Genomic DNA, 57,671 nt, shown 5'->3' on the forward strand with positions numbered 1-57,671 from the left:
CTTGATCTTCTGCAAACAAAGATAATGCAGCGATGACTTCAATCACGATTTCATCTAGAGATAACCGCGTTTTGGTGAGTTGCTGTTCACGGGCAGGATCTAAACGTGCTAAAAGCAGTAAATTTTCTAAAACCTGCGTACTACGATTGACATCATTTTGAATTTGGCTTAAATCCTGTTTAAGTTGAGGAATATCATGGTATTTTCGCTGAATCAATTGCAGACGCATTTGTATGGCAGATAAAGGAGAACGTAATTCGTGTGAAGCATCCGCAGTAAATGCCTGCTCTGCCAATAATGCCCGATCCAATCGATGCAGGAGATGATTTAAAGAGTTGATTACAGGTTGAATTTCTGTAGGCATGTGTGCCGTGACAATGGGTTGTAAATCCTGCGCCGATTTGTGTTCTATAGATTGAGATAAATTTCGTAAACTCGCCAGATCACGACGAATCCCCCAACGCATCAATCCCCATTGTAATAGCCATAGAATGATCAAAATCACCAAGTACCAGATCAAGCTTTGCCATAGTTCATCAAAGCGTGCCGATAAAGGCTGAATCACAATAGATATGAGTCCTGTTTCAGCTTTATCCTGCCGATAAATACGCCAAAGCTGTCCATCTTTCCATCGCAAGGAAAAATCTGTTTCAACGTCTAAATTTAGAGGTATAGCATCATGATCTGCGGATTGGCTGAGCAGTTGATGATTCCAGTACAAGACATATTGCAGATCGAACTCATCACTTAATTCTTCCAATTGCTGACCTGAAGGTAAATGCACATCAGAAAGCAACAACATATCTGAAACCTCGTCCATGATTTCATCTTGTACTTTCATGGTGTGATAACAGGTCAAAAACACCAGCAACATAAAAGCAATTACGCCTGCAATCACGCCACTCCATAGCGTTGTTCTGATTAGTTTGGACTGTAATGACAAAGAGACGGGACGATTCATTATTTACTCACCCATTCGATAGCCCAAACCACGAATGGTTTTAATCAAAGTTGCACCGATTTTTTTACGCAACTGATAAATATAAACTTCAATCGCGTTACTTTCGATTTCCTCACCCCATGCATAAAGCGATTCTTCAAGTTGCTCACGTCTTACAATACGTTCGGGGTATTGCATCAATTTATATAAAATCTGGAATTCTTTCGCGGTTAAATCCACAATATGCTGATCTAGCAATACCGTTTTAGCATGGGTATCTAGTTTGAGTTGTTTCCATTCTAAAATATGGCTATTGGCACGTTGCTGAGAACGCAACTGGGCGCGTACGCGGGCAGAAAGTTCATCCAGACTAAAAGGCTTAACCAGATAGTCATTTGCCCCCAAATCCAACCCTGTCACCCGATCTTCAATCGTATCTTTGGCAGTGATAAAAATAACAGGCGTGATCGGCTGATGCTTGCGTAAAGCCACTAATACATCATCCCCTGTCGCTTTAGGTAAACCTCGATCTAGCAAAATACAGTCGTACTGGTGTTGTTCAATGGCGGCAATCGCATAATCGCCACGTTCAACCCAATCCACACGATAGCCATCCATTTCGAGCCATGATTTGATACTTTCGGCTTGGGAACAATCATCTTCTGCTATTAATATGCGCATGTGCGATCTCAAGTGCTTTATGATTAAATAGATCTGTTTTTCACTATAGAGTAAAAAAACCGCAAATCCAAAATCAGACATGCGGTTTCTCTGGAGGAGAACATTTAGGGTTTACTGTTAAAATTGAACGCTATCCACATCAATTTCAACACGTTTTGTCGGGATACGGTCAATATCAACTTCACCGATCAACGTTACGATTGTAGTGGGAGAAATTGCACGACCTTGCCATAATTCATCATCAATATCGACTGTAATCGTGCCTGTGGCATCTCGGAATTGATATTTTTCATCTCCCAAAGATTTAACCACCTGCCCTTTAAGCATTACAGGTGCATCATCTTTCATGGTCAAAGCTTGCTTCACACTTGTCACTTTTGTTGGCGCTAAAGCAGACTGATTAACAGGTGTCTGTGCAGATACATAACCCGTGGTTGCTAAAGTTGCAGCTAATAAGATATTGCGCATCATATTCATTTTAATGACCTCATTGATGTCGGTGTATCGAGTTGATTCATTCAATACCCATAAATTAAACAAACAAGATGAGGTGAATCTTAGGAAAATTTGCGATTAGGCTATTTAGCTGAGTGGAACAACACGCAAAACCTCTTCTAACGTGGTAACGCCTTCAATCACTTTACGCGCACCCGCAATGCGTAATGGTTCTACGCCTTCTTTTTTAGTTTGGGCACGTAATTCATTTAAAGTCGCATGGGCACTAATTAAATGTTTAACTTCAGTGCTCACCGGCATAAATTCATAAATACCAACACGTCCTTTGTAACCCGTGTTACGACATGCTTCACAGCCCACTGCACAATAGACAGTTTCAGGCATATCCATAATGTAATCAAAAGTCAGGTGTTCCCATTCCTGTTCATTAATCTGGGTTTGCACTTTGCAATGCGGGCATAACTTTCTGACCAGACGTTGTGCTAATACACCCAAAATAGTTGCGGCAGTCAGAAATGGCTGGACACCAAGATCATGTAATCGAGTTAAACTGGAGGGTGCATCATTGGTGTGCAAAGTTGAAAGTACCAAATGACCTGTTAATGCTGCTTGTATCGCCATATTGGCGGTATCCTGATCACGCACCTCACCCACCATGATGATATCGGGATCCTGACGCATTAAAGCTCGGACACCATCGGCAAAACCAAGTTCAATGGCAGGATTGACCTGCATCTGATTAAAACTGGGTTCCAACATTTCAATCGGGTCTTCAATGGTACAGACATTGACCTGTTCAGTTGCCAATTGTTTTAATGATGAATAAAGTGTCGTGGTTTTACCTGAACCTGTCGGCCCCGTAACCAGAATAATGCCGTGACTATGCTGTGTGAGTGTATTCCAATCATTAAGCAAACGTCCTTCAAATCCAAGTTGTTGAAAACTACGCACCAAAACTTCTGGATCAAAAATACGCATCACCATTTTTTCGCCAAATGCAGTCGGCAAAGTCGAAAGACGTAGTTCTGTTTCTTGTCCTTTTGGCGTTCGGGTTTTTAATCGTCCATCCTGTGGTTTACGCTTTTCTGCAACATTGAGTCGTCCCAAGATTTTAATCCGCGCAATCACCGCAGTTAAAGTATTTGCAGGCATGTTATAAATGGTATGCAAAACGCCATCAATACGGAAACGAACCTTGCCTGTATCCTTACGTGGTTCAAGGTGGATATCACTGGCACCCTGTTCAAAAGCAAATTGCAACACCCAATCGACTAGCTTAACGATGTGTTGATCATTGGCATCAGGGGTTTGCGTATCGCCTAATTGTAAAAGTGCTTCGACACCTTTATTTTCCCGATCATAACTACCCGAATTTTGCGACGAGTTGACCGCGCGACTGACCTGATAATATTCAACCAGATAACGATGTAACTGTTCAGGATTCAAAATCACCCGTTCAATTTTTTTCGGACTCAAGCTACGCTCAAGATTGACCAACCAGTCAGTCATAAATGGTTGGTCTGTCCCAATTAAAACTGAATCTGCTGTAATGCTAACGGCTAAAATTTTATTGCGTAAAGCAAACTCTTGTGACATCACCGAGGTTAATTTACTAACATCAGCTTTTAGTGGATCAATCACATAAAATGCCAGCCCTGATTTTTCCGCAAGCCATTGACTTAAACGCGTGCTGTTTAACACTTTATCTGGTGATTGTTGGTCTTTAAGATTGAATTGGGCAATCCATTGAATCGGGTGCCATTTCAACTGATCTTTTTGACGATGTGTGGTTTGAATCAATAATTTATCACGCTCAGTGATGCGCCCATCTTTTAATAATTGTTCTAAACACCAAACCGTATCTATTTCAAAATTAAACTTCATTGTTATACCCCGAACACTCTACACAATATAGCAGACTTCATTTGCAATGTATTTTTTAGTCTTTAAATTAGGGATATGCAGCCGCCCAAAATTGTTTTAAAGTGCCATAAAAAGCACCAATAAAATATCCAGATCATAGGCGGCTAAATGAGTTCAATTGCATTTAAAAACTTTCATGACGCAGGACAAGCAGTACTGCATTTTTTACGTCAAAAATTTGGATTTGATTTATGGATGATCACGCGTGTAGAAGGCAATGACTGGATCGTATTACAGGCCGAAGATCATGGTTATGATGTCAAACCTGGCCGCGTTTTTAACTGGGCAGATTCGTTTTGCTCACATATGGTACAAGGACACGCACCACGGATTGCGCCACGTTCCGAAGATGTTCCACTTTACGCTTCTGCACCCATTGCCCAACAAGTCAATATTAAAGCCTATATCGGACAACCTCTGGTTAAAGAGGATGGCAGTCTATTTGGCACTTTGTGCGCGATTGATCCAGAACCAAAGTCTGAAAAAATTATTGAAGATGGTGGTTTGGTTGAATTATTTGGTAATTTACTCAGCCATATTTTGCAGCGTGAAATCCGCGAAAATGAACAAATTCGTTTACATGAACGCCTACAAAATGAAGCCGTTATTGATGCCATGACGGGTGTCTATAACCGCCGCGGCTGGAATCAATTCATTTGTATAGAAGAAGAACGTTGTAAAACCTATGGACATCCTGCTGCTGTTTTCATGATTGATTTGAACGGTTTAAAAGCAATCAATGACCAACAAGGACATGCCGAAGGCGATCGTTTTATTGAACAGGCTGCTTTTATTTTAAGAAATTCACTACGTCAGGAAGATTTACTGGCACGTTTAGGCGGCGATGAATTTGGAATCCTGATACTGGGTCATGACCATGATCATCTGGAACAATTAAAACAACGCTTACTGGAACATTTGGCAGATGCTAAAATCAGTGCTGCGATTGGTTATGCAATGCGCCATCCAAGTCAGGGGTTGGAAGACGCATGTAAACACGCTGATCAGCAAATGTATATCCATAAGCAACAGTGTAAAGCACACTAAAATAATGCTGCTCATTCAGTAAAATCAACAATCTCAATGTATTGTTCATTCACACTGAAACTGACATCAAACTGAGCAAATTTCATTTTATAAATCCGATTAGGATCATCCTGATACGCAGGTCGTGGGTCAAGAGACAATACTTGTTCAAGCTCATCCACAATCTGAACCGTCAGTTTTTTCTCATCTAAATATTTTTGTCGTAGCGCATCAGCATCCGTTGTCCACATGACTTTTTTTCTCGCGGGTTCATGCTGAGCATAGCCACTTTGCGCATTTTCGATGGCGTCAGAATATTGAATATAAGGTTTGATATCTAAAATAGGCGTTCCATTCAGTAAATCACTGCCTGTCACATAAATACGAAGTGTTTTGCCTATTTTTTCAATTGATTTAAATTGTACTACAGATAACCCAATCGGCGCAGGTCGATACATACTACGGGTCGCAAATACCCCAATTTTTTTATTACCACCCAAACGTGGTGGGCGGACTTGCGGACGAAATTTTTCAAACTCCTGCTGATGTTTATTGTCATGAAACTGCCAAATCAGCCATAAATGACTAAATTCCTCGATACCTTCAAATGCCAATGGATCATTATAGGGTTCATACATTTCAATATACGATTCGACCTGCACCAGATTAGGCTGGCGCGGAATACCAAACTTTTCAAGGTAAGGCGAATGCATGCTGCCGATGATTGGCAAATTTACAGAATTCATCATCACTTTTTCTTATAAACACAATTAAATATATTCAGTTTATCGAGAATGATTTTAGATTAGAATAGCAACCTGTTTTCTTTTGATCGTGATTGAGACCTTTAATGGCTGCTTTTAACGTTGAACGCATCACCCATGTTCACCACTGGAATGACACTCTTTTTAGTTTTAAAACCACACGCGACACCGCACTGCGTTTTAAAAATGGTCAGTTCGTCATGATCGGGCTTGAGGTCAATGGCAAACCATTAATGCGTGCCTACTCAATTGCCAGTGCTAATTATGAAGAAGAACTTGAGTTTTTCTCGATTAAGGTTCAAGACGGTCCACTCACTTCGATTTTACAAAAAGTACAAGTGGGCGATGAAATTTTGATTTCTAAAAAGCCAACAGGTACGTTGGTACATGATGATATTAATCCAGGTAAAAACCTGTATTTCCTTTCTTCAGGTACAGGTCTTGCACCATTTTTATCGTTAATTCGTGATCCTGAAACTTATGAAAAATTTGAAAAAGTGATTTTGGTTCATGGTACACGCTGGATTAGTGAATTGGCTTACCAAGATCTAATTTTGAATGAATTGCCAAATAATGAATGGTTTGAAGAATTAGACATCAAAAACAAATTGATCTACTACCCAACTGTGACGCGTGAACCATTTGAAAATGAAGGTCGTGTCACCACTGCCATTGAAACGGGCGCATTATTTGAAAAAATTGGTTTACCACCTTTTAACCCAGAAACTGACCGTGCGATGCTTTGTGGTAGCCCACATTTCTTAACTGATGTAGCTGCACTTTTAGACAAAGCTGGTCTTAAAGAATCTCCGCGTATGGGCGTTTTAGGCGATTACGTAATTGAACGTGCATTCGTTGAAAAATAATCTGCCTTCATGACCAAAAAAACCGAGAAAAATTTCTCGGTTTTTTATATTCATTATTTTTTAAGCTTTTTATTTTGAAAGATATCCACTAGATTTGGCGACTTGGTATCTGGCTGTTCATCTAAAAAGCTCCGCGCATATTCACCTAAATGTGCTTCCATCAATTGAATGGCTTTTTGCTCATCACCTTGCTCAATCGCCTGCAAAATTGCCTCATGTTCTTCAACCGAACACTGATTTGGTTTGGTTTCATACATCCCGATTAACGAGGAAGTTCTAGCAATTAAAGTTTGCAAATATCCTGTCGCGATCGGATTATGATTGGCTTCACATAAACAAATATGAAAATCACCAAAAAGCTTGATCCACTCTTTAATTCGATGAAAGTACCAAAAAAGTTGCTGCATCCACCACCAAAATTATTGCCGTTTTTCCAGATCAAAACAATTTTGTCTGTAAGGTGATATCAAGACTATTCAATATTAAATAAAAAACCCAAATTCTTAGCGAGAATTTGGGCTCATAATTCTATATCTATAATCAAATAAAATTAATTTATCTTATTGATATTTATCCAAGTTGGTTTCTGGACCATCGCGAACAACCGCTTGTGCTTTATCAAAGCTTTCCATTAAGCACTTGTATTCTGGACATACATGATCAGCAAGAATTCCAGCAAAACGAGAGCCTTCAGGTCGATTCCAAGTACGCATTAACTCAGCCACAATCGCAAAGGTATCTGTTGGAATTGCACCAGCTTGAGTCACACGTGCAATGGTTGTGTCAGTTGCTAATTTACTCCAGTTACCTGAAGCATCAATCACACAATAAACATTATATCCTTCCTGACGCGCACTCACTGCCGGAAAAGCCAAACATACGCTGGTAAGCGTACCTGCAATAATCAGCGTTTTTCTGCCAGTCTTTTTAACTTCATCTACAAATAATGGGTTGTCCCATGTATTAATTTGCCCTGTACGTGGAACATAGACTGCATGAGGAGCATAATGATGTATTTCTGGAATTAATGGCCCATTTGGTCCATCAGGTACAGACGCCGTTGTAATAACAGGGATATTTAATAAGGATGCAGCCTTTGCAATGGCAATGACGTAATTGCGTAAGTCTGGGACCGGAACATCTCTTACTGTATTGAATAAACCACTTTGATGATCGATCAGTAAAATAACTGAATCGTCTGGATCTAACATTCCATTTGTAGCAGCCATAGATCACTCCTTATTCTTACGAAATTAAAAATGAAAACCATTATGTAGATTAATAATTTTTCATTTGATGACACAGCCAACAGTCTAGAATTAGTGTGGCTATCAACTGATGGTAATGTCAAAAAAGAATGATAAAAACTTAATTTAAGCTTAATTTTGTAAAGAAATATCAATTTATTTTAGTTGTTACATGAATGATCAACCAAAAAATAAAATAATGATAAGACGAACAAAAAAAGCGATCTGTTGAATTCTCCAGATCGCTTCTAATTGATTTGACTACGCTTATAAGATTCAAGAGTAGATCAATACATTGAATCTATGATTTAAGCTCACCAAAAGCAAAATTGGAAACCGACAAACCGCCCATAAATTGCTCTTCATGATAATTACGTGTAGCTAATTCCTGCTCTGCGGCACCTACAGCCACCATCAATGGCAATAAATGCTCCTCACGGGGATGCGCAACGCGTGCCGCAGGAGCATGTTCCCAATCATTTAATAATGCATTACGTGCATTGCCCTGATGCTCAACCACTGTTTCAAATAACCACTGATCAAAGGCGCGTGAAGGCTCTGCCGCATGAGCATTGAACATACGCAAGTTGTGATAGCTGAGTCCGCTTGCCACAATCAACACATTTTCATCACGTAACTGCGCTAAAGCACGTCCCATCTCGATATGTTGTTGCGGATTTAGCCCTTTTTTCAAAGACAACTGTACTACTGGAATATCCGCCGCAGGGTTGATGACCTGCATTGGCGAAAACATGCCGTGATCGTAGCCACGTTGTGCATCGGTCGCCACTGGAATATTCGCTTGTTCTAGCAATTCCACAACACGTTCAGCCAGTTCTGGTGATCCAGATGATTCATAACGTACCTGATAGGTATGTGCAGGAAAACCACCATAATCATAAATCATATCGGGTTGCGATGCCGTCTGAACCGTAAACTCCGGCGCTTCCCAATGCGCAGAAATCATCAAAATGGCTTTAGGTCGTACTACTACAGAATCTAACAAATCACCCAATGATTGGGCCAGATTGGCATAAACTGTATTTAAATACTCAGGCATCCACGGCCATGGTCCACCACCGTGCGAGATAAAAAATACAGGCTGTCGATGATTTGCAATTTTCATGGATATTCCCTCAGGTTTTATTCAATCATTGTCTAATATTTAATAAGCTTACCAATGCAACAACAATAATAAAAACAGAACAATCAGATGCATTTTTAGAACGATTAATCCTGACTAATTTGCTAGGTTGAGCAAAACACTGAGTAATTTTAAAATAATCACTTATATTTACTATGCCTTTTCAATTGCCATGAAAACTGAGTTGCTCTCTCCCGCTGGATCACTAAAAAATATGCGTTATGCTTTTGCCTATGGGGCAGATGCAGTTTACGCAGGTCAACCGCGCTATAGTTTACGTGTTCGTAATAATGAATTTGATCATGACAACTTGGCCATTGGAATTCATGAAGCACATGCTTTAGGCAAAAAGTTTTATGTGGTGGTCAATATTCAGCCACACAATAGTAAACTCAAAAATTTTATCACCGATTTAGAGCCTATTATCAAAATGCAACCAGACGCACTGATTATGTCTGATGCAGGTTTAATCATGTTGGTTCGTGAGCATTTTCCACAGATGCCCATTCATTTATCGGTACAAGCCAATGCCATCAATTGGGCAACGGTAAAATTCTGGAAAGATTACGGTCTTACTCGTGTCATTCTGTCACGCGAACTTTCGATTGAGGAAATTGCGGAAATACAAAAGCATGTTCCAGATATTGAACTCGAAGTGTTTGTACATGGCGCATTATGCATGGCTTATTCGGGCCGTTGTTTGCTTTCGGGTTATATGAATAAACGTGATGCCAATCAGGGCGCGTGTACCAATGCCTGTCGTTGGGAATATAAAATTCATGATGCCATGGAAAATGAAACTGGAGATATGATTCCTACCCAGCAACTCGCCTCCACACACAGTTGCTGTCGTCCACAAGATCTTCAAGCTCCGTTCACGCAACCTGTTTTGGTACAACGCAATGATGAGGAAATGTTTGCTGCTGAGGAAGATGAACACGGCACTTATTTTATGAACTCGAAAGATCTACGTGCGGTACAGCATGTAGAGCGTTTAAGTCAGATGGGTATTTACTCCTTAAAAATTGAAGGTCGTACCAAATCTTATTTTTATTGTGCGCGTACAGCACAGATTTATCGTAAAGCCATTGATGACGCATTGGCGGGCAAACCTTTTGATCCAAGTTTGATGAAACTGCTCGAAGGTTTAGCAAATCGCGGCTACACCGAAGGTTTCTTGCGTCGTCATGTGCATAGCGATTATCAAAATTATGCTGATGGTTCTTCACATTTTGATTATCAGCAATTTTGTGGTGAAGTTCTGGAACGTAATGGCAATTATATCAAGATCGATGTCAAAAACCGTTTTGATGTCGGTGATGCATTAGAGCTCATGACCCCACAAGGAAATATAAGTTTTGTCCTAAGTGAAATTTTGGACAATAAAGGTCAGCAAATCGAGAGTGCCAAAGGCTCGGGACATGTGGTTGAAATTCCATTAGATCCGAGTATTGATATCAAATATGCACTCCTGATTCGAAACCTACCACATGCCACAGAACAGATTTCATCTTCTGCTTTGGCATATGCTGCGGAGTAATAATGGCTTTATTGATCACATCTGAATGCATTAATTGCGATATGTGTTTGCCAGAATGTCCAAACATTGCAATTTTTGAAGGAAAAAAGGTCTATGAAATTGATGCAAATCGCTGTACAGAATGTGTCGGGTTTTACTCTGAACCCACTTGTATTGCGGTTTGTCCGATCAACTGCATCATAGTGGATCCTGCACATATTGAAGGTCAAACACAGCTCATGGATAAGTTTAAACAACTCAATATAATTTCATATTAATTGAAAAATAAAAAAAGGAACTTGACTGTTAGAGGATCAAGTTCCTATAAAATAAATTTTARAWTAAATCTGAAAGCTCTTTAATATGAATGCCTTTAAATTGACAAGCCGTTAAATGAGAAAGCAAAACAGTCGAAACTGCTCTGCTTTCCATGATTTAAAAAGGCGCGTTTAACTATTCCGAATAATATAATCAAATGCTGACAAAGATGCTTTCGCCCCTTCACCYGTGGCAATAATGATCTGCTTATACGGCACAGTGGTACAGTCACCCGCAGCAAATACMCCTGCTACATTGGTTTCGTTACGCTCGTTGATAATAATCTCACCACGTGGACTTAACTCGACTGATCCTTTCAAGAAATCTGTGTTTGGCAATAAACCAATCTGTACAAAAATTCCTGATAGTTCAATGCTGTGTTCTGTCTCTGTAGCACGGTCTTTATATTTCAAAGCGGTCACCTGAGCACCATCACCGACGACTTCAGTTGAAAGTGCATGGGTGATTACAGTCGCATTCGGCAAGCTATTTAGTTTGTCCTGTAACACTTGGTCGGCACGAAGTTTGGTATCAAATTCAACCAAAGTCACATGCTCCACAATACCTGCCAAATCAATTGCCGCTTCAACACCCGAGTTACCACCACCAATCACCGCAACTTTTTTGCCTTTAAACAATGGACCATCACAGTGTGGACAATACGCTACACCACGAGTCGCATATTCCTGTTCACCCGGAACGCCCATTTTTCTCCAGCGCGCACCTGTCGATAAAATCACGGTTTTCGATTCAACTTTGGCACCATTTTCCAATTCAACTTCCACCAGACCTGAAGCAGTTTGATCGGCACCGACAATTTTACTGACACGTTGCAGATTCATAATGTCCACATCGTACTCACGTACATGTTTTTCCATATCCGCAGCAAACTGTGGACCTACAGTTTTTTGTACAGAAGTAAAGTTTTCAATGTCCATGGTATCCATGACCTGACCACCGAAACGCTCTGCGATCATGCCTGTACGAATGCCTTTACGTGCTGCATAAATCGCCGCAGTACCACCCGCAGGACCCGCACCCACCACTAATACATCAAAAGCCTGTTTGGCATTAATTGCCGCTGCATCTTTTTCAGCAGCCCCACTGTCCAGTTTTGCCACAATTTCTTCTAAGGTCATACGACCTTGGCCAATATGATTGCCATCTTGGAACACCATCGGAACTGCCATGATTTTGCGTTGTTCCACTTCATCCTGGAAGAAGGCACCATCAATCATGGTCGCAGTGGTATTGGGGTTATAAATCGCAATTAGATTCAGTGCCTGAACCACATCTGGACAGTTATGACAGCTTAAAGACACAAATACATCAAAGTCTGCTTTAAGATTCAAACCTTTAATCTGGTTGAGCACCTCATCAGAGACTTTCGGTGCATAACCTGAAGTTTGTAACAAGGCTAAGATCAATGAAGTAAATTCATGACCCATCGGTAAGCCCGCAAAGAACACACGTGGTTGTTCACCGACTTTGGCAATACCAAAACTTGGACGGCGTGTATTTTGACCATCAAAGCGAGCCGTGACTTGATCAGAGAGTTCCGCAATTTCAGTAACCAATTCTTTGATCTTGGCAGCTTTGTCTGAATCATCCAGAGCAGCGACCAATTCGATAGGACTTTCTAAACGTTCTAAATAGGCTTTTAACTGAGTTTTGATATTTTGATCTAACATTGTAAAGCTCCAAAGGAGAAAATTTTTAACTTGTTGAGAATATTACGATAAAACTTTGGATAGGTGAAACAGTATGTTTTTATGATTTTAATCGATTTTACCGAACATAAAATCATTATTCACTTTTTTGCTCAATCCGCTCTGCTCGATTCTTAAGATTTAAGGCTAAAGCATAGGTCATCATTGCAATAAGTGCAGCCAATAAACTGATTCCCCAACATAAGAGTTTCACCATTTCAGAAAGTTGTTGAGCTTGATCCGCTTGTTTTTGAACACTTTGTGCCAATGGCGTGACTGCTTTCCCATAAAGTTGCTGCTGCATGATCCAAAGCTGTTCAGGTTTAAAGCCATATTCCATAAAATGCGGATCCTGACGTTCTTCACGGATCAAATGTGAAACATAAGGTAATGCTGTCTCTTTATCCACTGGTCGGTGTAATAAAGCAGTTTGCGCTAAAAGATAATCTTTCACTGCATCTGGTGTATCCACATTTTTCAACTCATGCGCGATTTGGCTTTGCTGAATACTTTGATCATAAGCCACCAATTCAGCATAAGCTTTGGCTTGGTCACTAGTACGGTCATATTGCAAGTAAGTCAAACCTGACCAGATAAGAATAAATCCAATTAACCACGCCACAAAGCGTAAAATCAGTGAACGAAAACGTAACTGAAAAAATTTAAATTTTTTTAAAATTCGGACAAAAATAAAAGCGCCAAAAAATGCAGTGAAAATTTTTAAAAACAGCCAGCCGAACCATGACAATAGATTGCTAAAATAATCAGACTGTTGATCCAACAGTAACTGATCAGCCATCGCCACAGGAATATGTAATTGCTCGACTTGTTGGCTTAAATCAAAAAAACTATAGACCAACGCCTGTTGAGTAAATGATGCAACCAAAGCAATGATAAAAATCCCTGTTACCGTTAGACTCAACAGCATCACACGATGTTGACGCTTTTTGAGTTGGGTCAATCGAGACTGTATCGACTGAATATTCATCGGAGCATTTTCGATGGGTGGCAACCTACTCTCCTCATACTGTTAGACTTAAGAAGTACCAATTTATTTACTGCTTTGAAGCAGCATCATGACTCGACTCAATGACCAGTTGATTTAAATTTTGCTGAAGTGTACGTAATCTCGTTGCCGCTTCATCGCGCTTTTGCATACCTTCTTTTTGAACTTGAATCACATCGTTAACCGTTTTAATGAGGGTATTTTGCACATGTTCAAGGGTTTCAATATCAATCACCGAACGTTGATTGGCTTTAGCTGTATCAACTGAATTTTGATGTAATAAATCAGCATTTCGACGCAATAAATCATTGGTTGCATCATCAATACTTTTTGCCAATTGCACGCTGTTTTTTTGTTCCTGTAAGGAAATCGCCAGACTGATTTGATTTTTCCATGCAGGTAAAGTGATATTTTTAATCGCATAAAATTTATCCACCAACATTAAATTATTGGACTGAATAATACGAATCATTGGCAAAGTTTGCATGGCAGACTGCTGTAGAACTTGTAAATCACTGACCCGTTTTTCTAAATTATTCGCAAGGTGGTTCAGATCATAGATCTGCTGAGTCATTTGTTGATTCTGTTCTTGCTGATTTAATTGAGCAATCTGTTGCTGAATTTCCTGCTGTTTGATCTTACCCGCAGCAACATGAACACCAAGTTGTTTATATTCGTCTTGCACCGCATCAAACATTTTATCTAAAGTATTCACACGGGATTTTAGTCCGTTTTGTGATTGCTCAATTTCTTTGACCAAAGCATCAATTTGTTCTTTCGTGGTATTAAAATGTTGATCAAAGCTTTGTTTGGCACCCTTAATTTTATTCAACAAACCGCCTAAAATCGGAATTGATGAGCCTTTCGGTTTATTCAAGATGCTCGATGTATTGAGTTGCTGGGCAGCTTGAACCACTTCATTTAACTTTTGACCTGTCGTATCCAGATCTTTATTTTGAACCAGATTCAGGAGTTCATCGGTGTAGGTTGAAGTTTTGGTCGCAATATCCTTACCATATTCAGAAACACTACTGTGCGTCATATCAGTCAATGTCTGATGTGCATCCATCACCTGAGCAAAATCTTCAGGCTGTAAACCTAGCTCTTTTAAGTTTAAACGCTCAAACTCTTGCTGCTGAAGCTCTGTAGATTGTTCAACCAATACATTTTTATGGTTAGATTCGGATTGTGACATTATTCCACCCTATTTTTATCTAATGATTTTTTTAAAGTATTCATCAATATTTCACGACTATGATCCAGCTTTTGCAATTCTGCAACTGAATTGCCTTGCATGCTCTGTTTGAGGTGATATTGCCAAGCAGGAATCAAGACTTGTTGCGCTTCCTTAAAACGATCCAATAAGGTAAAGGAAAGTTGCTCGGCCAATTGCATCTGTGTAATAGCGATATCATTACTCGCTTGCAAAGTTTGTAAGGTGTTTATTTTTTTAGATAGTCGTTCTGCAAAATTATCCAGTGGATGTCGCTGCTGAATAAAAGCAGGATATTCCTGCAAAAATTCTTGAGCCGCAACGATATATCTCGCCATCTGTTCACGTAAACCCAGTACCTGTTGGACACGCGCCTGTGATTTTTGAATTTCAATCTGCAAGCGTTGACTTAAAAAACTGGCTTGGTCAATCAGACGTTCCAATTCATTTAAGTAATTCAACTGCCCATGATCATATTCGATATCAATGCCTAACCATTTTTGTAATGCATTAAATTTACGTTTCTTGAGCACTTTGTTAGATTTCGCCAACTTATCAATCAATTGAGAAATGACCTTGCTCAATTCTTGATTGAGCTTGGGGTCAACCCCATTGAGCAATACCGACTGCGATTGGATCAGCTGATCGGCATAATGATTGAGCTGATATTGATTATCCAGTAAAGGCACCAGATCATTGCGTTTGATCGCCAAAATTGCTTTTGGATCAACTTCAATCTGATCTAGCGGAATCAATGAATTAAATTGAGTCATAATCAACCAATATATTTTGTCAATTCATCATAGGCACAAATCGATATAGTGCAAAGTCTATTTTTTATATCAACATGATGATTTTATGTTAAATCTTAAATTTTTCATCTCACCATTTTGCAAATAGACATTAGACGTCTTTCATCAGTCCTTTTTATTTCTCCCTATTGAGAGAAAAATAAAAGGAGTTTCAATAATGAGAAAGCAGTCTATTACAGATATTTTCCTTCTCGTTCAGGCTGATAAATGACTTTTTCAATTTTAATTTTCATCAATTGACCATCAGGCTGTGGCCATTCAATACTCTGCCCCTCTGTCAGTCCCAAGATCGCCGCACCGACAGGCGCCAAAATATTAACCTGACTTTTATCGCCTGTAAAATCATGTGGATAGACTAAAACAATCTCAACAGAATCTATTGAAGGTGCAATGGTGATACTCACTCGGGAGTTCATGGTGACCACATTTTTTGGAATATTTTCAGGATCAACCACTTCTGCTCGCGCCAGTTCATTTTCTAAATGCTGCATGGTCGAGCTTTGAGTCGTTTGATGTTCAAGCATCGTTTCTAAACGATGTAGATCTTGCGAGGAAATAATAATATTAGGCTGAGACATGTTATAAACTCCTTAAATCTATCAATTTTCAAAACAAATGACTTAAATATAATTTTATTGTTATATCAGAGTTTAGTTCTGATGATTAAAATATTCACAGATAAAAAAAGCTCCCTTGACGGAGCTTCTTCTCAAGCAATTTGCTTAGTTAGCATATACAGGGAATTTTGCACATACTGCTTCAACTTTTGCTTTAACATCAGCGATAACACTTTCATCACCTTTGCTATCTAATACATCCGCAATCCAGCCCGCTAAATCACGAACTTCGGCTTCACCAAAACCGCGAGTCGTCACTGCTGGAGTACCAATACGAATACCAGAAGTCACAAATGGAGAACGTGGATCGTTTGGAACTGCATTTTTATTGACCGTAATATTGGCGTTGCCCAACCATGCGTCAGCATCTTTACCTGTAATGTCTTGTTTAATTAAAGACAATAAGAATAAATGATTATCTGTACCGCCTGAAACCACATCATAACCACGTGAAATTAATACTTCAGCCATGGCTTGAGCATTTTTGACCACTTGTTGTTGATACGCTTTATATTCAGGGGCCATTGCTTCTTTAAAACAAACTGCTTTAGCTGCAATTGCATGTACCAAAGGACCGCCTTGGTTACCTGGGAACACCGCAGATTGAAGTTTTTTCTCAATTTCTTCGTTTGCTTTGGCAAGGATTAGACCAGAGCGCGGGCCACGAAGTGTCTTGTGCGTGGTTGTCGTTGTCACGTCAGCGATTTGAACTGGGCTTGGATAAACACCTGCTGCAACCAAACCAGCAACATGCGCCATATCAACAAACAAATAAGCACCAACTTTATCCGCGATATCACGGAAACGCTGCCAATCCACCACACGGCTATATGCAGAGAAACCTGCCACGATCATACGTGGTTTGTGTTCCAAAGCTAAACGTTCAACTTCTTCGTAATCAATCTCGCCAGTTTCAGGATTTAAACCGTACTGAATGGCATTATAAGTTTTACCAGAGAAGTTTACTTTTGCACCGTGAGTCAAGTGACCACCATGTGCAAGGCTCATACCCAATACTGTATCACCTGCATTTAATAATGCTAGGTATACCGCAGAGTTTGCCTGTGAACCTGCATGCGGCTGAACATTGGCATAATCAGCACCAAAAAGTTCTTTAGCACGGTCAATAGCTAATTGTTCAATCACATCGACATATTCGCAACCGCCATAATAGCGTTTGCCAGGATAACCTTCTGCATATTTATTAGTCAGTTTTGAACCTTGCGCTTCCATCACCGCAGGAGAGCAATAGTTTTCAGATGCAATCAGCTCAATATGCGCTTCTTGGCGCGCGTCTTCAGCGTCAATTGCTTTGGCCAATTCTGGATCAAATTCAGAAAGAGAAATGTTGGCAAACATTAGCGAGGGTCCTATGAATTAGGGCTTTTAAGCCGTGCTAAGATTGGGCGCTATTGTAGCATGAACTTTAGGATTAAGCAGAATGAACTTTACTCAGTTTTAAATAAAAATGGCTCATGTGATATACATGAGCCATACGGCAGAACCATCATGATTTATTTGGAAAGCATCGTTCCAACATCTTGCACAATATTTGGAATATTTAACACATAAGCAGTCCCGTGATCCCATTTCACTGCATTACCATCGTCGGTAATGTATTGAATAGCTGTACCCTTTTGCTGGGCTGAACCGACCAGTGTATTGGTCGCAATTCGCGGTACAGTAGTGTCATTACTGCCCTGATAAATGGTAATTGGCGACGTCACTTTAACCGTTAAAGGCTGACCATCTTTAGAAGTAAAGTTTTTCACCACTGGAATATTCAGGAAATTATCCTGAGTACGCCCATAACCATTCAGACTTCCAGTAGATTGAGCATATAACCCCATACTGCCAGCAAAGGCATTGCCAATATCGCCTGAACATTCTGTTTCTGCGTAGGTTTGGGCAATCTGCGCAGTTGGATCTTTAAAAACCTGAGTATATTTAAAATCCGGATTTGGATTACGCAATCCTGCGGTAATCAGTGCCGTAAAGGTATCCAAACTTGCATATACAGGAATCTGTGTAGTTACAGGTTGATTTGCAACTGAGGCTTCGCCCAAAGTCAAAATCAAATCAAGGTTAGATGCAGGTGCAACAGCAACGGTTCCCTTATAATCGAGCTTGGCCCGTGATGCATATTGAGCAGCGCCTAAAGCTGCTTGTCCACCTTGTGAATGCCCAACGGTCACCCATTTATTATTTACTTTACTGCCCAAATAATTGCGTGCAGCAACGACCGCATCGGTTATTGAAAATGCTTCACTTTTTACATTTAAAAATGGATGCAATTCCTGTCCGCTTGGCTCGCCCAAACCTTCATAGTCAGGTGCTACCACCACATAACCTTTGGCAAGTAGTGCAGCAATCATCCCTTTAATATAATCATTCATTGCCGTGCGGCTTGGTGCGCATTTATCAGCAACGCCTGTTGTGCCATGCGCCCACGCAACAATTGGCCAACCTCCAACGGGTGCCGCTCCTTTAGGCGTGAAAACTAGCGCTGTCGCCTGCACTTCTTTATTATTAATCCCCAACATCTTATAAGTCATTACCAGACTTTCACCAGCAATAGCGCTCATATCGGTTAAGCCATAGCTATCCGTGCGAACAACAGGGTTTTGAATATTATTTTCAGGAATATCTGAGGGTGGTTTAAAAAAATCATCCCAGTCATTGTCATCATTACAGGCTGATAAAAATAGAGTTAAACTGAGCGTAGAGACTGCGAGCAACGTCTTTTTCATTTTTTCTTATCCTTTTGAAGGTATTCAACATTCTTGTTGTTTTGCACAGTAATGCAATTTATAAATTATGCCTTGTTTAACCGTATAAACAAGACAGTTATACAAAGTGAAACATAACATTCATGAATACAGTTGAATCTTTTCACAATTTATCAGAGATGCTACATTTAACTTTTGCTGTCGCATCGAGATTATTCATTTAATGACTGCCATTATTCTGGACACCGAAACCCATACCCTCAATGGTTTACCGATTGAAATTGCTTACGCACCTGTAGAAGTTCATGCAGGAAAACTCAGTCTGGATAAAAGTCAGCTATTTGATCAGCTATATCAAGTCAATCAACCAATCTCTTATGCGGCTATGGCGGTACATCATATTTTAGAATCCGATCTCGTCGATCAACCTTTATATACCTCTTTTGAGTTGCCTGCTGATACCACTTATATTATTGGGCATAATGTTAATTATGATATGGCTGCCATCGCGCGCTGCGGTGTAGAAACACAAGATATTAAAGCGATTTGTACTTTAGCACTGGCACGAAAAGTTTGGCCGCAGGCAGATGCGCATAATATTTCTGCTTTAATTTATCTGATCTCTAAAGGCAGCGATAAAGCACGAGAACTACTAAAAGGTGCGCATCGTGCCGACGCGGATATCATTTTAACTGCGAATATCCTGATGCATATTGTACATCATTTGAATATTCACAATATTGATGATCTTTATCTGGCATCAGAACAAGCACGTATTCCCACTAAAATTAATTTCGGCAAACATAAAGGTAGCTTGATCCAAGACCTCCCCCATGACTATATCAATTGGTTACTTCGTCAAGATGATCTTGATCCTTATCTCAAAAAAGCGCTAGAGAAGACTCTCGTTTGAAACTAATTTTTTGATTTATAACTTATTTCATATTAATGTAATTTTCTCGTTTTATGGTATCACCAATTTATAACAAGGGATAAATTGGGGATGTCTCATTATTATAAAACTGCGCAAGGTCATACTGCGCTTGAAAACCGTCAATTTAATCTGAATGTAAGACAACGACGCTTATTACTCTTAATCGGCACTGAAGACTTTAATAAGTTAAGTGATCAGTTCAGGCAAAAAATTGCATCTCCTGAATTGCTAGAGCAACTTGAAGCAATGGGACTCATCCAATCTCAAACGTTTTCGAGCTCTATCACCACGTCTAAACCAGAAGCTAACATTCCACCCTCTAGCAGTAACGCACTATCTCGCCAGAATGAACTTGCCAATGTTCAAGATGCTATCAATCATCCAACTTGTCCTAGTCAAGAATATCGAGTTTCGGATGACTTGATTCAGCAGCAACAAGTTGAAATTACCCCAATGGCAATAATGGCCTTTGACGAAATCAAAACTTTAATGGCAGAAACCTTGTCCAGCTATTGTGGTTTACTGGCAAGACAACTTTTAGAACAAATTAAAAATGCAAGCAATGTTAAGCAGCTTAAGATTTGCCAAATGCAATGGATTACTCACTTACAGGAAACCCGCATTCCTCCGCAGCAATTGAATCAACAATTACAACAAGTCAATTTTGCCTTACAACATCTTCAGCTTGAGCAATAAACAGATTAAATCATCAGATAAATCGAAAAATTAAAAAACTACACTGTTTTTTCTAAAACTTCGACTATTGAATGCACGATGACTGTGCCGTTCATAATTTTGCTACGCCTACGACTAAAGATTAAACCTATTTGATCTAATCCAAAGTATTATAGATACATATAATAAATATGATATATTTCTCAGCGTTATATAAGACTCCTTTCATAAGTCGCTTTTATTTCTCTTACGGGAGAAAAATAAAGCGGGTTTAAACAATGATGAAAGAAGTCTATAGGTTTAGCCCTTTAGCTCACTTCGGTGGGCTTTTTTTTGTCAACAAATCAGGCTTAGAAAACTTCAGTGAAGTAAATTCGTTTTTTAATAGAAAAATCACCTATTTTTACCAGATCCAGCCTTATCTTAATTTCTAATACATTCAATATCACCCGCCAAATATTTTTTATTCTTGCGCTCAAGCTCTAAAGATGAATGTTTTTTTCAATTGCAAAACATGCCTAGCATTAGTAAGAAATGATTAATAAAAGAAAATTTAAAACTCATACGTTTTTAATATCACAATATTATAAAAATACGAATTTACATATTCAATATATTTAATTATTATGATTAATAATAGGAAAACCACATCCAAATATAACACTTAAATATCAAAATAAAATAATTTCGGTTTACAATGTTATCAAACTTCAGATTTAGATTAATTTTCAACAAATAGTTGATATAAAAGTAAATTTACAATTATAAAAGCATTGATATTTTAGTTTTCTTGAGTAATATGCTTTTTATTAGTGCAATTTTTATTAAAATGCACCATAAAATGACGACCAGTTTTCATATAAAAGGATTTATTTTATGAGAAACCCACCAAACTTATTTATTTATTTCAAAAAACAACCTTATTTAAATATAATTCAGACTTATTAATTTTTTAGTTCCAATTTAATTAATTTGGCATATTCATTGCAACAAAATTATTTAGTGATACTTAATTTTAGATTTTAGTATTTAAATACTGCATCTTCCTTAGTCACATTTAATAATGATCCAAAGATAATTTTTTGAGATCGGAATTTTCTTTCCAGTCCTGTAAGGACGAGATCCATTATTTTCCTTGGTGAGTTAAGGGCAAATTTTAGATTCATCGAAATGATCAGATGAAAAGTAAAGAAATTGAAAGTCAGCATGATAACTGAACGTTTTATTGTAGCGTGATTCCTCCCAGCACCAGTTAAAACGAGTCATGCCATCTTTAACAATTTCTTATGTTTTCAATGTCATCACGATCGGAGTCTTTGTAAAATATTGAGATTGATATGAAACAAAAACGGATTAGCATTGCATGGCAAATTCTGATTGCACTTATTTTAGGTATTATTGTTGGTAGCATTCTGCACAATCAGCCTGAATATCAAGACTATATCGTTACGAATATTCTAAAACCCGCAGGCCAAATTTTTATTAGCCTAATCAAAATGATTGTCGTGCCTATTGTTATTTCAACGTTAATTTTAGGCATTGCAGGTATTGGTGATACCAAAAAGCTTGGCAGTATTGGTTTAAAAACTATTATTTATTTTGAAGTCATTACCACGGTTGCAATTATAGTTGGACTTCTTGCTGCCAATATTTTTCAGCCAGGCGCAGGTGTGGACATGTCTATGCTGCACAAAGTCGATATCACCAAATTTGAAGCAACCACTCATGAATATCAATCGCATGCGCATGGTTTCCTACAAACAATTTTAGGTCTTATTCCGACCAATATTATAGACTCGATGGCTAAAGCCCAGATGTTACCGATTATTTTCTTTTCGGTGATTTTTGGTGTTGGCCTAGCAAGTTTGCCCCACGAAACCAAACAACCTTTGCTCAATGTATTTAATGCGATTGCAGAAACCATGTTCAAAGTTACACATATGGTGATGCTATATGCTCCAATTGGTGTGTTTGCCTTGATCGCGGCCACTGTTGCGACATTCGGTTTTTCATCGCTTGTGCCTTTGTTTAAATTGGTGGTACTGGTTTATACCGCTATTTTGTTCTTTGCCTTTGTTGTTCTTGGCTCGGTTGCAAAATTTTGTGGTTTAAATATTTTTAATATCATTAAACTGCTTAAAGACGAACTGATCTTGGCATTTTCAACGGCAAGCTCTGAAACAGTATTACCTCGTATTATTCAAAAAACCGAAGCCTACGGCGCTCCTCGTGCGATTGCAAGTTTTGTGATTCCAACAGGTTATTCATTTAATCTGGATGGTTCGACACTTTATCAAAGTATTGCTGCAATCTTTATCGCCCAACTCTATGGAATCGATTTAACCATTACTCAACAGCTTATTTTGGTGTTAACGCTCATGGTCACGTCCAAAGGTGTTGCTGGCGTACCAGGTGCTTCGTTTGTCGTATTGCTAGCGACCTTAGGTGTGGTTGGTATTCCACTTGAAGGTCTGGCATTTATTGCAGGTGTCGACCGTATTTTGGATATGGCACGAACCGCACTGAATGTTGTGGGGAATGCTTTGGCTGCATTGGTCATCAGTAAATGGCAAAAACAATATGATGCTGAAAAAGCAGAGAATTACATGTTATCGCTGAAACAAGTCTAAGCCTTTATCATCCCGTAAAACCAAAAGAGTAACTGAGATCATCAGTTACTCTTTTTTTCACAATTTTGATTTAGAACTTAAATATGAGTCCTTATAAGCCTATTCCAGTACATTGCGGATTTTTGCTGGCATCTATAGTGGACGGATCAACCGTGATATTGGTTTTGGCTGGCATTTTCAATTGGATAAAATTATAGACTTGTAGATTTCGACAAACGATAGCCTGTGTATGTGACGCATTCAGGACTGGATCAAGTAGAACACTCGTTGAACCCAAACCTTTTAAATTCGCAACCAAGGCTTCTGTCACAGGGTAAGGAACGTTGGTATCGGCTGTACCTTGAACAATATAAACTGGTTTATCTATACGTTTAGTCCCTGGTTGATTCGCAGCTAAAAAGTTTTGAACCGTTTGATTGGTTTTAAAGTTATTGGTATCCAGACCAGGATAATCCATGACTTTCTTATCTGGGTTATCGGTCATAAATTTGATAATGTCGGTTTTAAATTTATCAATCAGACTTAAACTCGAATCATCACTATCTAAACAAAGTCCATTTTCTCCAGTGGTGCCTTCTGCAAATTCAGCCAGTGGTTTCGCTCTTTCCTGAAAGATATCCCGATAATTAAATTGTGTTTCATATGCTTTGATTCCAACGCCTGTAAGCGCAGCATAAGCCAGTAAAGTCGCATAAGAATCCACTGACACACGATTGCCTAATGGCACGTTCGCAGTTATTTCTTTTTTCTCAATATCTGCCAATGCCGTAGGTGCAACCTCTAAAATAATTTTACCCAAACTTGATGCTGGTGCACCCGCAACAGCACCTTGATAGGTTGCATCAGCATTTGCATATTCAGCAGTCCCTAGCGATGCCTGCCCACCTTGCGATTGCCCCACTGACATCCAAGCACCATTAAGCTGAACTCCATAGTGATCTTTCGCAGCTTTTACTGCGGCAAGTGCCGATTTCGCCTCACTGCCCAAATTTAGATACGGATGAATACCTGATGTACCCAAACCTTCATAGTCTGGAGCAATCACCACATAACCTGCTGCTAATAGGCTTTCAGCCAATATTCTAAAGCGTAGATTGATTTTATTATTACTTGGCGCACAACTATCTCCAACACCCACTGTTCCGTGCTCCCAAACCACAACACGATAACCATCTGCGGGTTGAGAGACTTTTGGAAACATCACCATTGCAGTCGCTTTGGCTGTTTTACCTTGAACATTGACCATATTATAAGTCATTACTTTAACAGATGCGGCGCTTGAAACTTGGTCCTTATTATAAGTCTTTTCTGAGATATAGGTTTGATCAGGATTAACCCCAACATAATCATCATTACTGTCATTACATGCGCTTAGCAATAAAGTTGTTGTTGAAAATGCAAGTGCTAAAGCAATTTTTGACCGTTTCATAAAATATCCTTTTTATGTTTTTGAGTATTTAATCTGCATGGTCTTACATGCATCTTTATTTATGCACAAAAAAAGTGCTCTGCATAGAACACTCTTTTACTAGATGGTCAATTTTTTAAAATGAATAAGCCATAAAAATCCCTAAAAATAGGATAACCCCCACCCAACGATTATGCCGAAACGCCCAAAAACACATTTGAGGATCGCGAGTTCTGGTTTTTGACCATTGATAAAAATAGTCTGCTGCAACCAATAACAAAGCGACAAGTCCCCACGGAAATAGAATATCTGCAAGGTAAAAAGAAGCACCAATCAATACAATACTTAAAAACTGTAATAAGGAAATAATTTCAATATCATAGCGACCAAACAAAATTGCTGTGGACTTTACGCCGATTTTTAAATCATATTCACGATCGGTAATGGCATATTGAGTATCAAAAGCCACTGTCCAACATAAATTTCCAAAATATAGTAACCAGCATGTCCAATCTAGCGGCTTACCCATCGCGGTAAATGCCATCGGGATACCCCATGAAAATGCCATACCTAAAACCACTTGCGGTAAATGGGTATAACGCTTCATAAATGGATAAATAAAAGCGAGTCCTAATGCCCCGAAAGCGCAGTAAAATGTCTCAATAGGTAAGAAAAACAACATACAAGCACTGGCTGCGACTAAAACTAAAAACACAGCAATGGCTTCTTTAGGTTGGATAATTCCTGTCGCAAGTGGTCTGGTCTTGGTTCGTTCTACATGACCATCCACTTCACGGTCTGCGAAGTCGTTAATGGCACATCCAGCAGCACGCATAAAAATGGTGCCGAACACAAATGGTAATAAAATATGTAATGGCGGAATTCCTTCAGCAGCAATCCAAAGTGCCCACATCATTGGCCAGAAAACCAATTCAGTTCCAATCGGCTTATCAAAACGACATAAATAATAATAGGCTTCTAACCGTTGTCGCCAAGTGATGGATTGTACTGCTGCCATGACTTACCCCTGCTCGTTTTGTTTCTTTATAAAGTTTTCAAATGTGGTGAGAAATGTTTCTTGGACAATAAACTTACAGCCATGCCAGACATAACAACTTTGACGAGTCCAGCCATCTTCTAAATATATCACTCGGCGTTCACAAGCTGGATTTGTACGCTGGAATAAAAACTTTCCTATCGGCTTTGTACCGATATGCTGAAAAATTCTGGCTTTTTTTTGTAAGCTTAAAATTGGGAAAATACTTTTCGCTTTCACCCATGGCTCTGCTTCACAACCATAAAGTAAACTTTCACGTACCCATGCAGTATGAGCATGTGGCATGTTCATCCATTGACTATCAATAAAACTTAAACGCTGAAAATGTTCTTTGGTGGGTTCAACCCGAAACTGACCAGATGCTAAATCTGTTAATTGTTGGGTCAAAGAGCCTGATGCATACAACCATTTTTTTAATTCAGGAGTTAATATTTTTTCCTGCTTAAGTTTAGATGGTATGTTCGGCATAACAGGCTCACTTCGATCAGAAAACCTAGTGTAACCGAATTTTTGTTTCAAAAATGCTGTGTTTTTAAGCAACATTCTTTTATTCACAAAATTGTAATAAATTTCACTATTTGAGAATATTTTAATATATCATATAGGGCATTTATCACAGGCATAGCTTAAGACCATTATGATGAATGACAAATTCAGATTTATTTTGCTCTACGGTGGAATATTCTGGGGCTGTGGTTTTACTATTTTAATGTTGCTTTATCGCTATTTCTTTTTGAATCAACCAAACTTACCAATTACTGCCTTTGCGGTTTATTTTAGTATTTGCTTTATTGCAGGTCTGGTATGGGGAAGTTTAGTTCATCATGATATTCAAAAGAAAATAGTGAGTTAATGATTGTTAAAGAAAGTGTAAAAGCCAGTTTTCAAACTGGCTTTTGTGTTTTTAGCATTTTAAAGATTAGGAGGCTGGTGTAGCCACTTTAGCGGGCACTCCACTATGAAACCTAAAGACATCATCAGGCGTCAAGATTAGATTTTTCTCCACTTCACGAATATGTTCGATACGCTGCTGAATATCTTCTTCTGGATTTTTCATTTTAGCCGTGGTCGCAACTTCTATTGCCAAGGCCAAATAATCTTCAAAGTGACGAGACTCAGATTTCAACAAATAACGATAGTAGCGACCAAGCTCATCATCAACTAATGGTGCGAGTGCATGGAAACGCTCACAAGAGCGCGCTTCTACAAATGCCCCGACGATCATGACGTCAATCAATGCTTCAGGCTCATAAGTTCGGATTTCTTTACGTAAACCACCCGCATAACGACCTGCACTCACGGCTTTCCATTCCTGCCCACGTTTTTTCATAAACTCAAGCACTTGCTCGTAGTGCAGCATTTCCTCACGAACCAGTTGTGCCAATTTGACCTGTAAATCGGTAAAAAAACTGTAACGGAACATCAAATTCATGGCCGTGCCTGCTGCCTTTTTTTCGCAATTGGCATGATCTTGCATCAACAAATCAAGATGATTGATGGCTTCATCTAACCATGCTTGAGGCGTTTTGCAACCTAAGAATGCAATGACTGGCTGCATGAGTTCATCATAGTTGGGATTTGACATGTTCAAAACTCTTATCGTGCTGACTGTATTGCGGCTTTCATTTGCTGTACCGCTTGCGTCAAACCAACAAAAATACTCTCTGCAATAATGGAATGACCAATATTCAACTCATGAATCTGTGGAATCGCCGCAATCGGCGCAACATTTTCAAGATTCAGACCATGTCCAGCATTAACAATTAGACCCTTATTTGCAGCATATTCTGCGCCCTGAATGATTCGGGCAAGTTCAGCTTGTTGCTCATCATCATTGGCAGCATCAGCATAAGCTCCCGTATGTAGTTCGATGGTCGGCGCGCCACAGGCAATCGCAGCATCAATTTGTGCCAAATCAGCATCGATAAATAAAGAAACTTCACAGCCAATTTCAGCTAAGGCTTGAGTCGCAGCTTTGACTTTTTCAAATTGCCCCACGACATCCAGTCCGCCTTCTGTTGTGACTTCCTGTCGACGTTCAGGCACAAAACACACATGATGAGGTCGAATTTCTTTGGCAAACTCTACCATTTCATCGGTCACAGCCATTTCCAGATTCATATGCGTTTTTAATAATGGGCGCATACGACGCACATCATCATCTTGGATATGACGTCGATCTTCACGTAAATGCAAGGTAATGCCCTCTGCACCCGCCTGTTCACAGACCAACGCTGCCTGAACTGGATCTGGATAAGTCGTGCCTCGTGCCTGTCTTAAGGTCGCAACATGATCAATATTCACACCAAGCAAAGCAGCCATAGATAAGTCCTGAAAGAAAATTTAAGAATGTGATTGTGTACTTTGTATCCAAAGCTGACGACTTTTTAAAGGTCGATCACCTAACAAAGAACTAATCATTTGACGGTATAGTTTACCCAATAATTGTAACTGTTCGGCAGAAAATTCTGCACCTTCTACATAATTCTGCATACAGCAAATCAACTCACCCGAAAGATTTGCAGCACTGCGACTCGCAACAGGTAAAAAACCCTCAGTTGCTTGAAATTGATAAGACATCACCTTACTAATTGCTTGCTGATTACAATCTACATAAAAATCGACTGCATAGCCTAATTCTTGCAATAACGCATGTTCAAACTGACGTAAAATTTGTCTTAAAAATAAAGCAGGTTGAGGATGTGTCGATAAAAGCTGTAATTGCGCCAACGTTTTTTGATATTGAATAAAAGTTTGTGGCATGGCCTCTTCTAAAGGACACAAGCGCAACAGGATTTCATTCAAATAAAACCCTGCAAAAAAAGCATCACCATGAAAGAAAACAGGATGATTTAAAATTTCAAGTTTAGTGAAATTCTTTAAATCGCCTTTACCTGTCGCTTGTAAGGTAATGGGTTGATATTGTGGAGGTGGCGTTTGTCTTAGAATACCGTCCATACGACCATATTCTTCAGTAAACAAATGCACGATATGGCTTTTTTCACGATATTTACGATGATGAACTAAATAGCCATGAATGACTTCATTACGCATAAGCGAAGTTAATCATCCTTTTTTTTCTCATCTTTTTCATCGTCGCCATCTGGAATGACAGCACCCACAACAGCTGCTGTACCTTTTACAACAGCTTTAGTGGTGCCATAAGCAACTTTGACTGGAACAGTCACGACTTTAGTAATACACCCTTGTAGCATCAGCACACAAGCTAAAGTACCCAAACAACGTATCATGACTGTCATTGCTTATTCTCTTTTTTTAAATATCGCTATAGCCTAAACTTTTGAGCGCACGTTCGTCGTCAGACCAACCGCCTTTAACTTTAACCCAAAGAGTGAGCATGATTTTCTGTTCAAACATTTTTTCCATGTCTGTACGCGCTTCCATACCAATGCGTTTGAGTTTAGCGCCTTTCTCACCAATCACAATGGCTTTTTGTCCCGCGCGTTCCACAAAAATCGTGGCATCAATATAGGTACAAGCAGGTTTTAATCGACCTGTTTTTTCACTGATCGTTTCTTCTTCAGTTTTAAAGGATTCGATTTGTACCGTTAAATCATAAGGCAATTCTTCACCCAACTGACGCATGATTTTTTCACGGATAATCTCACTGGCCAGAAAACGCTCAGAACGATCAGTGATTTGATCCATCGAATACAACGGCGGTTGAAAAGGCAAATATTTTTCAATCGTGTCACGTAAATGATCCAAATTTGCACCGCGTAACGCAGAAACAGGTACAATTTCAGCAAAGTTCATGAGTTTTGCACGTTCACGAATCAATGGTAAAGCTTCATTCTTATTTTCAAAGGTATCTAATTTATTGATGACCAAGATCACAGGCATCTCTGCATTTTTCAGTTTTTCCAAAACTAATTCATCGTTTTGAGTCCACTTTTGCGCATCGACTACAAATAAAACCAGATTGACATCACGTAATGCTGAATGCGCTGCACGATTCATCATTTTATTAATCGCACGGACTTCTTTTTTATGCATACCCGGCGTATCGACAAATACTGCTTGCGATTTTTCGCGCGAATCAATACCCACAATTTTATGACGTGTGGTTTGTGGTTTACGTGAAGTAATCGATAGCTTTTGACCCAATAAATGGTTCATCAATGTAGATTTACCTACATTTGGTCGCCCAACAATCGCAACAAAACCGCTTCTAAAGTCAGCAGGAATGGTGACACCTTCGTCACTAAAGAATTGATCAATCAGTTGATTAGCCTGATTTTCATTGTCACGAATTTCAGGATTTTCATTTGAATCTGGATTGACTTGATCAGAATGCATGGACATGCAGGCTATTGCTCCAATAACTTTAATATTTCTGCCGCCGCTGCCTGTTCAGCAAAACGTCGGCTTGATCCCTCACCTACAATATTGGGTAGCCCCGCTACCGAACATTGCACTTTAAAATGCTGATGAGGTGCATCACCTTGAATATCTACAACCTCGTAAACAGGGAGAGGTTTTTTACGTGCTTGTAGATACTCTTGTAAACGCGATTTAGGATCTTTGAGCTGATCACTTGGCTCGATATGATCCAGATAAGGCGTATACCATTTTAAAACGATACTTTTTAATAACTCTAAATCACCACTGTCGACATAAATTGCCCCAATAATCGCCTCAACCGTATCGGCTAATATGGATTCACGGTGATGACCACCCGATTTTAATTCACCTGTGCTTAATATTAAACACCGGCTAAGTTTCAAATCGTTTGCAATTTTGCCTAAAGCTTCCTGTCGTACCAGTGTAGCACGCATACGGGTAAGCCGACCCTCATTTTCATGCGGATAGGTCTGATATAAATAATTGGCAATGATCATGCCAAGTAATGAATCGCCTAAAAACTCCAGACGCTCATAATTATGTTTGTGACTGACAGATCGGTGTGTTAAAGCAAGCTGAAGTAAATCAGCTTGCTGAAACTGGTAACCAATCCTGCTCGGTAATCGAGGATCACTTAGCTTGGACTGACCTTTGATCAAAATTTTTCTCGAATGTTAGAACTAAATCAATATTTAATAAGAAAGGTTTTCTTATTTCGTACTTCTTACTGACGTTTAAACCATTGTTTGTGGTCACTTTGGCAATATCCTTGAAGCGTAAATCACGGATATTGTTCATGTCCAAACGCTGATCCATTTGCATATCGAATTTGGCAGGTGTGATATCTGAAGCGCTATTTTGGATGAGCTCCTCAATTTGGCTATCAATCACTCGGTCATCCCAATAAGCTGGCCAGATTGCAACGGCAGCCTTGACTGCCAATGCAAATAAAATTACCCCAAATAAAATGGCTAAATACGAAGCGCCTTGTTGAGACTTACGCATTTGTAATATTCCTAATCGTGTTTTTAGTCAATTTTCCCATTTCGACTGAACGATGGAATCTTAAAGCCTGGCTCTTTATGCATCCAGATATAAAAAGCTCGACCTGTTAAGTTTTCCTCAGGAACGAATCCCCAAAAACGGCTATCTGCACTTTGGTCTCGATTATCGCCCATTGCAAAATAATGCCCTTTTGGAACAGTCACTTCCCAATATAAACCATCTTGATTCGAATATTTACCATTTTCTATATAATTGATGAACGGCGCTTGACGAGCAATATTCACCCCTTCAAGTTCACGCATCAGATGGGTGTGAGTTCCCAAGGTTTCTTTATGATAAATCGAGGTCGGTGTATCCAAAATATCTTTTTCACGATGAAATTCAGTCGCAACCTTTGGTACTTTTTGACCGTTAATCGTCAACTCACCGTGATCATAGACAATATGATCGCCTGGTAAACCGACCACACGTTTAATATAACTAATCGTTGGTTGTGGTGGATAACGGAATACAATGACATCACCACGTTCAGGCTCTCCAACATCAATAATTTTCTTATTGATGATCGGCAAACGCACACCATAGTCAAATTTGTTAACTAAGATGAAATCACCTGTTTCTAGTGTTGGTACCATCGAATCCGAAGGGATATTAAATGGCTCGTACAAAAAAGAGCGTAAAATGAGTACTACCGCCAGCACAGGCCAAAAGTCATATGCCCATGTGATCAGAAAATTTTCATTTTCACGTCCTTTCGTTGCGCGCTGTTTAAGCACCAATTTATCGAGTAACCATACGATAAAAAATAACAGCGTGACTGGAACGAGAATCAAATTAAAATCAAAATCCACAAAACCTCACTCGCAGCTCAGCTGCTCGTTTTTCGGCAAGATAAAGCAATGCTTTACCTCATCTTATCTATCGACTTTTAATACAGCTAAGAACGCTTCTTGCGGGATTTCAACACTACCCACCTGTTTCATGCGTTTCTTACCTTCTTTTTGTTTCGCAAGTAATTTCTTCTTACGCGATACGTCACCACCATAACATTTCGCCAAGACGTTTTTACGCATCGCTTTAACAGTAGAGCGAGCAATCACCTGCGCACCGATCGCCGCCTGAATCGCCACATCAAACATTTGACGTGGAATCAGATCTTTCATCTTTTCAACCAGTGCAATACCACGATGACGCGCATCCTGACGGTGACAGATCATGGCCAAGGCATCGACCTTTTCACCATTAATTAATACATCAACCTTAACCAGAGATGAACTTTCAAAACGCACAAAGTTATAATCCAACGATGCAAAACCACGCGAACACGATTTCAATTTATCAAAGAAATCCATCACCACTTCTGCCATCGGAATTTCAAAAGTCACTGAAACCTGATTGCCTAAAAATTTCATATCCTTTTGCACACCACGACGCTCGATACACAAGGTCATGACATTGCCCAGATATTCCTGAGGAACAAGAATATGACATTCTGCAATCGGTTCACGCAAATCTTCAACCAAACTCCCATCTGGCATTTTAGATGGGCTGTCGATATAGATGGTATCGCCTTTTTTAGTTACAGCTTCATAAACCACCGTAGGTGCAGAGCTAATCAGATCTAGATCATACTCACGCTCTAAACGTTCTTGTACGATTTCCATGTGCAGCATACCCAAGAAGCCGCAACGGAAGCCAAAACCAAGCGCATCTGAACTTTCAGGTTCAAAGAACAAAGCAGAATCATTAATTTGTAGTTTTTGTAATGCTTCTCGGAATGGTTCAAAATCACCAGAATCAATCGGAAATAAGCCTGCGTACACCTGTGGTTTAACCTTTTTAAAACCTGGCAAAGTCGCAACTTCAGGTGTTGAAGATAAAGTAATGGTGTCACCCACTGGCGCACCAAAAATATCTTTAATCCCTGCAATCACGAAACCAACTTCACCCGCTTCAAGGATATCTGTTTCGGTATGTTTCGGATTAAACACCCCCACAGAAGTTACAGGATGGACCTGACCTGTGGATTTGACCAACATTTTGTCGCCTTTACGAATACGTCCTTGCTTGATCCGTACCAAAGACACTACACCTAAATAGTTATCGAACCATGAGTCGATAATCAAGGCTTGTAAAGGTGCTTCACGATCACCTTCTGGAGGCGGGATCACATCGACTAAACGTTCAAGTACCCCTTCGACTCCTAAACCAGTTTTCGCTGAACAGGTGGGTGCATCTGTCGCTTCAATCCCGATGATTTCTTCAATTTCATGAATGACGCGTTCAGGTTCAGCCTGTGGTAAATCAATTTTGTTTAAAATGGGAAGAACTTCTAATCCCTGCTCAATCGCGGTGTAACAGTTTGCAACTGACTGTGCTTCTACACCCTGCGCAGCATCGACGACCAATAATGCACCTTCACAAGCAGCAAGTGAGCGAGAAACTTCATAAGAAAAGTCAACGTGCCCTGGTGTATCAATGAAGTTCAGTTGATATTCCTGACCATTTGGATGCGTATAATATAATGTGACCGATGCCGCTTTAATGGTAATCCCACGTTCGCGTTCAAGCTCCATTGAATCCAAGACCTGAGCCTGCATTTCACGGTCTTGTAAACCACCACACATCTGAATAAAACGGTCAGCCAAAGTTGACTTGCCGTGATCGATGTGAGCAATGATCGAAAAGTTACGAATATTTTTGATATCAACGGATTTTTTAGCCGACGCCATAGATTACTCTGAAAAAAAGTACATCTCTAAATGCAATACTTCATACAGTATGCAAGATGTAAAAGGACTGTCCTAAATTGCTGCACAGTATAAGCAACCCCAGATTAAAAATATAGTGCGATCATTCTGCTTTTAAAACTATTCATGTAATCCTCACAAAATGCGCTCTGAGTATTGATGAAACCCTTTGAAAAGATTGAAGCAAAGGCAAATGAATCCATTTGCTTAGTCATAATTCACGGTAAAATCGATCGGATTGATTTCCTGAGCTAAAGGTTGGTAGGTTTGGGTAAAGGTGGGTGACATGCGTTTTGGCCGACCTGTACTGATTTCAACACAAGCCCATTTAGTTTTCCCAACAAATAAGACACTTTGGTCTCTAGGACGATAAAACACGTACTGGCGGGATAAATACAAACTATCAATCGCATCTAGCCATGTACGTAGTATGATTTGCTCTCCTTCAAAGGCAGCTTTTCGATACTGTACGTGGTGTTCTACAGCCACCATAGCATGATTCATTTCCAAATATTGTTTGAGACCCAAGCCTAATCGCTCGATATGTGCTGTTGCGACATCCTGCATCCACTGAACATATCTGACATTGTTCACATGCCCCAATTGATCAATATGCTCAGGATTTACCGTTAATTTTAAATCAAAAATTGCACTCATTTGCCAAAAGCTATTTGCATAAAAAAGTTACGCACATTTTACGTTACTTCCCAATCTGATTCATCTAGGATTTTATACACGATCCCAGCCTAGGTTTTTATGATGAGTAGCCTGAATATTTCAAAACAACATACAGATGATATGTTTTATAAAAACAATCCATTTAAACCTAAATCCAATTTTATTTCTAAACCCATAAATCCTACAGACCAACTTAACTTTGAAGATGAAGTCCAACTATATTTAGAAAAAAATCCAAACACTCAACATGTTGATATTATCTTACATGATTTAAATGGGCATATTCGCGGGAAAAGAATTGATATTCAGACGCTAAAACAACTTCATAAAGGTTGTTACTTCCCACTTTCAATTTATGCGATGGATTTAGATGGAAAAGTCGTTGAAGAAACTGGACTGGGTAAATATATCGGTGAACCTGATTATTTATGTCTTCCCATCTTGGGAAGTTTAAAGCCTTGTCCCATTCAGCCTGAATCAAATGCTCAAGTTTATTTAACGATGCGAGAACAAGACGGGACTGCATGTGGTTATGAACCTCGTAATATCTTAAGCAAACTTTTGACAGAATGTAATGAACAAGACTACTTTCCCGTCATTTCAGCGGAACTTGAGTTTTATTTATATCCATCAGATGCAAAAGCTGATGAACATACTTTTGCCAGTCAATGCTTTGATATGAACGCACCCGATGATTATCAAGCTCTACTCGATGAAATAGAATATATTGCCAATTTGCAAGGCATTCAAATTGTTTCGATTGTTTCAGAGTCAGCCGCAGGTCAATATGAAATAAATATTCCACATAGTGCCGATGTTTTAAAGATCTGTGATCAAGTAATGTCGCTAAAACGTATCGTTAAGCAGGTCGCCAAACGCCATCATCTCCACGCCAGTTTTCTAGCCAAACCAGACCTGAACCAAGCAGGGAGCGGCATGCACTTTCATGTGAGTTTATGCAATTCACTTTTAAATAATTATTTTAGTTCACATGACCTTCATCAACCCTCTCCAACGTTATTAAAAGTAATAACGGGGTTGATTGAACTTATGCCAGCATCTATGGCGATTCTTGCACCAAATATTAATTCCTACCGTCGCTTCCAAATCGGACAACACGTGCCGCTTGAAGCAAACTGGAATATTAATAACCGTAATGTCGCCATACGTTTGCCCTGTTCTGATCAACAAAATCAGCGTTTTGAATACCGTGTCGCAGGTGCAGATTGCAATCCTTATTTAACTGTTGCAATCATTCTTACAGGACTCCTTTACGGTCTTAACCATAGCCTAGAAATAAAAAAACCATCCCACTTATTAAAATATCCAGATGATCATATTTTTCTACCACTTAACCAGCTAGATGCACTTAATCAATTTAAACATCAGTCATTTATTCAAAAAACATTAGGCAAAGATTTTTGTGAACTGTGGCATACATTAAAATTAGCGGAACATCAGTGTATTTATAATAAGATGACTTTATCTGAAAAAAATTGGGATATTTAATTGCTTTAAATTTAAAAAAAACCCTTTACAGTTGTATATCGTAAAGGGATTTTATTTTAAGATGAAAATAAAATTTTTCATCATTATTTAGATGCTTTATTGTTTAGATACTTTTTATTTTCTTCCACATAGAGAAATAAAAAATACTTATCAAAGCAGCCTAATGATTATTTAATTCTTAAGCCCAACATCGCACGTTGTCCTTGACGAATAATAGAGACTCGTACCACTGTATTTTTAGGTAACGCAGCAACAGCTTTACTAAAATCACCTGTATTTAAAATACTGGTATTATTAATTTGAGTAATCACATCACCTGAAATAATATTGGACTGCGCAGCCAAGCCACCACGTGTCACATCTTCAACCAAGATACCGCCACGAACATCCAGACGTGATTGTTCAGCTGCTGTCAGGTTTCGAATTGCCATTCCTAATACTGGACCATTTTGTTGCGTCGTACGCTCTGAGGTTGCTGGCGTATCATCTGGCGCAGTGGTTAAAGTCGCAGAAATATTACGAGGTTTGCCATCACGCAGTATTTCTAACTGAATCGTCTGTTTTGGCATGGTGCGATTCAAATAGTTTAATAAATCTGAGGTGCGTGAAATTGGGGAACCATTATATTTCATAATGATATCACCCGCTTTTAATCCCGCTTTGGCAGCTGGTGAATCTGGGGCAACTTGATTGATGAGCGAACCTTCTGGTCGCGGTAAGTTATAAGCATCGGCTAGATTACGATCAATATCCTGTAGCATCACACCTAAATAAGAACGAGTCACTTTGCCCGTAGTTTTAAGTTGTTGAACTACATCCATTGCCACATCAATTGGAATCGAGAATGACAAGCCCATATACCCCCCCGTACCACTAAAAATACGAGAATTCACACCGACGACTTCACCGCGCTGGTTAAATAATGGGCCGCCTGAGTTACCCGGATTTAAAGCTACGTCAGTTTGAATGAATGGAACTGAGGTTTCACCCTGCATATTTCGTGATTTGGCACTGACAATACCTGCTGAAGCAGAATAATCAAAACCAAATGGTGAACCAATGGCAAGCACAGGCTCACCCACTTTCAATTGATCAACATTGCCTATTTTCAAGGAAGGATAATTAGTTCCATCGACTTTAAGTAATGCCACGTCAGTACGCTCATCACTTCCAATCACTTTTGCATCAATTTCACGTCGATCCTGCAAGGTCACGGTAATACGTGAAGCATCTTCTACGACGTGATGATTGGTAAGTAGATATCCATCCTTACTAATAAAAAAGGCACTCCCGTATCCTACTTTTTCTTGTGGAGCCTGTTGTTGTGGAATGACGACTTGATTACCAAAAAAACGACGTAAAATCTCGGGCACTTGTTGCTGTAACAACTCTTCCTGAGTCATTTTTTTTACAACATTGACACTGACCACTGCTGGGCTGGCTTGCTCAACCAGACTTGAAAAATCAACAGGGGTTGCAGCATCCGCTTGTACAGCCGCCATGGTAAAAACCATAGCATACATTCCATTTTGTAAAGAGCGACTATTCATGTAACACGAACTCACACACTAGTTTTAGGTTAGACCCAATTGTTTTAGCACAACTTTTTCTATATTTCCGTAATAATATGTTTATTATTTCCAGAATAAAAAAATTGCGATTATTCCATTAAATTTTCTCTATTTTGATCATTCAAATTTTTAAAAACTGAAAGTTTATTGAAAATTCGACTTAGATTTAAGCATATAGAGTCTTGCCTTTTCTTAAAAAAAAGCGTGTTATTAGCAAACTTTTTGTAAATTAGCTGATGGACATGTCTGATTCAAACACAACTCATCATTTTGATGTGATCATTGTGGGGAGTGGCGGCGCTGGGTTAAGCCTTGCTTTATCATTACCAAGTCATTACAACATTGCGGTTTTAGCGAAATCCTCCCTGACCGAAGCCAGTACTTTTTATGCACAAGGCGGTGTTGCTGCGGTACTGGATGAAACTGATTCCATTCAACAGCATATTGATGACACAATGATTGCAGGTGCACATTTATGTGAACTCGATGCAGTTAAACAAACAGTTGAAGGTGGTCGATCATCGGTTGATTTTCTTCTAAATCATGGTGTTGAATTTACTCTTGATGAAGAAGATCAGCTTCATCTCACACGTGAAGGCGGACATTCACAGCGCCGAATTATTCATGCAGCAGATGCAACAGGCAAAGCAATTTCTACCACATTGGTACAACGCGCCAAAGAACAAAAAAATCTGACTATTTTTGAAAATTACATCGCGATTGATGTCATTACATTGCATAAATTAGGGCGAAAAGATCAAAGTAATCGTGCCATTGGACTGTATGTGCTCGACGAAAAAACCGAAAAAGTGCATACCTTTTTAGCTCCATTTACCGCACTCGCCTGTGGTGGGGCAATGAAAGCTTATCTTTATACCTCAAATCCTGATATTGCCACAGGTGATGGGATTGCCATGGCTTATCGTGCAGGTTGTCGTGTGGCGAATATGGAATTTAATCAATTCCATCCGACCTGTTTATATCATCCACAGGCGCGATCTTTTTTAATTACAGAAGCCATGCGGGGTGAAGGTGCATATTTACGCCTACCAGATGGTGAACGTTTTATGCTACGTTTTGATGAGCGCGCTGAACTCGCACCGCGAGATATTGTAGCCCGAACGATTGACCATGAAATTAAACGCTTGGGGATTCGCCATGTCTGGCTGGATATCACCCATAAACCTGCGGAGTTTATTCAGGAGCATTTTCCAACTCTTTACACGCGCCTGCTTGAGTTAGGTATTGATATCACCAAAGATATGATTCCTGTCGTGCCAGCTGCTCATTACACCTGCGGTGGTGTGGTGGTAGATGAACATAGCCAGACAGATATCGAAGGCTTATATGCCATCGGTGAAACCTCTTATACAGGTTTGCACGGCGCTAACCGTATGGCCAGTAACTCATTACTTGAATGTTTTGTTTATGGCATGAGTGCTGCGCAGGATATTCAAAACAAATTTGATTCCAATTTTAAATGGCCTGATGTTCCTACTTGGGATGAATCTCAGGTTACAGATGCAGATGAAGACGTTGTGATTTTGCAAAACTGGGATGAATTGCGTTCGACCATGTGGAACTATGTGGGGATCGTGCGCACCACTAAACGTCTTGAACGTGCCCTACACCGCATCGAAATGTTAAAGCGGGAAATCACTGAATATTATCAGGATTATCGGGTCAGTAAAAACCTGATCGAACTGCGAAATTTAGTACTTGTTTCGGAAATGATTGTACGATGCGCTATGCAACGTAAAGAATCTCGCGGTTTGCACTACACTCTAGATTATCCTGAACTCGGAACTGAGCTACGTAAAACGGTGCTGACTCCGCCGAGTTTTGAAGTGGAACAACCTTTAGTGAATGTAGTTTAAGTTCAGAATCTCAATAAAAAACGCACGAAAGCTTTATACTTTTCGCGCGTTTTTTATATTGAAATGATTTATTGTAGATGACTTAATGCTTGCTCAAAAACCAATTCAGGCGATTGAGTTGCATCCAGACGTTTTACCCGTTCTGGATATAACTGATGTAACTGCTGATAGCCTTCACGCACACGCTGAAAAAATTCGACTTTTTCCTGTTCAAAACGATCTAAAGCGCCACGTTCACGCGCACGTGACATACCAAGTTCAATAGGCGCATCTAACCAAAACGTAATATCTGGCATTTGCGAGACAAAAGTTTGATTGAGAATATTCAGTTTTTCTTTGCTTAAACCACGTCCTGCACATTGGTATGCATAACTGGCATCGGTAAAACGATCACTCAGTACTGTTTTACCTGCATTTAATGCGGGAACAATGACTTGTTGTAAATGCTGCGCTCGTGCTGCATAGATCAATAAAAGCTCGGTATCATGCGCCATTTTTTCTTCATGATTGACTGCAAGCAACAAATCACGCACTCGCTCAGCCAAAGGCGTCCCCCCAGGTTCACGAGTTAATACGAGGTGTTCACCCTGACGCTCGAAATACTCATAAATCTTGCGAATGAGCGTGGTTTTTCCCACACCTTCCGTGCCTTCAAAGCTAATGAACATAATTTCTCCGTCGTTTTTGGATACGAGCTTGGGTTACACATGTTTGGTTTCTAATTCTGGGTATCCGTTTTTGATCTTAGCACGGACAAATAATCCTGAACTGCCTGATTATGTTGTTGCAAAGTTTCACTGAACTTATGTCCACCATTACCTGTCGCAACAAAGTAAATATTTTTGGATTGGTCAGGATGCATCGCCGCTTCAATGGCTTTTTTGCTCGGCATAGCAATCGGGGTGGGCGGTAAACCAGACATCGTATAAGTATTATAAGCGGTCGGGGTACGCAAATCCTGTCGGCTAATTTTGCCCTGATATTTATCGCCCATGCCATAAATCACAGTGGGGTCAGTCTGTAAACGCATACCGAGTTTTAAACGGCGTACAAATACTCCAGACACTTGCTCAAGCTCACTGTCCAGACTGGTTTCTTTTTCAATAATGGACGCCATAATCAAGGCTTCATATTTATTTTGATAAGGTAAATCTGCCGCACGATTTTGCCATGCCTGATCTAAGGCTTTCATTTGATAATGATATAAATCCGTCAGAATTTTTTTATCGCTTTCACCTTTTGAAAAGAAATAAGTATTCGGTGCAAATAAACCTTCAGGATGCGAGTAAGGCAAATCCAATTCTGTTGCAATTTGTTGTTCAGGTAAATTAACAACTGTCTTGGTCACATACGGATCTTTTTTTAGATTTGCAATCAATTGCTTAAAGGTCGTTCCTTCAATCACTTGAACCCGAATCATTTGTGCATTTTCAGCATTGGATAGCATTACTAAAACTTGGCGAATACTCATGCCTTGAGGGACTTCATACACCCCTGCTTTCATGGTGTCATGTATAAAAAATTTCTGATAAATCTTGGGAATCAAAGGAACCGAAACTTGATTTTCTTTTGCCAGACGCTCAATAAAATGTGAATAAGTATCACCGTTAGCAACCACCAATAATTCTTTTTTGCCTTTTACAGGATAAGCCTTAAATAGATTCATCCATAGCAAACCGAATATCGCAATGGCTACAATGCAAAATGCTACCAGCCATTTTCTATTTCTCGCAAAAAAACCGATTTTGTTTGGCGGTTTTTTCTTGTTTTTTGCTTTAGGCTTATTTGAAGGTTTTGACATATCAGTGAATCTGGTTCAGTTGAAGTGTATGAAAAAGATCTACACAAATTTGAGCATCTAAAGGTTTTCCATCTAAATGGGTCACGGCTTTCATCGAACTTAGTGCATTACAAAAAAACAGTGCCTGAATATTTGCAATCTCATCCATATCAATAAAACCATGAGCAACAGGCACATCAAACTTTTCCATTCGGGATAAAATCTCAGCGCGCATCACTCCGTGCACGCCATTATAACGAAGTTCGGGTGTAATCCATGTATCTTTTAAATAAATAAAGCAATTACTGCTCACGCCTTCAACAATCATCCCTTGTATATCTGTTACCAAAGCTTCTATCCATTGTTGTTGATCCGCTTCCTGTTTCAGTAACACCTGCTCTAGCCGATTCAATGTTTTTATCCCGACCAAATGCGGCATGCTCATCCCTATAACCTGATTTAATACCCCTGTTTGTATGAATTGAGGAGCAAATTCGGTGTGCGTTTGCGGATAAAACCAGACATACACATCAGCATGTTGTGCTGGCAGACTATAACCGCGCTGCCCTACACCACGACTAATGATGATTTTAAGGGTGCCATTTAAAACATCCAATTGACTTTGCAGTTTCGCTAAACTTTTTTCGATCAGTGATAGATCAGCCTTGAGATATAAATATTCGCAGCTATTTTTTAAACGCAATAGATGTCGTGCTTTGAGTTCAAACTTTCCTTGATAAATGCGCGCTGTAGTAAAGCATCCATCTCCATAATGAAATGCCCGATCCTGTAAATCCAGTGCTTCCACTCGTTCTGCATTCTTAAAACACCACATCGCCAAACATCCCGTTGATTTCTCAGCTTAGTTTAAAAACACATAAGCTTTTTCTATTTCTTTTTTATTCATATAAAATTCATTTTTTATTATTTTTTATGGATAACAACTCGCAGTATGCTGCACGCATGTTCAAAACATTTCGATATATTTGAGGAAAAAAACATGCGTTTAGCACAATTAAAGGTGGGGATTCTGGCTGGATTGGTTTCAGTTTCGTCTTTTGCAGCAACAGATTTTTTAAACGTTTCATATGATCCAACACGTGAACTTTATGAAAATTTTAACAAAGAATTTGGCGCGTACTGGAAACAGCGTACTGGTCAGGATGTCAATTTTAAACAATCACATGGCGGTTCGGGTAAACAAGCTCGTGCGGTGATCGATGGTCTACAAGCAGATGTCGTGACTTTAGCTTTGGCCGCAGATATTGATGAAATTGCTGAAAAAGCAAAATTATTACCTGCGGACTGGCAAAAGAAATTTCCACAAAACTCCACCCCTTATACCTCGACTATCGTTTTCCTTGTCCGCAAAGGCAATCCAAAAGGCATTAAGGATTGGGGCGATATTGTCAAACCGGGTGTAGAAATTATCACGCCAAATCCAAAAACCTCAGGTGGCGCGCGCTGGAACTATTTAGCAGCATGGGCGTGGGCAAAGCATCAATATGGTTCCGATGCCAAAGCACGTGAATTTGTACGTCAGATTTATAAACAAACTAAAGTATTAGACTCTGGCGCACGTGGTGCAACCACAACTTTTGCTGAACGTGGTATTGGCGATGTATTACTGGCTTGGGAAAACGAAGCCTACTTAGCACAGCGTGAACAACCGGGCAAATTTGACATCATCACCCCATCTCTTTCGATTTTGGCTGAACCACCCGTTGCGATTGTAGAAAAAAATGTGAAAAAAGATGGCAATGAAAATCTGGCCAAAGCCTATCTGAATTTCCTGTATTCACCAAAAGGACAGGATATTGCGGCGAAAAATTTCTATCGCCCACGCAATGCAGACATACTCAAACGCTATAGCAGCACCTTTAAGCCATTGAAACTGGTAACAATTGACAAAGAGTTTGGTGGCTGGACCAAAGTACAAAAACAACATTTTGATAATGGTGGCGTATTTGACCAACTCGTCAAAGAAAATAACGCCAAATAATCAACCTGTGATCGGGAGCAGCAACATGTTACATACAGTCATTGTACCGGGTGTTGGAGGAAGTGAGTTTCAACACTGGCAATCATGGTTACAACGTGAATTGATCAACTGCTCTCGCGTCCAACAAAAAGACTGGAATCATCCAGTGTTAACTGAATGGGTGGAGCAACTCCTTGCAACTGTTCAGTTTATTGATCAACCGATTCAAATCGTGGCGCATAGTTTTGGTTGTTTGACCAGCGTTGCAGCCTTGGCTGAACATGCTGATCTGCGAAAAAAAGTTAAACATTTAACCTTAGTTGCACCTGCCAATCCTGCACGTTTTGGAGAAGCAGGATTTGCCCGCAACAGTGCGTATGATTATGCCAATTATTTTCATCAGTTAAAGATTGATGTACCAACCCAACTCATCATCAGTGAAAACGACCCATGGCTACACTTTGATGATGCTATGCGTCTGGCTCAGGCTTGGCAAGTTAAACCTGTCAATCTTGGGCAAGTGGGTCATATCAATGTGGCTTCAGGTTTTGGACCTTTTCCAGAAATTTTTGATTATATCCTTCAGGAAAAACAGCCACAGCGAATCATGCCATATCGTGATCGATATTCATCGTTCAAATTTGCCATCTAGCTTTAGTTTTATCTTTTTTTAAATTTGCCTGCTATTTGGCAGGTGTACTCTTTTAGGAGTTCTCATGTCGCAGCGATCCCGAGTGCTGCCAGGATTTGGTCTTTCACTAGGTTTTACCCTAGCGTATTTATCACTCATTGTTCTTATTCCACTTTCAGCCGTATTTTTTAAATCCTTTGGTGTTGGCTGGGATGGTTTACTAGAAATATTGAGTTCAGAGCGAATCCTTAAGTCTTTGCAGCTGAGTTTTGGTACTGCTCTTATTGCAGCATTAATCAATGTCGTCTTTGGTTCTTTACTGGCGTGGTGTCTGGTGCGTTATACCTTCCCGGGAAAACGTTTCATCGATGCTCTGGTCGATTTACCATTTGCATTGCCTACTGCCGTGGCAGGTATTGCCCTGACTTCTTTATATGCCCCTAACGGCTGGATTGGTCAGTATCTTACACCGCTTGGTATTCAAGTGGCTTATACCTCCATCGGGATTACTATCGCCCTGATTTTTATTGGCATTCCGTTTGTGGTACGTACCGTGCAACCTGTGCTTGCCGACATTGAAACTGAATTGGAAGAAGCCGCTTCTGCATTGGGCGCCAACCGTTGGCAAATTGTCAGTAAAATTATTTTTCCGATCTTACTGCCAGCATTGCTTACTGGTTTTGCCTTAGCCTTTGCTCGCGGTGTAGGTGAATACGGCTCAGTGATTTTCATTGCAGGTAATCAACCGTTTAAAACTGAAATTGCTCCCTTAATGATTATTTCTCGACTTGAAGAATATGACTACCCCGCTGCGACCACAATTGCAGTCGTCATGTTAGTCATTTCATTCGTCATCTTATTACTGATTAATCTGATTCAGGCGTGGGCAAGTCGTCGTACCGGGAGAACTATAAAATGAGCTTAGTGACCAGTAGCAATGCACTGGCAATAAAATTGCAATCACGCGATTCGACCCGTGAACCGACTTGGGTCCGTTATACCCTTTTAACTATCGCCTTGATCTTTTTTTTAAGCTGTCTAATCCTGCCATTAATTTTGGTCTTTGTAGAAGCTTTCCGACAAGGGATCAATGTCTATGTTAATGCCCTGATTAATCCGGATACGTTATCGGCTGTAAAATTAACTTTACTCACTGCCGCAATTGCTGTGCCTTTAAATGTCGTGTTTGGAGTTGCAGCGGCTTGGGCTGTTGCCAAATTTCAGTTCCGTGGCAAATCCATTTTAACCACCCTGATCGATTTGCCATTTTCGGTTTCACCTGTCATTGCAGGTTTGATGTTGGTACTGATCTTCGGTATGCAAGGTTGGTTTGGCCCGTGGTTGATGGACCATGATATTAAAATTCTGTATGCCGTGCCTGCGATTGTCCTTGCGACTGTGTTTATTACTGTCCCTTTTGTCGCGCGTGAGCTAATTCCGCTCATGGAAGCACAAGGCACAGAAGAAGAAGAAGCGGCTATTGTACTGGGTGCTTCGGGTTGGCAAACATTCAGAAAAGTGACTTTACCCAATATTAAATGGGGACTGCTTTACGGTGTGATTTTGTGTAATGCCCGTGCTATGGGTGAGTTTGGTGCTGTATCCGTGGTTTCAGGACATATTCGTGGAGAAACCAATACTTTACCCTTACATGTAGAAATTCTATACAACGAATATACCTACAGTGCTGCATTTGCTGTGGCATCTCTACTGGCATTTTTGGCGATTATTACCCTGATTTTAAAAACATGGGTGGAAATACGTCAGGAAAAACAAAACAACCGAAATGATTCAACAGTTTCTTGAGGAATGATCAATGAGTATTCAAGTTAAAAATATTGAAAAACACTTTGGTGCATTCCACGCACTCAAAGATATTTCTCTGGATTTTCCAGAAGGACAATTGGTGGCATTACTTGGACCATCTGGTTGTGGAAAAACAACGTTGTTACGCATTATTGCAGGTTTAGAATCCGCAGATTCAGGTCAAGTTTTACTTGAAGGCAATGATGCCACCAACGTACACGTGCGTGAACGTCAGGTCGGCTTTGTATTTCAGCATTATGCGCTGTTTCGCCACATGACTGTATTTGACAATATTGCTTTTGGTTTACGGGTTCGACCACGCAGTACTCGTCCGAATGAAGCTGAAATCAAAAAACGTGTCACTCGTCTACTGGATCTAGTTCAGCTTGGTTTTCTGGCAGATCGTTATCCTGCACAGCTTTCTGGTGGTCAGCGTCAGCGTATTGCCCTTGCCCGTGCTCTTGCTGTTGAACCGCGTGTCTTGCTTTTGGATGAACCTTTCGGTGCACTCGATGCCAAAGTACGCAAAGAGTTACGTCGCTGGTTAAGAACATTACATGATGAGCTGCATATCACCTCCATTTTCGTGACCCATGATCAGGAAGAAGCACTTGAGGTGGCTGATCAAATTATTGTCATGAATAAGGGCAATGTTGAACAAATTGGCTCACCTCGCGAAGTTTATGAAAAACCTTCGACACCATTTGTATTCGACTTTTTGGGTCAAGCGAATCGTTTCGATGCTGAACATCACAATGGCACTGTGCATATTGGTGAAAATAAAATCATTCTGCCTACAACTGCTCATGCACCTCAAGGTAAAGTCATTGCTTTTGCCCGTCCAGATGAGTTACATATTCATGCCCAACCACATGAAAATAGTATTGAAGCTATTTTTGTACGTGAAATTTGGATTGCAGGAAAAGTGATTGCTGAATTACAGGATCGTCAAGGTCGTCTGATTGAAATTGCATTAAGCCCAGAAGAAGCAAGACAGCATCAATTTAGACCCAATCAAAGTGTTTGGGTGAGTGCTTCACAGCTTCATTTATTTGCCGATCAAGTCGCATAGATTCAATTTGGGGATGCGATGCATCCTCAAAAGAGAGATAAAAGATTATGAATTTTCAACAATTAAGAATCATACGAGAAACGGTTCGTCAAAACTTTAATTTGACCGAAGCTTCGGCAGCGCTTTACACCTCGCAATCAGGGGTGAGTAAGCATATTAAGGATTTAGAGGATGAACTGGGTGTTCAGCTTTTCATTCGCAAAGGTAAGCGTTTACTGGGTTTAACCGAACCCGGTCAGTCACTATTAGGTATAGTAGAAAGAATGCTGGTCGATGCTGAAAATATTAAACGTCTAGCCGATGACTTTAATAAAGTCGATGAAGGTACTCTAACGATTGCCACCACGCATACTCAGGCACGTTATGTGCTTCCACCCATTGTAAATCAGTTTAAAAAACTTTTTCCAAAAGTACATTTAGTTTTACAACAAGCGAGTCCGACAGAAATTTCTGAAATGCTGCTGCAAGGCGAAGCTGATATTGGCATTGCAACGGAATCTTTGACTACTGAAGAAAATCTAGCCAGTGTGCCTTATTACCAATGGGAACACAGTATTATTGTTCCCCAAAATCATCCACTTGCTCATGAAACAAAAATTTCACTGGAAGCTTTAGCTAACTTTCCAATTATTACTTATCATGGCGGGTTTACAGGTCGCTCCAAAATCGACAAAGCTTTTGAAGATGCAGGGATCGATGTTGATCTAGTGATGTCAGCACTGGATGCCGACGTGATTAAAACCTATGTTGAGCTTGGCATGGGGGTAGGAATTGTCAATGATGTCGCCTATGACCGCGAGCGGGATTATCGTTTGAAACAAATTAAAACAGATATTTTTGGATTAAACACCACATGGATTGCTGTACGTAAAGGGCATTTGCTGCGTGGCTACGGGTATGAGTTTATTTCGCTATGCTCACCTGAAGCAGATATCAAGGCATTGAAAAAAGTGGCTTATCCAGACGAATAATCAAATATGATAAGATTTCTTTCATCATGATTTAAACCCTTTTTATTTTTCTCTCTTAAACAGAAATAAAAAAGACGGATGAAAGAAATCTAGGGTTATGAGTTAAAAATGACATAAAAAAAGAACCGCAAATTGCGGTTCTTTTTGTGAGAACTGAAACCAGATAAATACTTGGTTTTAGATTTTCTCGTATTAACGTTTGATAGAACGTGACATACCAGCAAAACGTTGTTTGAATTTGTCGATACGACCACCAGTGTCTACATTCTTCTGTTTACCAGTATAGAATGGGTGGCAAGCTGAACATACGTCAAGATAAAGAGTTTCTTTACCTAAAGCAGAACGAGTTTCAATCACGTTACCGCAAGAGCAAGTTGCAACTAATGTTTCGTATTTTGGGTGAATATCGGCGCGCATGGTCGATGACTCCTAATTGAAGAAAGGCTTAAGCTGTTATCGCAATTGATCACTCTCGACTTTCAATTCAAATGAATTATAAATCAAGGAAAGGCTGGTTAACTAAATATAGACAACGCAGCAGATCAACACCACAACAGACCATTTCTCTTGGCCCACCGAGACGAATCCGTCAGAGCTAAGCACAACAAGTGAGCATCATTATACGCTAAAAAATATCAGATAGCGAATTATTCCAGTGCCGTTTTGTCTTTTGATACGACTGGCTCATGTTTTTTCGACCAGTAATTTGCGATCACCCCACACACCATTAACTGAATCTGATGAAAGATCATAATAGGTAAAACAATCATACCCAAAGGCTGTCCGCTAAAAAGAATTTGTGCCATCGGTACGCCACTGGCCAATGTTTTTTTCGATCCACAGAAGAAAATCGTAATTTGATCTGCTCGATTAAAACCAAGCCAAACAGGTACAAATAATCCTAAAAGCATAATAATGGTGAGTAAAATAGAACACGCCAATACCAAATAGAACAAGGTAAGTAAGTTCACCTGATGCCATAAACCCGCAACCACAGCACTACTAAAAGCACCATACACCACCATCAAAATGGTGCCCTGATCAAACGCCTTTACAATGCCCGGCACTTTTTTCATGTATGGAAAGATCCACGAGCGAAGCACTTGCCCCAAAATAAAGGGAACCAATAATAACAACGTGATCTGTATGATCGATGCAGTTGGATCGTAGTTATGTTTCGACTGACCAAAAATAAAAAAACTGACCAATACAGGAGTGATAAACATACCGATCAAATTTGAAAATGAAGCACTGCATACTGCGGCTGCAACATTACCTTTAGCCACAGAGGTAAATGCAATCGACGACTGAACCGTCGATGGTAAAAAACACATAAACAAAAAGCCCCAGTAAAGCTCTTGTCCCAATATCGGCAGTAAAAACGGTTTAGCCATCAAGCCCAGAATTGGAAATAGCACAAAGGTAAAAGCAAAAACCAGTAAATGCAGCCGCCAGTGCATGACCCCTTCGACTATGGCTTCTCTTGACAGTTTCGCGCCATGTAAAAAAAATAAAATGGCAATCGCAACATTGGTCACCATTTCAAAAATACTGGCGGCATGTCCCGATACAGGAATAATACTTGCCAGAATCACCATCAGAATCAATAAAATGGTAAAACGATCAAACGCCAGTAATTTCAACATCGCATGACATCCCTAAGTCATTTATAACAAAGCCCGATAAATGAAATTTACCAGTAAGTAAATATTCATGTTACCGAGCTAACTTGATAAAACCAGTTTTCAAATGAAATGTTCAGTATTTATTTAAAAACTTAACTTTTAAATCAAAGATATACAATGGGTAATTATATGCATTTTCAATCTAATTGGACACTTTAAACTTTAAGTTAATCCATCAGACCTCTTTCATCAGTCCTGTTTATTTCTGCCTATGGGAGAAAAATAAAGAGGGTTAAACAATGATGAAAGACGTCTATTCCTTTAGATTTAAATTAACTCACACAAGAACCCTGAGCGTTATGGGTTTATCTTTTCTGATTCAAGCGTTTGGTGCTCTCTCAACAGTTTGGCTACCCATACCACTAAAATTAAAATCGGAATTCCAATCAGCGTGGTCATGAGGAAAAATTTTGGATAACCGATATGGGTCACAATCGTCCCCGAATAACCTCCTAATAATTTAGGAGTTAGAGTCATTAACGAGCTAAAAATTGCATATTGAACAGCGGTAAATGAAACACTGGTCAAACTAGATAGAAATGCAATAAATGCTGCACCTGCAAGTCCTGAAGCCATATTATCCACAATAATCGCAAAATACAGCCACTGCGAGCTATACGGCTTAATCACCTTGCCTTTTAGTTCTGTACTTGCTTTTGAATCCAACTGAACTGGCGCGATTGGATCGAGATCAATATCCAAAGTGCGTGACTGACTTGAATCAAGTAAAGAATAATGACGTTGACTATGCATCAAAGCCTGACCTTGAGGTGAAATTGCCTCTACAGAAATCACTTTAGTTGCTGAGTTTTGTAAGGCTCGCTGATCGATAATCCCACTAAAAGTACCTGTGGAATCAAGTTTTGCCTTAAAGCTTTTTCCATCTAGCATGAACACAATTGGTTGATCTGTACTTAACTGACTAGCATTGAGTCCAGAAATTTGACCTTTGACCACCACACTTTGTTTAAGTTCTTCTGCTGATAATTGATTATCACTGGTAATTGGTAAAATCTGAATTTGTGACTGACCCACCTTAGCCGTTAAATAAGGTAAATCGACAGACGCTGAATCTGACTGACCTTGTGCAAACTGACTTTGAACAGTGATATGCTGACTTTCCAATAAAGCTTGATTTGGAATGGAAAGCTTAAAGTAACCGACTTCATCGGGGTGTGCCGTGTACTGATGCGATCCAACCTGAATCTGGACATCTGCCAAAGGCTGACCCGATTTCACCAAACCAATAAAAATCAGATTGGTCGAACTGGCGAGGATCGCACCGACGAACATTAGCTTCATAATATTCATGCGCTGTGCAAGCAATCCACCTAGAAAACCACCAATCAGACTAAAAATAACGCCGTAAACTTTCACGGCTTCCGCAATTTGTTCTTTACTGAAGTTTAAGTCCTGATAGAAAACATTGGAAATGACACCCGCAATAATGTCCGAAATTCGATAAAAACCAATTAAAAGTAACAGCACTAATGCCAGTTTGATCCCATAACGTTTAAAGAAATCCAGTACTGGTGCGACCCATGTTTCCAAGGCCATTTGCTTGTTCACCACACCAGCATGCACCAGTAAATAACCAATCAATAAAGCACAGGCAGCAGCCGTTAAAAAGCGTAAAGCTTCCAAACCAAATAAAGCAGCGGTATCCGTAACATTGGCAGCACTTGCGAGTAGATCGGTAACTTTGCCCGAATAAATATAAGTCACAACAAAAGTTGCCACTGCCACAAAAAATACAAACACCAAACGATAATAATCACTACGTTTATAGGTTTTATATACTCGATTGACCTGTGGTTCGCGCACCACAAGCGTGGTAATGATACCCACCAGCATCACGGCCGCCATGGTTAAATAGGTATATTTCCAGGCTTCATAGATATAGTTACCTTTGGATGTTCCAAGATAAGCCGCTAAAAACAAAGCCCCTGCACCTGCCACGATCATGCCAATACGATAACCTGCATTATAGGTCGATGCTAAAACTGTCTGCATTTGCGTTTCAGCAAGCTCAATCCGATATGCATCAATCACAATATCCTGAGTCGCTGCGGAAAAACCCAGTAACACCGCTCCTACCGCCATCTGAATCAAATAACTCTGACCGAGCGATGGATCAGAAAAAGCCATGATACAAATCGCCACGATAATGAGTAGCTGTGCAATCAGCAACCATGCACGACGGCGGCCTAAAGTTTTGGTCAAAACAGGAACTGGCAATTCATCAATCAATGGTGCCCATACAAATTTAAAGGAATAACCAAGTGCCGCCCAGCTAAAAAATGTCACTGCGCTTTTATCAATGCCTGCTTCCCCAAGCCATAAAGATAGACTTGAAAAAATGAGCAGAATGGGAATACCCGCAGAAAATCCCAGAAACAACATAATCAGGGCACGGCGATCAAGAAAAGCGGTAAAAGCAGCTTTCCATCCAGTAGTTTGAGTGGTCATTCGGTTATTATTTTCCAAAGATTTTATAAAACAGCCTATTCAATCGTGTTATGTCCAAGCTTTCAATATTGTTTGTGAAAAGCTTGTCATTTAAATTGAGAAAAAATGCTGTGAAGCTTGATATTTTGCCCTAAACCTGTATACCTTTAAATCTTACCTCTAGTTTATTTTTTGGATTTCACCTGTGACCCAAAGACACGATCAAATGGCTTCAACATTATCTTCAACTTCAACCACAGCGACAACTCTAAAAAGCAATAATCTACCATCGGCATTTGAACGAGCAGAGATTCAAACGACATTAGAAAAGACCACATTAAAAGCTGAACAACTGACTCATATTACCAATCTGGACAAGATTCCATCGTCTACACGACGGATTAAACCGCTGAATAATTTTCTGGGCCAAGATCGTGCCCGCGCTTCTGTAGAAGCAGGTATCTCACTACCTTACTCAGGCTATAATATTTTTGCCGTTGGAACCGCAGGTTTAGGTAAACGCACCATGATCAAGCGTTTGCTGCAACAACACGCCAAAAATATGCCGACACCCGATGACTGGGTGTATGTGAATAACTTTAAAAACCCACGTCAACCACTTGCTTTAAGATTCCCAGCAGGTCAAGGACCAAAATTTCAAAATGCCTTGCATCAAGCTTGGCAAACCATTTTAAAACAACTTGAACGACGTTTCACCGCCGAAACCTATCACAATCGTATTGAACAGATTCGTCAGGAAACCGGTGATGAACAACAAGAAGCGTTGGTTGAGTTGACCAAAGAAGGCGAAACGCTGGATCTAAAACTGATTTCACGCAATGAAGAACATTGCTTTGTACCTGTACATGTCAAAGATGATCAAGTTCAGGAAATGACTCAGAATGAAATCAATGCCCTCACGACCAAGCAGCGCGCTGAAATCGCATCCAATATGCGTTATATGGATAAAAAGCTGGAACGTCTAGGATTGCATTTGGGTGATCTGGAAGACGATGCGCGAGATCAGGTATCTGAGCTCAATCGTGATATTGCCAAACAAGTGGTTCTACCGCGAATTGACTTACTGATTAAAAAAAATCAGAGCGTTGCGGGTCTAGACGATTTTTTACAGCGTTATGCTGAAGATATTATTCAAAATGTTGAAACGATTTTGGCGCAGGAAGAAGATGACTTTTCCCCTGCACTGTTTAATCGAGTTCCTGCGCGCTATCAGGCCAATGCGATTGTTAGCAATAAGCCAAACGCTGGCGCACCTGTGATTTTTGAAGACTTCCCAACTCATTATAATTTGCTTGGGCACGTCGAGCAGTTAACTCAAAACGGGACGATCACCACAGATTTCACCTTAATTCGCCCTGGCTCACTGCACAAAGCCATTGGTGGTTTTTTGATGCTGGAAGCTGAGCAATTGCTTGAGCAACCCTATGCTTGGCAAGGGCTGAAACGTGCACTGAAGTCCGGACAACTCAAACTTTCTTCACTTGAACATATGCTGACCTTAACGGGGAGTATTTCCATTGAACCTGCGGCAATTCCTTTAGAAATAAAGGTGGTATTGTTGGCAGAACCTGAAATTTATTATGAAATTTTAGAAGTTGAACCTGAACTCGGAAGTGTATTCAAAATTCGAGCTGACTTCACTGATACATTGCAACGTAATGACAGTAATGAGCAGGCTTATATGCAACTTATTGCCGATTATGTACAGGTAGACAAGCTATTACCTTTTGATCGTTCAGCATTGTCTGCACTCTTAACCGATTCAAGCCGTCAGGCTGAAGACCAAAGCTCATTGTCTTTACACGCATCGACATTGGGTGATTTGATTCGTGAAGCCCATCATCATGCCTTTACCGCAGGTGACAAAACTGTTTCGGACAAACATGTCAACCAAGCCTTGCATCATCGCCAGTATCGCTTGGGTTATTTACGTGAACTATACTGGCAAGATTTATCGCGTGGCACCCAATTGATTGAAACACAAGGTCATCGTCTGGGTCAGATTAATGCGCTGTCTGTCATTCATTATGCAGATGTCGAGTTTGGCCTACCTTCAAGATTAACTGCCTCAGTTTATCAAGGCGGCGGTGATATTTTAGATATTGAACGCAGTGTTGAATTAGGTGGATCGTTACATGCCAAAGGCGTCCTGCTAATGTCGAGTTTTCTAAAAGCGCATTTTGGCCGTTCTCAAATTTTACATTTTTCTGCGGCACTGGCGTTTGAACAAAGCTATGGACAAGTCGATGGTGACAGTGCAACGGTTGCAGAACTTTCAGCCTTAATTTCTGCCATTAGCCAGATTCCAATTGATCAATCATGGGCGATTACAGGTTCGATGAATCAATTGGGTCAGGTTCAACCGATTGGTGGCGTCAATGCCAAAATTGAAGGCTTTTATGATGCCTGTAAATTACAAGGTTTGACTGGCAAACAAGGTGTCATCATCCCACGTCAAAACATGCAGCATTTAATGTTACGTCAGGATGTGATTGAAGCTGTTGAAGCAGGTCAGTTCCATGTCCATGCCATTGAAACCATTGATCAGGCTTTAGAAATATTGATGGCACGACCAGTAGGCGTACTGGATAAAAAAGGTCACTATAGCAAAGGCTCTATTTACGCGGCAGTCATGGAACAACTTGAATACTGGCAAGCCATTGAAGATGGTGACGAGGTCGAGGACGAACCCAAGAAAAAGAAAAAAAAGAAGAAAAAAGCAAAAAATGAGGATCTAGAAAATGAAGCTACGATAGAAGAAGCTGCTGTTTTACATCCTGTATTTAGACGTCGAAAAAAATAAAATGATCCATAAAAAAACAAGCCTCATCATGAGGCTTGTTTTTTTTATCTGCTGAAAAATTTATCGTTTTGGTAGTGGAATATACTGTGAACTTTGATTTTGGTTTTTACGCTCACCCACTTTAACATCAAGAGTTGCAGTTTGACCGTTACGTTCTACTTCAAGTTTCACGGTCGTATTTGGCGCTTGTAAAGCCACATAATTAATTAAATGCGATGCCGAATTAATCACTTCGTCATTCACTTTTAAAATTTTATCACCTACTTTCACGCCTGCCTGATCCGAAGGCCCACCGCGCAATACATCAGCAACCACCACACCTGTTTGACGTGGGGCTAAAACATCATCCTGATCCTGATTGGGTGCAACCAGACTAATACCCAACCAACCCCGAATGACACGACCATCTTTTAAAATCGAATTAAGTACTTGCTGACATACCTGCGCAGGAATCGCAAATCCAATCCCGAGAGAGCCACCAGATTGAGAGAAAATTGCGGTATTGACCCCAATCAGATTACCTGCGACATCAATCAATGCCCCGCCAGAATTACCTGGATTGATCGCTGCATCAGTCTGAATAAAATCTTCATAAGTGTTGATACCTAAATCTGAACGACCTGTCGCAGAAATAATACCTTGAGTCACTGTTTGTCCGACTCCAAATGGATTACCAATGGCGAGAACCACATCACCGACTTCATTACCACTGAGTTTAAACGGTAAAACAGGGAGTTTATCCAGATCAATTTTGATTACGGCTAAATCTGTATCTGGATCAGTTCCAATCACTTTGGCAACTGCACGACGACCGTCATTCAATCCAACCACAATTTGATCCGCCTGTGCAATCACATGATTATTCGTTAAAATATAACCATCGGGGCGGACAATCACACCAGACCCTAAACTATTTTCATTTTCCTGATTCGGTTGCTGTGGCAATTGATTGCCAAAAAACTCACGAAAAACCGGATCATTCAATAAAGGATTTGCCGCTTGCTTTATTTTTTGGGTTGTAAAAATATTGACCACTGCTGGGGCAGCGACTTTCACAGCCGCACTATAAGAAACAACGCCACCTGCACGTGAAGTATCAATTAAAGGTTTGACATTTTCAGCAGGCATTTTGACCCCATCAGCAGCAATAGGCGCTTTCGGCTGATTAAGCTTTTGCCATGAAAGAAAACTAATAATGACAATGATGAGAAGTACCCACGGTAACCATGTAAAAGCACGACGCACGTTTACACCCTCTAAGTTTGATTTAATTTATTGAAGAAAAAAGAGTTTACTCATTGTAAAGCATAAGTTTATGGATAACTGAAAAACATAAAAAAGATTTGTCTAGCTTTAGTTACTATTAAAAATATGTTTTGATGAACTTGGTTAAATAGATTCAGAGTCAAGTGATTCATGGCAAATTTAGATGACATTATACAGTGGTGTGACCAAACCCTACAAAGTGCGGAGTTTAAAGATTATGCACCCAACGGCTTGCAAATCGAGGGAAAACAAGAGGTCAAACGCATTGTTTCTGCGGTAACTGCTTCAGAAACCGCAATTGATGCGGCTATTGAGCTTGGTGCAGATTTACTCTTGGTTCATCATGGCTATTTCTGGAAAGGCGAACCCTATCCGATTACAGGAATGCGTGGCAATCGAATTAAAAAACTGATTCAAAATGATATTTCTTTAGTGGCTTATCATCTTCCTTTAGATGCTCATCCTGCTTTGGGTAATAACGCTGCAATTGCTGAGCTTTTGGGATTACATGAAATAGAAGCATTAGACAGTAACGAACGGCATCCTATTGGAAATATTGGTTACTTAAAAAAAGTCCTCACTCCTGAAGAGTTTAAAAATAAATTACAACAGATCTTTGATTTTAATATTGTTCATTTAGCTGCACGAAAATCCAATATTCAAAAGGTTGGTTTTTGTACAGGCGGTGCACAAGACTTTATTAATAAGGCGGCGCTACAGGACTGTGATGCCTATATCTCTGGAGAAGTCAGCGAAAGAACTTTTTATGAAGCTCAAGAACTGAATGTGCATTATTTTGCTTGTGGGCACCATGCAACTGAGCGGTATGGGGTACAACGTTTGGCAAAAGCGTTATCCGACCAATTTTCACTCGAACACCATTATATTGAGTTGAATAATCCAATTTAAGACGTATTTATTACAGGTATTTATATATACGTATTAATTAAGGCTTTATTGTGTATTGTTATTTAAAACAATCACCTTTTGCATAAATAATCATTTACAATGAAGCCACTTAATTCTATTACCCAGCTAACGCAAGGAATTGGAACATGACAACCATTACTTTACCTGCATTACCTTATGCTTACGATGCACTTGAGCCACATATTTCTAAAGAAACTTTAGAATTTCACCATGACAAGCATCATCAAACTTATGTGACTAATTTAAATAACTTGATCAAAGGTACTGATCTTGAAGGTAAAACTTTAGAAGAAATCATCCAAGCTGCTGCGGGTGATGCATCTAAAGTAGGTATCTTTAATAATGCTGCTCAAGTTTGGAACCATACTTTTTACTGGAACTCAATTGCGCCAAATGGCGGCGGTAAACCAACTGGCGCAATCGCAGCTAAAATTGATGAAGCATTTGGTTCTTACGAAAAATTTGCTGAAGAATTTGCTAATGCAGCAACGACTCAATTCGGTTCTGGTTGGGCATGGTTAGTGGCTGATGAAGTGAATGGTAAACTTTCGATTACTAAAACTTCAAATGCTGATACCCCACTTGCACATGGTCAAGTTGCTGTGTTGACGATTGACGTTTGGGAACATGCTTACTATATCGACTACCGCAATGCACGTCCTAAATACATCTCTACTTTCCTTGAAAGCCTTGTAAACTGGGATTATGCAAATGCAAAACTTGCAGGCCAACCAGCAGGCGTAGAAAAATAATTTTTTATTTTCTACAAAACTGCCTAAGTTTTGAATTGCACCCCGAAAATTGGACACATTCAGTCTAACTTGGAGGGTGCTTTTCTATGGCTAAAT

54 protein-coding genes and 1 pseudogene are annotated in these 57,671 nt (G+C 39.8%); 19 read left to right on the top strand and 36 right to left on the bottom strand.

The features are described 5' to 3' along the window. The 4 genes from JR005_RS13740 to JR005_RS13755 all read right to left on the bottom strand — a co-directional run. Positions 1-961: histidine kinase dimerization/phospho-acceptor domain-containing protein (locus JR005_RS13740; protein ID WP_228731714.1), on the bottom strand; the 961-nt coding region annotated here is incomplete at its 3' end. 3 nt (positions 962-964) lie between these two features. Then, entirely contained in the window at positions 965-1,621 is a 657-nt protein-coding gene (locus tag JR005_RS13745; protein WP_005003739.1) for a response regulator transcription factor, read from the bottom strand. A 117-nt stretch (positions 1,622-1,738) separates the two neighbouring features. After that, complete coding sequence (locus JR005_RS13750) at positions 1,739-2,098, bottom strand: NirD/YgiW/YdeI family stress tolerance protein (RefSeq protein ID WP_218665295.1); 360 nt, start codon at positions 2,096-2,098, stop codon at positions 1,739-1,741. A 105-nt stretch (positions 2,099-2,203) separates the two neighbouring features. After that, a complete protein-coding gene (locus tag JR005_RS13755; RefSeq protein WP_218665296.1) occupies positions 2,204-3,961 on the bottom strand; it encodes a GspE/PulE family protein in 1,758 nt (585 codons plus the stop codon). A gap of 147 nt (positions 3,962-4,108) precedes the next feature. Between JR005_RS13755 and JR005_RS13760 the strand changes: the two genes are divergently transcribed. Continuing rightward, positions 4,109-5,047: a diguanylate cyclase gene (locus tag JR005_RS13760; RefSeq protein WP_218665297.1), complete on the top strand. Its 939-nt coding sequence runs from the start codon at positions 4,109-4,111 to the stop codon at positions 5,045-5,047. An 11-nt stretch (positions 5,048-5,058) separates the two neighbouring features. Here the strand turns inward: JR005_RS13760 and tsaA are convergent, their stop codons facing one another. Beyond that, positions 5,059-5,772, bottom strand: coding sequence for a tRNA (N6-threonylcarbamoyladenosine(37)-N6)-methyltransferase TrmO (gene tsaA / locus JR005_RS13765; protein ID WP_218665846.1), 714 nt, complete (start codon positions 5,770-5,772; stop codon positions 5,059-5,061). A gap of 104 nt (positions 5,773-5,876) precedes the next feature. Here tsaA and JR005_RS13770 point away from each other — a divergent pair, with 104 nt between their 5' ends. Next, positions 5,877-6,656 carry a ferredoxin--NADP reductase gene (locus JR005_RS13770; protein WP_004989772.1) on the top strand — a complete coding sequence of 260 codons (780 nt, stop codon included), beginning with the start codon at positions 5,877-5,879 and terminating at the stop codon, positions 6,654-6,656. A 53-nt stretch (positions 6,657-6,709) separates the two neighbouring features. Here the strand turns inward: JR005_RS13770 and JR005_RS13775 are convergent. The 3 genes and pseudogenes from JR005_RS13775 to JR005_RS13785 all read right to left on the bottom strand — a co-directional run. Next, positions 6,710-7,027: pseudogene (locus JR005_RS13775) on the bottom strand (FCD domain-containing protein); the annotation flags it as partial. Between the two features lie 189 nt (positions 7,028-7,216). After that, positions 7,217-7,885, bottom strand: coding sequence for an isochorismatase family protein (locus tag JR005_RS13780; protein WP_004989775.1), 669 nt, complete (start codon positions 7,883-7,885; stop codon positions 7,217-7,219). A gap of 319 nt (positions 7,886-8,204) precedes the next feature. Continuing rightward, complete coding sequence (locus tag JR005_RS13785; protein WP_218665298.1) at positions 8,205-9,029, bottom strand: DODA-type extradiol aromatic ring-opening family dioxygenase; 825 nt, start codon at positions 9,027-9,029, stop codon at positions 8,205-8,207. A 190-nt stretch (positions 9,030-9,219) separates the two neighbouring features. On the opposite strand from JR005_RS13785, the gene yegQ reads away from it, so the two are divergent. Both yegQ and JR005_RS13795 read left to right on the top strand, forming a co-directional pair. After that, on the top strand, positions 9,220-10,587 hold the full coding sequence (gene yegQ / locus JR005_RS13790; RefSeq protein WP_218665299.1) for a tRNA 5-hydroxyuridine modification protein YegQ: 1,368 nt from the start codon (positions 9,220-9,222) through the stop codon (positions 10,585-10,587). Positions 10,588-10,589: 2 nt separating this feature from the next. Continuing rightward, positions 10,590-10,844, top strand: a complete 255-nt coding sequence (locus JR005_RS13795; protein ID WP_218665300.1) for a YfhL family 4Fe-4S dicluster ferredoxin — start codon at positions 10,590-10,592, stop codon at positions 10,842-10,844. A gap of 171 nt (positions 10,845-11,015) precedes the next feature. Here the strand turns inward: JR005_RS13795 and ahpF are convergent, their stop codons facing one another. The 7 genes from ahpF to JR005_RS13830 all read right to left on the bottom strand — a co-directional run bounded on the left by ahpF (position 11,016) and on the right by JR005_RS13830 (position 18,991). After that, entirely contained in the window at positions 11,016-12,575 is a 1,560-nt protein-coding gene (gene ahpF, locus JR005_RS13800; RefSeq protein ID WP_005004919.1) for an alkyl hydroperoxide reductase subunit F, read from the bottom strand. A gap of 115 nt (positions 12,576-12,690) precedes the next feature. Further along, entirely contained in the window at positions 12,691-13,605 is a 915-nt protein-coding gene (locus tag JR005_RS13805) for a hypothetical protein (protein WP_218665301.1), read from the bottom strand. A 43-nt stretch (positions 13,606-13,648) separates the two neighbouring features. Next, positions 13,649-14,794, bottom strand: coding sequence for a toxic anion resistance protein (locus JR005_RS13810; RefSeq protein WP_218665302.1), 1,146 nt, complete (start codon positions 14,792-14,794; stop codon positions 13,649-13,651). Next, the gene (locus JR005_RS13815; protein WP_218665303.1) at positions 14,794-15,585 is read right to left on the bottom strand and encodes a tellurium resistance protein; all 792 of its coding nucleotides are present in this window, start codon (positions 15,583-15,585) and stop codon (positions 14,794-14,796) included. Before JR005_RS13815 ends, JR005_RS13810 begins: the two co-directional genes overlap by 1 nt. A 212-nt stretch (positions 15,586-15,797) precedes the next feature. Continuing rightward, positions 15,798-16,202, bottom strand: a complete 405-nt coding sequence (gene rnk / locus JR005_RS13820; protein WP_218665304.1) for a nucleoside diphosphate kinase regulator — start codon at positions 16,200-16,202, stop codon at positions 15,798-15,800. 144 nt (positions 16,203-16,346) lie between these two features. Next, positions 16,347-17,600: a serine hydroxymethyltransferase gene (gene glyA / locus JR005_RS13825; protein WP_004998447.1), complete on the bottom strand. Its 1,254-nt coding sequence runs from the start codon at positions 17,598-17,600 to the stop codon at positions 16,347-16,349. A 155-nt stretch (positions 17,601-17,755) separates the two neighbouring features. Then, positions 17,756-18,991, bottom strand: a complete 1,236-nt coding sequence (locus JR005_RS13830; protein ID WP_004989806.1) for an alpha/beta hydrolase — start codon at positions 18,989-18,991, stop codon at positions 17,756-17,758. Positions 18,992-19,193: 202 nt separating this feature from the next. Here JR005_RS13830 and JR005_RS13835 point away from each other — a divergent pair, with 202 nt between their 5' ends. From JR005_RS13835 to gltP, 3 genes are all read left to right on the top strand, one after another. Further along, positions 19,194-19,883, top strand: coding sequence for a putative quorum-sensing-regulated virulence factor (locus JR005_RS13835; protein ID WP_218665305.1), 690 nt, complete (start codon positions 19,194-19,196; stop codon positions 19,881-19,883). 90 nt (positions 19,884-19,973) lie between these two features. Then, positions 19,974-20,600, top strand: coding sequence for a hypothetical protein (locus JR005_RS13840; protein ID WP_004989814.1), 627 nt, complete (start codon positions 19,974-19,976; stop codon positions 20,598-20,600). Between the two features lie 1,316 nt (positions 20,601-21,916). Next, a complete protein-coding gene (gene gltP, locus JR005_RS13845) occupies positions 21,917-23,209 on the top strand; it encodes a glutamate/aspartate:proton symporter GltP (RefSeq protein ID WP_004989816.1) in 1,293 nt (430 codons plus the stop codon). 91 nt (positions 23,210-23,300) lie between these two features. Here gltP and JR005_RS13850 read toward each other — a convergent pair whose 3' ends face one another. The 3 genes from JR005_RS13850 to JR005_RS13860 form a co-directional block, all read right to left on the bottom strand. After that, positions 23,301-24,638 (bottom strand): alpha/beta hydrolase, encoded by a 1,338-nt coding sequence (locus JR005_RS13850; RefSeq protein ID WP_218665306.1) that lies wholly within the window; start codon positions 24,636-24,638, stop codon positions 23,301-23,303. A gap of 115 nt (positions 24,639-24,753) precedes the next feature. Then, a complete protein-coding gene (ubiA, locus tag JR005_RS13855; RefSeq protein ID WP_218665307.1) occupies positions 24,754-25,635 on the bottom strand; it encodes a 4-hydroxybenzoate octaprenyltransferase in 882 nt (293 codons plus the stop codon). 3 nt (positions 25,636-25,638) lie between these two features. Beyond that, positions 25,639-26,142 carry a chorismate--pyruvate lyase family protein gene (locus JR005_RS13860; protein ID WP_044437178.1) on the bottom strand — a complete coding sequence of 168 codons (504 nt, stop codon included), beginning with the start codon at positions 26,140-26,142 and terminating at the stop codon, positions 25,639-25,641. A gap of 169 nt (positions 26,143-26,311) precedes the next feature. Here JR005_RS13860 and JR005_RS13865 point away from each other — a divergent pair, with 169 nt between their 5' ends. Continuing rightward, positions 26,312-26,527 carry a hypothetical protein gene (locus JR005_RS13865; protein ID WP_004998453.1) on the top strand — a complete coding sequence of 72 codons (216 nt, stop codon included), beginning with the start codon at positions 26,312-26,314 and terminating at the stop codon, positions 26,525-26,527. 66 nt (positions 26,528-26,593) lie between these two features. Here the strand turns inward: JR005_RS13865 and JR005_RS13870 are convergent, their stop codons facing one another. From JR005_RS13870 to JR005_RS13915, 10 genes are all read right to left on the bottom strand, one after another. Further along, the gene (locus JR005_RS13870) at positions 26,594-27,259 is read right to left on the bottom strand and encodes a tRNA-(ms[2]io[6]A)-hydroxylase (protein WP_218665308.1); all 666 of its coding nucleotides are present in this window, start codon (positions 27,257-27,259) and stop codon (positions 26,594-26,596) included. Positions 27,260-27,270: 11 nt separating this feature from the next. Then, entirely contained in the window at positions 27,271-27,996 is a 726-nt protein-coding gene (gene pdxJ, locus JR005_RS13875; protein WP_218665309.1) for a pyridoxine 5'-phosphate synthase, read from the bottom strand. A gap of 21 nt (positions 27,997-28,017) precedes the next feature. Beyond that, on the bottom strand, positions 28,018-28,728 hold the full coding sequence (gene recO / locus JR005_RS13880; protein ID WP_004998459.1) for a DNA repair protein RecO: 711 nt from the start codon (positions 28,726-28,728) through the stop codon (positions 28,018-28,020). An 8-nt stretch (positions 28,729-28,736) separates the two neighbouring features. Next, positions 28,737-28,934 (bottom strand): NF038104 family lipoprotein, encoded by a 198-nt coding sequence (locus tag JR005_RS13885; protein ID WP_004998460.1) that lies wholly within the window; start codon positions 28,932-28,934, stop codon positions 28,737-28,739. Positions 28,935-28,950: 16 nt separating this feature from the next. Further along, entirely contained in the window at positions 28,951-29,994 is a 1,044-nt protein-coding gene (era, locus tag JR005_RS13890; RefSeq protein ID WP_119686463.1) for a GTPase Era, read from the bottom strand. Between the two features lie 11 nt (positions 29,995-30,005). Beyond that, positions 30,006-30,698, bottom strand: coding sequence for a ribonuclease III (gene rnc, locus JR005_RS13895; RefSeq protein ID WP_004989842.1), 693 nt, complete (start codon positions 30,696-30,698; stop codon positions 30,006-30,008). Further along, positions 30,670-31,044, bottom strand: coding sequence for a DUF4845 domain-containing protein (locus tag JR005_RS13900; protein ID WP_044437183.1), 375 nt, complete (start codon positions 31,042-31,044; stop codon positions 30,670-30,672). The genes rnc and JR005_RS13900 overlap by 29 nt, the downstream gene beginning before the upstream one ends. A 23-nt stretch (positions 31,045-31,067) precedes the next feature. After that, positions 31,068-31,895 (bottom strand): signal peptidase I, encoded by an 828-nt coding sequence (gene lepB, locus JR005_RS13905; protein ID WP_004989844.1) that lies wholly within the window; start codon positions 31,893-31,895, stop codon positions 31,068-31,070. Positions 31,896-31,958: 63 nt separating this feature from the next. Further along, complete coding sequence (lepA, locus tag JR005_RS13910) at positions 31,959-33,776, bottom strand: translation elongation factor 4 (RefSeq protein WP_218665310.1); 1,818 nt, start codon at positions 33,774-33,776, stop codon at positions 31,959-31,961. A gap of 225 nt (positions 33,777-34,001) precedes the next feature. After that, the gene (locus tag JR005_RS13915; RefSeq protein ID WP_218665311.1) at positions 34,002-34,451 is read right to left on the bottom strand and encodes an acyl-CoA thioesterase; all 450 of its coding nucleotides are present in this window, start codon (positions 34,449-34,451) and stop codon (positions 34,002-34,004) included. 102 nt (positions 34,452-34,553) lie between these two features. Here JR005_RS13915 and JR005_RS13920 point away from each other — a divergent pair, with 102 nt between their 5' ends. Further along, entirely contained in the window at positions 34,554-35,981 is a 1,428-nt protein-coding gene (locus JR005_RS13920) for a glutamine synthetase family protein (RefSeq protein WP_416378519.1), read from the top strand. 167 nt (positions 35,982-36,148) lie between these two features. On the opposite strand, the gene JR005_RS13925 is transcribed toward JR005_RS13920, so the two are convergent. Continuing rightward, positions 36,149-37,531, bottom strand: coding sequence for a DegQ family serine endoprotease (locus JR005_RS13925; protein WP_004998469.1), 1,383 nt, complete (start codon positions 37,529-37,531; stop codon positions 36,149-36,151). A 263-nt stretch (positions 37,532-37,794) separates the two neighbouring features. Between JR005_RS13925 and nadB the strand changes: the two genes are divergently transcribed. Further along, complete coding sequence (nadB, locus tag JR005_RS13930; protein ID WP_005003677.1) at positions 37,795-39,429, top strand: L-aspartate oxidase; 1,635 nt, start codon at positions 37,795-37,797, stop codon at positions 39,427-39,429. Positions 39,430-39,497: 68 nt separating this feature from the next. Here the strand turns inward: nadB and tmk are convergent, their stop codons facing one another. From tmk to pabC, 3 genes are read right to left on the bottom strand one after another with little or no spacing between them, the layout of a single operon-like run. Further along, positions 39,498-40,097 carry a dTMP kinase gene (gene tmk, locus JR005_RS13935; protein ID WP_151831953.1) on the bottom strand — a complete coding sequence of 200 codons (600 nt, stop codon included), beginning with the start codon at positions 40,095-40,097 and terminating at the stop codon, positions 39,498-39,500. A 50-nt stretch (positions 40,098-40,147) separates the two neighbouring features. After that, positions 40,148-41,230 carry an endolytic transglycosylase MltG gene (gene mltG / locus JR005_RS13940; protein WP_218665313.1) on the bottom strand — a complete coding sequence of 361 codons (1,083 nt, stop codon included), beginning with the start codon at positions 41,228-41,230 and terminating at the stop codon, positions 40,148-40,150. Between the two features lies 1 nt (position 41,231). After that, the gene (gene pabC, locus JR005_RS13945; RefSeq protein WP_218665314.1) at positions 41,232-42,044 is read right to left on the bottom strand and encodes an aminodeoxychorismate lyase; all 813 of its coding nucleotides are present in this window, start codon (positions 42,042-42,044) and stop codon (positions 41,232-41,234) included. A gap of 165 nt (positions 42,045-42,209) precedes the next feature. Between pabC and JR005_RS13950 the strand changes: the two genes are divergently transcribed. The 6 genes from JR005_RS13950 (at position 42,210) to JR005_RS13975 (ending at position 47,670) form a co-directional block, all read left to right on the top strand. Beyond that, entirely contained in the window at positions 42,210-43,211 is a 1,002-nt protein-coding gene (locus tag JR005_RS13950) for a sulfate ABC transporter substrate-binding protein (RefSeq protein WP_218665315.1), read from the top strand. Positions 43,212-43,236: 25 nt separating this feature from the next. Then, positions 43,237-43,842, top strand: coding sequence for an alpha/beta hydrolase (locus tag JR005_RS13955; protein WP_004989873.1), 606 nt, complete (start codon positions 43,237-43,239; stop codon positions 43,840-43,842). A 64-nt stretch (positions 43,843-43,906) separates the two neighbouring features. Continuing rightward, positions 43,907-44,740: a sulfate ABC transporter permease subunit CysT gene (gene cysT, locus JR005_RS13960; protein WP_218665316.1), complete on the top strand. Its 834-nt coding sequence runs from the start codon at positions 43,907-43,909 to the stop codon at positions 44,738-44,740. Next, positions 44,737-45,627, top strand: a complete 891-nt coding sequence (gene cysW, locus JR005_RS13965; RefSeq protein ID WP_218665317.1) for a sulfate ABC transporter permease subunit CysW — start codon at positions 44,737-44,739, stop codon at positions 45,625-45,627. Before cysT ends, cysW begins: the two co-directional genes overlap by 4 nt. A gap of 10 nt (positions 45,628-45,637) precedes the next feature. Continuing rightward, positions 45,638-46,699, top strand: a complete 1,062-nt coding sequence (locus JR005_RS13970; protein ID WP_218665318.1) for a sulfate/molybdate ABC transporter ATP-binding protein — start codon at positions 45,638-45,640, stop codon at positions 46,697-46,699. A 47-nt stretch (positions 46,700-46,746) separates the two neighbouring features. Then, positions 46,747-47,670, top strand: a complete 924-nt coding sequence (locus JR005_RS13975; protein ID WP_004989883.1) for a CysB family HTH-type transcriptional regulator — start codon at positions 46,747-46,749, stop codon at positions 47,668-47,670. A 192-nt stretch (positions 47,671-47,862) separates the two neighbouring features. Here JR005_RS13975 and rpmE read toward each other — a convergent pair whose 3' ends face one another. The 3 genes from rpmE to JR005_RS13990 all read right to left on the bottom strand — a co-directional run bounded on the left by rpmE (position 47,863) and on the right by JR005_RS13990 (position 51,842). Then, positions 47,863-48,087: a 50S ribosomal protein L31 gene (gene rpmE / locus JR005_RS13980; protein WP_004989885.1), complete on the bottom strand. Its 225-nt coding sequence runs from the start codon at positions 48,085-48,087 to the stop codon at positions 47,863-47,865. Between the two features lie 230 nt (positions 48,088-48,317). Continuing rightward, positions 48,318-49,316, bottom strand: coding sequence for a bile acid:sodium symporter family protein (locus tag JR005_RS13985; protein WP_049175146.1), 999 nt, complete (start codon positions 49,314-49,316; stop codon positions 48,318-48,320). A 336-nt stretch (positions 49,317-49,652) separates the two neighbouring features. Continuing rightward, positions 49,653-51,842: an AmpG family muropeptide MFS transporter gene (locus tag JR005_RS13990; RefSeq protein ID WP_416378502.1), complete on the bottom strand. Its 2,190-nt coding sequence runs from the start codon at positions 51,840-51,842 to the stop codon at positions 49,653-49,655. Positions 51,843-52,029: 187 nt separating this feature from the next. Here JR005_RS13990 and JR005_RS13995 point away from each other — a divergent pair, with 187 nt between their 5' ends. Continuing rightward, positions 52,030-54,627 (top strand): Lon protease family protein, encoded by a 2,598-nt coding sequence (locus JR005_RS13995; protein WP_373865986.1) that lies wholly within the window; start codon positions 52,030-52,032, stop codon positions 54,625-54,627. 60 nt (positions 54,628-54,687) lie between these two features. Here the strand turns inward: JR005_RS13995 and JR005_RS14000 are convergent, their stop codons facing one another. Next, positions 54,688-55,872, bottom strand: a complete 1,185-nt coding sequence (locus JR005_RS14000; protein WP_044437212.1) for a trypsin-like peptidase domain-containing protein — start codon at positions 55,870-55,872, stop codon at positions 54,688-54,690. A 171-nt stretch (positions 55,873-56,043) separates the two neighbouring features. On the opposite strand from JR005_RS14000, the gene JR005_RS14005 reads away from it, so the two are divergent. Both JR005_RS14005 and JR005_RS14010 read left to right on the top strand, forming a co-directional pair. Continuing rightward, positions 56,044-56,802, top strand: coding sequence for a Nif3-like dinuclear metal center hexameric protein (locus tag JR005_RS14005; protein ID WP_218665320.1), 759 nt, complete (start codon positions 56,044-56,046; stop codon positions 56,800-56,802). Positions 56,803-56,948: 146 nt separating this feature from the next. Then, entirely contained in the window at positions 56,949-57,575 is a 627-nt protein-coding gene (locus tag JR005_RS14010) for a superoxide dismutase (RefSeq protein ID WP_218665321.1), read from the top strand. Positions 57,576-57,671: the final 96 nt, after the last annotated feature.

Source organism: Acinetobacter sp. Colony158, assembly GCF_019264745.1.
GTDB lineage: Bacteria > Pseudomonadota > Gammaproteobacteria > Pseudomonadales > Moraxellaceae > Acinetobacter > Acinetobacter ursingii.

What these genes read in the sequence shown, in the direction of transcription:
- pdxJ (WP_218665309.1), bottom strand. Translation starts at nt 27,996, where the DNA reads ATGGCTGCTTTGCTTGGTGTGAATATTGATCATGTTGCGACCTTAAGA.
- JR005_RS13975 (WP_004989883.1), top strand. Translation starts at nt 46,747, where the DNA reads ATGAATTTTCAACAATTAAGAATCATACGAGAAACGGTTCGTCAAAAC.
- JR005_RS13860 (WP_044437178.1), bottom strand. Translation starts at nt 26,142, where the DNA reads ATGCCGAACATACCATCTAAACTTAAGCAGGAAAAAATATTAACTCCT.
- JR005_RS13900 (WP_044437183.1), bottom strand. Translation starts at nt 31,044, where the DNA reads ATGCGTAAGTCTCAACAAGGCGCTTCGTATTTAGCCATTTTATTTGGG.
- JR005_RS13835 (WP_218665305.1), top strand. Translation starts at nt 19,194, where the DNA reads ATGACTGCCATTATTCTGGACACCGAAACCCATACCCTCAATGGTTTA.
- JR005_RS13865 (WP_004998453.1), top strand. Translation starts at nt 26,312, where the DNA reads ATGATGAATGACAAATTCAGATTTATTTTGCTCTACGGTGGAATATTC.
- JR005_RS13995 (WP_373865986.1), top strand. Translation starts at nt 52,030, where the DNA reads ATGGCTTCAACATTATCTTCAACTTCAACCACAGCGACAACTCTAAAA.
- tsaA (WP_218665846.1), bottom strand. Translation starts at nt 5,772, where the DNA reads ATGAATTCTGTAAATTTGCCAATCATCGGCAGCATGCATTCGCCTTAC.
- JR005_RS13955 (WP_004989873.1), top strand. Translation starts at nt 43,237, where the DNA reads ATGTTACATACAGTCATTGTACCGGGTGTTGGAGGAAGTGAGTTTCAA.
- recO (WP_004998459.1), bottom strand. Translation starts at nt 28,728, where the DNA reads ATGCGTAATGAAGTCATTCATGGCTATTTAGTTCATCATCGTAAATAT.
- JR005_RS13785 (WP_218665298.1), bottom strand. Translation starts at nt 9,029, where the DNA reads ATGAAAATTGCAAATCATCGACAGCCTGTATTTTTTATCTCGCACGGT.
- JR005_RS13780 (WP_004989775.1), bottom strand. Translation starts at nt 7,885, where the DNA reads ATGGCTGCTACAAATGGAATGTTAGATCCAGACGATTCAGTTATTTTA.
- yegQ (WP_218665299.1), top strand. Translation starts at nt 9,220, where the DNA reads ATGAAAACTGAGTTGCTCTCTCCCGCTGGATCACTAAAAAATATGCGT.
- tmk (WP_151831953.1), bottom strand. Translation starts at nt 40,097, where the DNA reads ATGTTCATTAGCTTTGAAGGCACGGAAGGTGTGGGAAAAACCACGCTC.
- JR005_RS14010 (WP_218665321.1), top strand. Translation starts at nt 56,949, where the DNA reads ATGACAACCATTACTTTACCTGCATTACCTTATGCTTACGATGCACTT.
- rpmE (WP_004989885.1), bottom strand. Translation starts at nt 48,087, where the DNA reads ATGCGCGCCGATATTCACCCAAAATACGAAACATTAGTTGCAACTTGC.
- JR005_RS13815 (WP_218665303.1), bottom strand. Translation starts at nt 15,585, where the DNA reads ATGACTCAATTTAATTCATTGATTCCGCTAGATCAGATTGAAGTTGAT.
- JR005_RS13810 (WP_218665302.1), bottom strand. Translation starts at nt 14,794, where the DNA reads ATGTCACAATCCGAATCTAACCATAAAAATGTATTGGTTGAACAATCT.
- JR005_RS13760 (WP_218665297.1), top strand. Translation starts at nt 4,109, where the DNA reads ATGAGTTCAATTGCATTTAAAAACTTTCATGACGCAGGACAAGCAGTA.
- cysT (WP_218665316.1), top strand. Translation starts at nt 43,907, where the DNA reads ATGTCGCAGCGATCCCGAGTGCTGCCAGGATTTGGTCTTTCACTAGGT.
- JR005_RS14005 (WP_218665320.1), top strand. Translation starts at nt 56,044, where the DNA reads ATGGCAAATTTAGATGACATTATACAGTGGTGTGACCAAACCCTACAA.
- glyA (WP_004998447.1), bottom strand. Translation starts at nt 17,600, where the DNA reads ATGTTTGCCAACATTTCTCTTTCTGAATTTGATCCAGAATTGGCCAAA.
- JR005_RS13915 (WP_218665311.1), bottom strand. Translation starts at nt 34,451, where the DNA reads ATGAGTGCAATTTTTGATTTAAAATTAACGGTAAATCCTGAGCATATT.
- JR005_RS13750 (WP_218665295.1), bottom strand. Translation starts at nt 2,098, where the DNA reads ATGAATATGATGCGCAATATCTTATTAGCTGCAACTTTAGCAACCACG.
- JR005_RS13850 (WP_218665306.1), bottom strand. Translation starts at nt 24,638, where the DNA reads ATGAAACGGTCAAAAATTGCTTTAGCACTTGCATTTTCAACAACAACT.
- rnk (WP_218665304.1), bottom strand. Translation starts at nt 16,202, where the DNA reads ATGTCTCAGCCTAATATTATTATTTCCTCGCAAGATCTACATCGTTTA.
- JR005_RS13985 (WP_049175146.1), bottom strand. Translation starts at nt 49,316, where the DNA reads ATGTTGAAATTACTGGCGTTTGATCGTTTTACCATTTTATTGATTCTG.
- JR005_RS13830 (WP_004989806.1), bottom strand. Translation starts at nt 18,991, where the DNA reads ATGAAAAAGACGTTGCTCGCAGTCTCTACGCTCAGTTTAACTCTATTT.
- JR005_RS13795 (WP_218665300.1), top strand. Translation starts at nt 10,590, where the DNA reads ATGGCTTTATTGATCACATCTGAATGCATTAATTGCGATATGTGTTTG.
- ubiA (WP_218665307.1), bottom strand. Translation starts at nt 25,635, where the DNA reads ATGGCAGCAGTACAATCCATCACTTGGCGACAACGGTTAGAAGCCTAT.
- cysW (WP_218665317.1), top strand. Translation starts at nt 44,737, where the DNA reads ATGAGCTTAGTGACCAGTAGCAATGCACTGGCAATAAAATTGCAATCA.
- era (WP_119686463.1), bottom strand. Translation starts at nt 29,994, where the DNA reads ATGCATTCTGATCAAGTCAATCCAGATTCAAATGAAAATCCTGAAATT.
- JR005_RS13920 (WP_416378519.1), top strand. Translation starts at nt 34,554, where the DNA reads ATGAGTAGCCTGAATATTTCAAAACAACATACAGATGATATGTTTTAT.
- mltG (WP_218665313.1), bottom strand. Translation starts at nt 41,230, where the DNA reads ATGTCAAAACCTTCAAATAAGCCTAAAGCAAAAAACAAGAAAAAACCG.
- JR005_RS13840 (WP_004989814.1), top strand. Translation starts at nt 19,974, where the DNA reads ATGTCTCATTATTATAAAACTGCGCAAGGTCATACTGCGCTTGAAAAC.
- JR005_RS13870 (WP_218665308.1), bottom strand. Translation starts at nt 27,259, where the DNA reads ATGTCAAATCCCAACTATGATGAACTCATGCAGCCAGTCATTGCATTC.
- JR005_RS13885 (WP_004998460.1), bottom strand. Translation starts at nt 28,934, where the DNA reads ATGACAGTCATGATACGTTGTTTGGGTACTTTAGCTTGTGTGCTGATG.
- JR005_RS13755 (WP_218665296.1), bottom strand. Translation starts at nt 3,961, where the DNA reads ATGAAGTTTAATTTTGAAATAGATACGGTTTGGTGTTTAGAACAATTA.
- JR005_RS13745 (WP_005003739.1), bottom strand. Translation starts at nt 1,621, where the DNA reads ATGCGCATATTAATAGCAGAAGATGATTGTTCCCAAGCCGAAAGTATC.
- gltP (WP_004989816.1), top strand. Translation starts at nt 21,917, where the DNA reads ATGAAACAAAAACGGATTAGCATTGCATGGCAAATTCTGATTGCACTT.
- lepA (WP_218665310.1), bottom strand. Translation starts at nt 33,776, where the DNA reads ATGGCGTCGGCTAAAAAATCCGTTGATATCAAAAATATTCGTAACTTT.
- pabC (WP_218665314.1), bottom strand. Translation starts at nt 42,044, where the DNA reads ATGTGGTGTTTTAAGAATGCAGAACGAGTGGAAGCACTGGATTTACAG.
- nadB (WP_005003677.1), top strand. Translation starts at nt 37,795, where the DNA reads ATGTCTGATTCAAACACAACTCATCATTTTGATGTGATCATTGTGGGG.
- JR005_RS13970 (WP_218665318.1), top strand. Translation starts at nt 45,638, where the DNA reads ATGAGTATTCAAGTTAAAAATATTGAAAAACACTTTGGTGCATTCCAC.
- JR005_RS13770 (WP_004989772.1), top strand. Translation starts at nt 5,877, where the DNA reads ATGGCTGCTTTTAACGTTGAACGCATCACCCATGTTCACCACTGGAAT.
- JR005_RS13950 (WP_218665315.1), top strand. Translation starts at nt 42,210, where the DNA reads ATGCGTTTAGCACAATTAAAGGTGGGGATTCTGGCTGGATTGGTTTCA.
- JR005_RS13925 (WP_004998469.1), bottom strand. Translation starts at nt 37,531, where the DNA reads ATGAATAGTCGCTCTTTACAAAATGGAATGTATGCTATGGTTTTTACC.